Genomic DNA, 40,813 nt, shown 5'->3' with positions numbered 1-40,813 from the left:
GAGTAATTGATCTCCTTCAACTTGAACCGCGCGTTGATGAAGTAGAACGCAAGCACGGCGAACAGCAGGGCCACGATCAGCAGGCTGATCAGCAGAACCCCGGGCGGCACGCCGAACAGGCCTTTCGGCTTGGGCGCGTCGTACCTTGAGCGGTGATATTCAATGTCTGTCATGATTCACCAGCCTCACTTCGGCGCATTGTCTTCACCCACCAGGGCAACGCTGTAAAAGCCGTTGTCCTGCAGCGAGTTCATGACCTGCATGAAATCGCCGTAGCGGGTGCCGCGGTCGGCGCGGATGAAGATCCGCTCGTCCGCGGGATTGCGTCGACCGATCTGTCCCGTCAGTTCGGGGCCGATCTGTTCCAATTCGACCGGGAAGTCGCCGAGGTAAGCCCGACCGTTGCTGGTGATCGAGATATAGATCGGGACCGGCGGGTTCGTCTGGGGCGGAGCGACTGCCGTTGGCAACTTCACTTCCACGGAGGGGGTCGCCAGGGGCGCCGCCACCATGAAGATGATGAGCAGAACAAGCATGATGTCCACGAACGGCGTGACGTTGATCTCGCTGTTCTGCTCGACGTTGTACTTGCCGCCGCCGCCGCCGGAGAGTTTGGCGGCCATCTGGCTTACGCTCCCTTGTCGAGGTTACGCGAGATGGCGTTGGTCAGCTCGGCCGAGAAGCCGTCCGAACGGGTGCCGTACGCCGAGATGCGGGTGTTGAAGTAGTTGTAGAAGATAACGGCCGGGATGGCGGCGAACAGGCCGATACCCGTGGCCAGCAGCGCCTCGGCGATGCCGGGGGCGACGACGGCCAGGTTGGTCGTGTTGGTGTTCGCGATGCCGATGAACGAGTTCATGATGCCGTAAACGGTGCCGAACAGACCGATGAACGGACCGGTCGAACCCACCGAGGCGAGGAACTGCTGGCCGCCCGAGAGGCGCTTGGCCAGGCCGGCCTGAACGGCGGCGACGGCTTGTTGCGAGCGCATCAGGGCCGAGTCGGCGTGATCGCCGGTGACCGAGAGACCGGCCTGACGCGACAGTTCGATTTCGTCGGTCGCCGCGGCGGCCATGTCGGCCAGCGGGTTGCCGTCGAATTCGTCAGCCGTGGCCACCCGACGCATGTCGGCGATGGTGCGGGTCTGCCGGAAGGACTCGAGGAACTGGTCGGTCTTGCGGTTCAGCGAGCCGAACTCGAAGATCTTGATGAGCAGCAGCACCCAGGTGAAGACCGAGGCGAGCAGAAGGCCCACCATCACGGTCTTAACGACCGGGTCGGCGTCCATGAACATGCTGGCCGGCGTCATCTTGCCGTGGTTTTCACCACCAACGACGGCGGGTTCAGCGTCAGCGGCCGGAGCGGCGGCCGGAGCGGCGGCGGCCGGAGCGGCGGCGGCGTCAGCGGCCGGAGCAGCTGCGGCGGCGGCCGGGTCGGCGGCGGGAGCATCCTGCGCGAGAACCGGCGTACCAGCCATGAGGACGGCGGCGCCGGCCATGGCCAGGAGGATGTTGGTTTTCTTGATATCGAACATAGTTCGCCAGTTCCTGCTGTTTTGGTCTGACTTGTGGAACCCAAAAGAAACGGCCGCAGACGACGACCGCCCTCGATGAAATTCTCGCCCGTAGAGCAGGGTCAAGGAACCCCGGTCTGCGGAACGCCTGCTGACGCTTCCGGTTGCCAAGTGGCTTCCGGCGCGGCGCCGACGAACCGGGGAAACCGTTTTCCCCTCTCCGCCGACCGCCCGCAAAGGAAAGCGGTCAAGCTCCTTTGGCGAACGCATACCAGAGCGTCAAGTGCGGGACGGCGCTTTTCCCCTCGCGGGGGAGCCAACGGCCCGATCACCGAAGATCAAGGCCGAAAGCGACATTTTCGTGATGGCCGCGGACCCGGTTTCGGCGTCGGAAAGGGGGCGATGGTGCCTGGGGGCGGATTCGAACCACCGACACGTGGATTTTCAATCCACTGCTCTACCAACTGAGCTACCCAGGCGCACGCGTCGCGGCGCGGAGGCGGCGTCTATAGGCGAGCGGTTCGGGGGTGTCCAGCCGTCAGATCAGTCTTCTTCGGGGTCGCCCGTCGGGACGTCCCCGCCGCTGTCGGGCAGGACGTATCCGCCGGTGAACCAGCGCTGCAGATCCACATCGGCGCAGCGCTTCGAACAGAAGGGTTTGTATTTTTCGTCCGCCGGGTGGCGGCGGCAGATGGGACAGGTCGCCATGGTCACTCCGCCTCGATCACATGCTCGCTGGTCCGCAGGCTGTCGTCGCCCTTCAGATGGGCGCGCGGGCCCAGCCTCGCCACCAGCGGCGCGGCCAGTTCCGCGACCTGCCGGGTGCATCGGGCGGTCACCCGCGCCGTAGTGGTGTCGGACAACAGGGCGTGGCGCAGCTTGCGGGTCACCTCGATCGCCGCCCGATGCGGCCAGTAGACCTGACTCCCGCGATAAAGGCGCTCGGCCAGCGGCGTGAATCGCCAGGGCAGCGCGATCATCAGCACGCCGAAACGGTTCACCGGTCCGTAGACAATGCCCGGATCGTTCCCGAAAGCCGCCTTGGCCGCCTTGAGGATCGCCCCGCCATCCTGCCCCACCCCTATCAGATCGATGGCCGCCAGTCCGCCCAGGCTGCGTAGCCGGATCGTCTGCGCCGCACGCCTCAGCCCCTTCCGATTCGCCTCCAGCCGATCCTGCGGCGACGCCCTGCGTCCGGGCAGCGGCCGATAATCGAAGTCCACGGCGATCAGGGCGCGAGTCCTCTCGACGGTCACCGAGACATCGCCGCCGAGGAACGGCTGTCCGTCCGCTTCCCGCAGGGCGTCCCAGCCTGCCTCGATGGCGCGAACGCCCTCGACCGGTTCGACCCCGGGGGCCAGCCGCCCCAGCCACTCGGTCACCGTCGGACCGGGCGTCAACAGCCGCGGCTCCCCGTCGGCCTTGCCGAGCAGTTTCAGGGTGACGCCCTTCATCTCGCGCCGCTCCGAGACCACCTCGACCCCGACCTTTTCGCCCTCGTGGAGACGCTGGCCGCCTTGCGAGGGCAGGAAGGCATCCCCGCCGCCCTCCTCGCCGAGGTCGATGAAGACGCCCTTCAGGTCGGGTTCGATCCGGCGGACCCGGCCGACCGAGCGCGCGCCCAGCCGATACTGAGGGATGTCGTCCTCGAACTGGGTCAGGAAATACTGATAGCCGACTTCATCGCGGATAATCGCCCGCGTCTCCCCGGGGGTCTCGTCCAGATAGACGAACACGGGCGGCTTCACGTCCGCCAGCCTGCGCCGTTCAGCAGATTGACCGTCTCGAACAGCGGCAGGCCCATGACGGCGGGATAGCTGCCGACCAGGCGGGTGACGAAGGCCCCTGCCCGGCCCTGGATGCCGTATCCGCCGGCCTTGCCCCGCCATTCGCCCGAGGCGACATAGGCGGCGATCTCGGCGTCGGACAGAACCTTGAACGAAACGCGGGTGTCGACCACCCGCCGGGTCGTGCGCCCCGCGGCGGTCACGGCCACGCCCGTGAAAACGCGGTGGTTGCGGCCGGACAGCAGTTTCAGGAACCGCGCCGCCTCGGTCTCGTCGGCCGCCTTTTCCAGCAGACGCCGGCCCACGGCCACGACGGTGTCGGCGGCCAGCACCACCGCGTCAGGGGAGCGGGCGGCGGCGACCTGAGACTTGGAGACGGCCAGCCGCGCGGCGAGGCGGGTCGGCGTCTCGTCCTTCAGCGGGGTTTCGTCGATGTCGGCGGGATCGACCCGGTCGGGCGTGATCCCGACCAGCGCCAGCAGTTCGATGCGGCGCGGGCTGGCCGAGGCCAGCACCAGTTCCGGACGGCTCATCCGAGCCCGCCCTTACTTGAAGCGATAGGTGATGCGGCCCTTGGTCAGGTCATAGGGCGTCATCTCGACCAGGACCTTGTCGCCGGCCAGCACGCGGATGCGGTTCTTGCGCATCTTGCCGGCGGTGTGGGCGATGATCTCGTGGTCGTTGCCCTCGAGCAGCACGCGGAACGTCGCATTCGGCAGCAGTTCGCTGACGACGCCGGGAAACTCGAGCAGTTCTTCCTTAGCCATGCGGCCTCTCGCGCCCTGTGAATACGAGTCTCGGCGCGCGCCGGGCGAAAGCGCGCGTCGTTAAGGAGCGGGCGTATGCCTGAAAATCGCGGGATAGTCGAGGCGGCGGGTGAGGAGTGCTGGTGAGCAAGAGGCGAGCGGGACGGTGGGCCAGGTCTTGATCGTCGCTCACCCCTTGCTCACCAGCACTCCTCACCCCTACCCGCGCCGGTACAGCGCCGTCACAAGGGTGAACAGCCGCCGCGCCGTCTCGTGGTCGACGGCGATCTTGCCGTCCAGCCGGGCCTTCAGCAGCTCGGCGCCCTCGTTGTGGAGCCCCCGCCGCCCCATGTCGACCGCCTCGATCTGGCCCGGCGAGGTGCCGCGCAGGGCTTCGTAATAGCTGTCGCAGATGGCGATATAGTCCTTCACCACCTTGTTCAGCGGCGTCAGCGACAGGCCGTGGACCCGGTGGAAATCCGGTCCCGTGATCTCGAAGGCCAGCCGCCCGTCCACCAGCGCCAGCCTCAGCGCATAGGGGCCGCCCGCGGCGCCCGCCGGTTCGAAGCTGTTCTTTTCGACCAGGTCGAAGATGGCGACCCGCCGCTCGTGCTCGATCTCCGCGGTCGCGGCCGGCAGGGTGGCGGCGTCCAGATCGACCGAGGCCAGGCGGTGTTCGCTCACGCCGGGTCCGCCTCTGGCGACAGATGGGTCGGCGCCACCTTGGCGGGCCAGCGCTCGGACAGGTCCGTCAGGACCGCGTCCATGCATTCGACGTCGATCCGCAGGTCGCCGCCCCCCGCGAACATCAGGACCACGCGGCCGCCCGGCGCCTCGTCCGGCGTGAAATCCATGGCCAGCAACTCCAGCGCGCTTTCGGGCAGGCGCGGCAGGCGGCGGCTCTTGACCGCGATGACGTCGCCGAACTGCATCGCCGCCATCACCCGCGTTCCGCCGCATTCCCAGCAGAACCGGCTCAGCTTCAGCGTCACCCGCCGCGCCGCCGGCTCCCAGACGATGTCGACCGGCCGCAGGATGGCGTCCTGCAGGGCCGCCGAGATGATGTGCAGGTCGTCCGCGTCCTCGACCAGCAGGCGCAGCGGCTCGGGCAGCGTCCGCGCCGCCGCGCCTGCCTCCTGTTCCTGCGCCTCAGTGTTCATGTTCGTCGCCCCTGATGCGCCGGATCTGGGCTCCGCAGGCGCTCAGCTTCTCTTCCAGCCGTTCGAAGCCGCGGTCCAGATGATAGACCCGGCCGACCGTGGTTTCACCCTCGGCCGCCATGCCCGCTATCACCAGGCTGACCGAGGCCCTGAGGTCGGTGGCCATGACCGGGGCGCCGTGCAGCTCGGGCACGCCCCGCACCACCGCCTCGCCGGCGTGCACATGAATGTCCGCCCCCAGCCGCGCCAGCTCGGGCGCGTGCATGAAACGGTTCTCGAAGATGTTCTCGTGGATGACGCTGTCGCCCTCGGCCGTGGTCATCAGGGCCATGAACTGCGCCTGCAGATCGGTGGCGAACCCCGGATAGACCTCGGTCGCCACATTGACCGCCTTCAGCCGGACGGCCGGATCGCGCTTGACGATCACCCCGTCGGCCGTCGGCGTCACCTCGACCCCGGCCTCGATCATCTTCTCGCCCAGCGCCGTCATCAGTTCGGGCCGGGCCTTCGTCAGCCGCACCTCGCCGCCCGCCATGGCGGCGGCCACGGCGTAGGACCCCATCTCGATCCGGTCGGGAATCACCGACCAGGTCGCGCCGCCCAGCGACGACACGCCGGTGATGACCAGTTCGTCGGTGTCGATCCCCTCGACCCGGGCGCCCATCGCCGTCAGGCAGCGCGCCAGATCGCCGATCTCGGGCTCGCGCGCGGCGCGCTTGAGCACTGTCACCCCGTCCGCCAGCACGGCGGCCAGCAGGGCGTGCTCGGTCGCCCCGACCGAGACGAACGGAAACTCGATCTCTGCCCCCTTCAGGCCGTTCGGCGCGCGGGCCGTGACATAGCCCTCGTCCAGCTCGATCTCGGCGCCCAGGGCCGTCAGGGCCTGCAGGTGCAGATCCACCGGCCGCGCGCCGATGGTGCAGCCGCCCGGCAGCGACACCTTGGCCTCGCCGGTGCGCGCCAGCAGCGGCCCCAGCACATTGAACGAGGCCCGCATCTGGCGGACCAGATCATAGGGGGCGAAGGTCGAGGCGATCCGGCCCGCGTGGAACAGCGTCTCCTGGCCGTCGGCGCCGTCGCGTTCGGTCACCTCGACGCCCAGTTCGCGCAGCAGCCGGCCGAGGAATTTCGTGTCCGCCAGGCGCGGCATGTTGGTCAGCAGCAGCGGCTGATCGGTCAGGATCGAGGCGGCCATCAGCTTGAGGGCGGAGTTCTTGGCGCCGCTGACCGGAATCGATCCGTTCAGCCGGGCGCCGCCGGTGATGGCGATGCTGTCCATGTCGTCTCTTGCGACCCCGTGCAGGGCGCAAGGGGGATCGGCTATCTAGCGCGGACGGTTGCGGTTGCGAAAGTCCGGCGGCGACGCCGCCGATGACATTCAGTTGCGCGGCGTTGCCGGTCTGGCCTCCCGGCCGGCCGCCTTGCGTCGTCTCAGATTTTCCCGGAGCGCCGTCGCCAGGCGCTGGGCGCGAGCCGTGGCGGGCGTTTTCGGGGCCGCCAGCGGATCGGGCAGGCTTGTCGGCAGTTCGGGCCGGGGGGCCGTGGTCTTCGACTCATCCATGGGTCGATCAGAGCCCGCGTCGAACTTTTCCGCAAGCATCCGAAACGCGCGAAATCGGTCTGGAGGGCCGTGCGCCCTGAAGGCTCAGATTTCGCGCCACTTAACATTCGAACCATTTTGCTTCGCAAGCGAAGCAAAAGTGGTTCGGGGGCTTCCCCCTTTGTCCCCGGTTGGCTATAGGGCCGCTTCCTCAGATCAGGCCGCCGTAGCTCAGTGGTAGAGCGCATCCTTGGTAAGGCTGAGGTCGTGGGTTCGATTCCCCCCGGCGGCACCACTCTGAAACCCTGACGGGGCCCGACGTTGCAGTCGGGCCCCGTTTGCGTTTCCAGGGCGCGGCGAACCCTGGAGACCCCACAACGAAAAAAGCCCCGCCGGCGCGCCGGCGGGGCTTTCGTCAGTTTCGAGCCGGGGCTCAGTCGCTCTCGGAATCGTCGTCCGTGGCGACGACGACGACGGCCACCAGGACGGCGGCGCCGATCAGCAGAACCGGCAGCGGCACGCCGGCGAATTCGCTGGATTCCGCCGACGAGGCGCCGACGCGATCGCCGACGCGGACGCTGGCGTTGTTGTTGGCCGCAGCCGCCTGACCGGCGATGAGCAGCAGGCCCGCCGTAACGGCGGCGATGGTTTTCTTCATGTGATGACTCCGGTAGCCGTGGTTATGAGCAGGCGGTCCACCTGAAGGTGAACCGATGCGCGTCATGCCATACAACTGCCGGCGTTGCGATCCGGTTTCCGACATTAAGCTTGGCCGTGGCAATAGGAGCGCACGCCTGACCGGATCCGCGGGGTCCTCGTTCAGGAAGAGTGACCCGATTCTCCGGGCCGCGGCCGTCGGGCTTCAGCGATCCGGCTGAATCAATGGTTGGTCCGCAGGTCCCTCGGATCCCATGGTCCGGGACTCGAACTGGGCCGCCGCGCCCGGGCGATATCCCGGAAAGACGTAGCCGCCGTCGTCGAACACCGCGCCGCCATAGCGGCCGCCGTATCCGTAGCCATACCCATAGCCGCCGTAGGGGTAGCCGTTCCTGGTCTGGCGATAACTGAGGCTCAACCGGCCGTTCTCGCCGATGGGCATGGAGATCGTCGCCCCGTAGTCGCGAAAGCCGCCGGTGCCGATGCCGACGCTGACCTCGCCATGCGGCTTGCCGTCGTCGTCTATCGATTCGCCCGGGGCCCCGGCATAGGGCTTGTGATCCACGGACCGCGTGGCGATCCAGCGGTCGATCTGTTCGTCGGTGGTCAGATTGTGGGGCACGCCCGCCTGGGCTGCTCCGTCGACCGACGGCGCGGCCGGCTGGATCGTCGCCCCCAGATCGACCGGGGTGGCGGGAGCCGTCGCGACCACGCCGTCCGGATCGCCGGTCGTCAGGGCGCCGACCATCAGCAGTGCGGGGATCAGCATGCGCCCAACTCCATTACCAGGAGCAGACTAGCCCCAATTGCGGCCAGAGCGTGATCCTGAAACCCGTCCGTGGCTTTCCGAATCGGATCACGCCCGGCGTAGAGCCCGTCCCGGTCAGGCGTTTCCGTCGCCGCGCCCCAGGGGGTCCGGCAGGGGCGCCCCCTCCGGCACGAAGGTCAGCGCCACCGAGTTGATGCAGTAGCGCAGGCCGGTCGGTCCGGGACCGTCCGGAAAGACATGGCCCTGATGGCTGTCGCAGCGCGCACATCGGGTTTCGGTGCGCGTCATGCCCCAGGAGCGGTCGGTGATCGCGGTCACATGGGCCGGATCCACCGGGGCGGTGAAACTGGGCCAGCCCGTGCCGCTCTCGAACTTGGTTCCGGTGCGGAACAGCGGCAGGCCGCATTCGCGGCAGCAGAACACCCCCGCCCGCTTCTCGCCCAGCAGCGTGCCGCAGAACGGGGCTTCGGTGCCGTGCGCCAGAAGGACCCGCTTCTCCTCCGGCGACAGGTCCGCCTCCAGCGCTGCCCTCTCGGCCTCGTCAGGCGGTGTCAGATCATAGCCGGACGAAGAACGCTGGATCGAGGCGATGTCGGTGTCGGTCATTCCGTCCACGTAGGAGGCCTCGCGCCTGTTCGCAAACGCCGCGCCGGAACCGCCCCTCGCGGGGATCGTTCCCCGGCCCATGAGTGAAGAGCCCGAACCCGAACTGATCACCCATCCCCTGACGCCGAAGGCGAAGCATGGCGTGGTCGTGGTCAAGGACCCGCCCGAGGCCGCCATGAACCTTTCCGCCGACGCCGCCGAGGTTTCCGGGCTGCGCCTTCTCGACGCCGCCGACCGGGCGCGGAAGCGCGACTAGCCCGAAGAAAGGCCGGTCAGGATTCGCCTGACCGGCCCCAGGGTCGTCTTCAGGATCGGATCAGCCGCCGAACAGGCCGCTCACCCAGGTCCGCACCGCGGCCTCGTCGGCGGGATTGCCGGTGTAGGCCAGGCCCTGCGCGGGGGTGAAGGGCTGGTTGTTGGGACGCGGGCGCGAGGTCCAGGCCTTGTGGCCGTAGCTGAGGTCCGAATAGTTCGAGGGCAAACGCATCAGGGTCTGCTCTACGAAGATCGAGTCGGTGGCGGTGGTCGAACCGGCGATGCGCACGTTCGGCAGCTTGGACAGCAGGTCCAGCGTGTCGAGGCAACCGCCCGAGCAGCCGGCGTCGACCAGAACGATCACCGGGCCCTGCACCGGGTTGGGGGCGCCGGTGTCGGCCACGGCGGCGCGGCCGGCGAGGGTGAAGGTCGGCTGGCCGGCGGCGATGGCGGCGTCGAAGGCGGCCACGATCTCGCGGGTCTGCTCGATCACGGGCATGGCTTCCTGCACGAACTGCGGATCGGCCTCCATCCGGCCGAGGGCGGCGGCGTACCAGTCGCGGTTGCCCTGGGTGGCGCGGTAGGTCAGCTCGCCGGCGGCCGGCTGACGGCTGACGGTGAACTCCGGCGTCCAGATGCGGTTGGCCAGGCCATAGCCGCGGGCGGTCGAGGAGTTCAGGCCGGTGCCCCGTGCGGCGCGCAGATCCAGGACGAAGCCCTGCGGCCCGCGCAGGGTCGCGGCCTGGGCCTCGATGGCGGCGTTGAACGCCGGCCAGCCTGAGCCGTCGGCGAAGGAGTGCACATGCACCCACGGCCGGCCGTTGACGCTCTCGATCGCCAGCGGCGTCGCCGGGGGCATGTAGACGGTGGCGCGGTAGGCGGCCTCGAGGTCGCCGGGGACCACCGGGACCGGACGAATCTGGATCTCACGCGGGCGGCCGCGGCCCGACTGGAAACTGCACATCGACGGCACGCCGGCGGCGAACGGGTTGTTGCGGTTCCACAGAAGATACGGAGCCGAGGTCACGCGGCCCGCCTCGGTTTCCAGATTGCCTTCCCACAGGTCCAGCTTCTTGCGGGCGAATTCCTCGATCGGGGTCAGATTGCACTCGACCACCGCGTCGCCGATGCGCGGGGCGCCCCGCGTGCCCGGCTTCACATAGGTCACGACATATTTGCCGCCGCGCCAGCCGGTGGTGAAGCCCGGCCAGCTGGTGCCGAAATACGGGCCCATGCCCTCGAAGGTCGGGGTGATGGCGATGTTCGAGTCCCGGAAGCCGGCCGCGTAATAGCGCATCAGATAGGCGTGGGCGTCACCGCTGTTGGCTTGGCCGGCGCGGCCCATGGCGTCCTGCAGGCCCGCGTCCAGCCAGCCGCGGAAGTTCTGGCTCGCCGCTCCCGACAACGCGGGCGCCGGATGGTTGGCGGCCAGCTCGTCGTGAGCCCTCTGGAGGTCCTGCCGCGCCAGCGCGCGGAAGTCCTGCGCCACGGCAGGAGCGACGCTCGCCGCCAGGGTCAAGGCCGCCGCGGCGGCGAAAGTAAGCATGCGGGACATCAGGTCAGGCTCCGGGCCAAAAAAGCGGGACGGGGGGAGGGCAACGGTGGGCGGGCGTCGATGAACGGGACTGGAACGGGGTTTAACCCCATCGGCAGCGGCTTTGCCAAGTCCCAACGCCATCCGGTTGAACGCCCCTTCGGTTTACTCACGCCGGATCGCGGCCTAATCGGGGCAGCCGCTTCACGCCGCGATCACGTTCGCCTCAGATCAAAAAGACTTTAAAGACCTACATGTTCTCCAGGATCCTGATCGCCAACCGCGGCGAAATCGCCGTCCGCATCATCAAGACCTGCCGCCGTATGGGCATCAGGACCGTCCAGGTCTATTCCGAGGCCGACGCCGGTTCGCTGGCGGTCGAGATGGCCGACGAGGCCGTGCTGATCGGCCCCGCGCCGGCCGCCCAGTCCTATCTGCTGCAGGACAGGATCGTCGACGCCGTGCGCCAGACTGGCGCCGAGGCGGTCCACCCCGGTTTCGGCTTCCTCAGCGAGAACGCTTCCTTCGCGCGCCGGCTCGAGGCCGAGGGCATCACCTTCATCGGCCCCAATCCCCACGCCATCGAGGCCATGGGCGACAAGATCACCTCCAAGAAATTCGCCGCCGAAGCTGGCGTCTCCACCGTCCCGGGTCACATGGGCCTGATCGAATCGACGGAGGAGGCGGTCACCATCGCCAACCAGATCGGCTATCCGGTCATGATCAAGGCCTCGGCCGGCGGCGGCGGCAAGGGCATCCGCGTCGCCCACTCGGACGACGACATGGCCGAGGGTTTCGCCGCGGTGAAGGCCGAGGCGCTCAACGCCTTCGGCGACGATCGCGTCTTCCTCGAGAAATTCATCATCGACCCGCGCCACATCGAGATCCAGGTGCTGGGCGACAAGCACGGCAACGTGGTCCATCTTTTCGAGCGCGAATGCTCGATCCAGCGCCGCAATCAGAAGGTCATCGAGGAAGCTCCCTCGCCCCTCCTCGACCCCGAGACCCGCGCCGCCATGGGGGCCCAGGCCGTGGCTCTGGCCCGGGCCGTGAACTACGACAGCGCCGGCACGGTCGAGTTCGTGGCTGGGCAGGACAAATCCTTCTTCTTCCTTGAGATGAACACGAGACTTCAGGTCGAGCATCCGGTTACGGAGCTGATCACCGGCGTCGATCTGGTCGAGCAGATGATCCGGTCGGCCTGGGGCGAGACGCTGGCGTTCGGGCAGGACGATCTGAAGATCCACGGCTGGGCCATCGAGAGCCGGATCTATGCGGAGGATCCGTATCGGGGCTTCCTGCCGTCGATCGGGCGGCTGGTCCGCTACGAGCAGCCGGAAGAAGGCCCGCACGAGGACGGCTATACGGTGCGCAACGATTCCGGCGTGCGCGAGGGCGACGAGATCAGCATGTTCTACGACCCCATGATCGCCAAACTGTGCGCCTGGGGCCCGACCCGCGACGAAGCCCTGACCGGCATGGCCCGGGCGCTGGAGGACACCCACCTGCAGGGCGTCGGCCACAATACCCCCTTCCTGTCCGCCGTCATGGACCAGCCGCGCTTCCGCTCGGGCCATATCTCGACCAGCTACATCAAGGACGAATTCCCCGACGGCTTCCACGGCCTCAAGCCCGACGCGCGCCAGACGCAGATCATGATCGCCGCCGCCGTCGCCATGAACGAGATCGCCGCCGAACAGGCCGGCGATCCGTCCGACCGCACCGACTGGGTCGTGCTGATCGACAGGACGCCCCACGGCGTCGCCCTCGCCTATGACGCCGACGAGGCCCTGCTGCTGGCCTTCACCGGCGGCGGCCACGCCCGCCTGACCGACATCGACTGGCGCCCCGGCCTGGCCCAGTTCCGCGCCGAGCTGGACGGCGAGCCCTTCACCGCCGAGGTTTCCCGCGTCGCCGACGGCTATCTCATCCGCCACCGCGCCGCGAAAGCCCGCGTCCGCGTCCTGACCCCGCATACGGCCGAGCTCTACGCCCGCCTGCCGGAAAAGGTCGCCGCCGACACCTCCAGACTGGTCGCCTCCCCCATGCCCGGCCTCGTCGTCGCCATCCCGGTGACCGTGGGTCAGGAGGTCAAGACCGGCGAGACCGTCGCCATCATCGAGGCCATGAAGATGCAGAACATCCTCAAGGCCGAACGCGACGGCGTGGTGAAGGCCGTCAGCGCCGCCGCCGGCGATCCGGTGGCCGCCGATGACGTGCTGGTGGAGTTCGTCTAACTCTCGGTTGAGGGGGATTCGAACATGACGCTGCGAGACAAGCTTTTCAGCTTCGACGGGCGCCTGCGCCGGCAGGACTGGTGGCTGTGCACCATCGCCGCCTCGATCGCCTATGTGGTTTTCGTCACGGTTGTCACCATGACGGCGTGGGGCGTTGACGACACGATCAGGACTCCCCCGCTCGCCGCGAGCATCGGGGATCCGATCCGGTATGTGCTGCTCACGGCCGCCTTTCATGCGCCCTTCGTGTTCGTCCAGGCCGCGCTGGCGGCGAAGCGCGCGCACGATCGGAACCACAGCGCGCGGCTGGTGATCCTGCTGGTCCTCGCCACGGCGGCCATGAGCTATGTGCCGAACAACGGCTATGCGACTCTCGGACGGATGGCTGACGGGGGAGCGCTCTGGGCGGGGGCGCTCGTAGTGGCGGGCGTGCTGAATGGAGCGGCCTCACTCTACCTGCTGGTGGTTCTGGGCTTCCTCGACGGCACCTCCGGCCCCAACCGCTTCGGTCCCTCGCCAAAGGGTCTGTCTGGCGGCGCGCCAGCCTTTATGCAGCCGGGCGGACTGGAGTAGGTCCCGGTTCCGCAGGCCGCGTGAACTGCTGGCTGCGCAGCAGGGGATCGCTGTAGCTGAAGGCCACGACGTCCCCGGCCGCATTCCGCTGGAATCGCGCGATCATGGATCCGCACCGGAACACGTCCCGCGACACCCGCGCCAGCTCCAGCCGCCTCAGCGATCCCCGGCCGAAGCGAACGGCCACGCCGCCGCCGGCCGGCGTAACCTCGGCGGACGAACCCAGTTCGCGGCTGTCGTAGCGTCCCGCATAGGCGCGCAGTTCGGACATGGGCATGGACGAAGGCCTCGATTCAGCAGAGCCCCAAAACTGAGCGAGGCCCGGGCGAGCGTCATGAGCGAACCCTGAGCAATCGCTGAAATCGGCGGATGGACGCGGCTGCTCCGTCGCGCCTAAGCTCCCCTGTCACCGGAGGAAGCCGCCATGACCGTCGTCCAGACCCTGTTCAGCTTCGAGGGCCGCATCCGGCGCTCGACCTGGTGGGGCTATGTAATTCTGACGCTGATCTGCTCGGGCTTCGTCGCCTGGATCGTGGCGGGATTTCTCGTCGGCGGCCTCGGCGATGGAGACCTGATCGATCGCGTCGAGGACAAGGTCGGCTGGCTGGTGATGATCTGGCCGTTGATGGCCCTGCATGTGAAACGCGGCCATGACCTGGGCTGGACCGGCTGGTGGGCGCTGCTGTCCTTCGTGCCGCTGATCAACCTGATCTACTGGGCCATCCTCGGCTTCCAGGAGCAACAGCCGGGCGCCGAACGGTATGGCCCGTCGCCCAAGGCCGGACCGGGAGCTCGGTCCGCTCCGGTCTAGCCCGCCGCCGCCAGCGCCTGGGCCGGGGCGGGGGCGGGCACGGTCGCCTCGATGGCTCCCATCAGGGCGCCGGGGGTGATCGGCTTGGACAGGTGGCTGTCGGCGCCGGCGTCGGCGGCGTCCTGGACGTGTTGGGCCATGGCGTTGGCGCTGAGCATGATCAGGGGGGTGCGCGGGCGGCCCTGCGCCTGTTCCACGGCGCGGATGGCGCGGGTGGCTGTCAGGCCGTCCATGACCGGCATCTGCATGTCCATCAGGACCAGATCGAATTCGTCGGCGGCGAAGGCCGCGACCGCCTGGGCGCCGTCGCCGACGATGGTCACCTGCATGCCCGACAGTATGGCCTGGACGACGCGCTGGTTGACGGGATGGTCCTCGGCCAGAAGCACGCGCAGGGGCTCGGCGCCGATCCACGGCGAGGGGCCGACGGCGACGGGTCCGCGCCCGGCGTCGCGGGCGCGGGCGGCGTCGTTGGCGGCGTCGTGGGCGGCCACCGACCGGGTGCGCGACAGGGGCAGGGTGACGGTGAAACAGCTGCCCTCGCCCGGCGTGGATTCGGCCGTGATCTCGCCGCTCATGATCTCGACCAGCGAACGGCAGATGGACAGGCCCAGGCCGGTGCCGCCGAAGCGGCGGGTGATGGTGCTGTCGGCCTGGCTGAAGCGCTGGAACAGGGCCTCGCCGGCGGCGGCGTCGAAGCCCACGCCCGAATCCCGCACCGTCAGGGTCAGCAGGGCGACGCCGGGCTCGGGCGTGTCGTCGGCGACCTCGATGGACACCGAGACCTGGCCCTCGGGCGTGAATTTGACGGCGTTGGACAGCAGGTTGGACAGCACCTGGCGGATGCGGGTGGCGTCGCCGAGGAAGTCGCCGCGGGCGCCGGGGCCGCGCTCGACATGGAAGATCAGGCCCTTGGCCTCGGCCTTGACCCGGGCGGTGTCGATGACCCCGTCGAGCTCGCGCTCCAGATCCATGTCGCCGATGGCGAAGTCCAGATGGCCGGCCTCGATCTTGGCGACGTCCAGGATGTCGGACACCAGCCGTTCCAGGGTCACGCCCGACTGTTCGATCAGCTCGACCAGTTCGCGTTGCGCCGGCGCCAGCTCGCCCTGGGCCAGGGCCCCGACCAGGCCGATGACGCCGTTCAGGGGGGTGCGGATCTCGTGACTCATATTGGCCAGGAAGTCGGTCTTGGCCTGGTTGGCCACCTCGGCGGCGGCCTTGGCCTCCAGCAGTTCGCGCTCGGCGGCGACGCGGTCGGTGACGTCGCGGGCCACGCCATAGACCCGGTCGCCGACCCGTCGCGCCCGCCATTCGATGGTGCGGTAGCCGCCGTCCTTGTGGCGATAGCGGTTCTTGAAGTCGACCATGGGGTCCCGCGGCCCGCGGTTCTCGACCTCGACGACGCTCTCCAGCGTCGTGACCTCGTCATCGGGGTGGAGCAGGCGCAGCAGGGGCAGGCCTTCCATCTCGTCGGGCCGCCAGCCAAGGACGGTCTCCCACGACGGACTGGCGCGAACCACCCGCCCGTCCAGCTCGCGGATGACCAGCAGGTCCAGCGACACGTCGAAAAAGGTGCTGATCGCCAGGGCGTCGGCGTCCTGTTCCGGGCGGGACAGCGGGGAGGGCATCAGGGGGAAATCCAACTGGGTCTGCGGACGTGCCCGATTCTGCACCGGCCAAGGTTAAGATGGCCCTCGCAACCGTCAAAGTTCCATTGAGCCTGCGCCGCTATTCGCGGCTGTATCCGCCGGCGTCCGGCGCGGCCTGGGCGGGCCCGGTCCGCCGGCGCTCCAGACAGGCCAGCATGGCTTCATAGTGGTCGGCCAGCTTCGCGCTGGCGTCGCGCTCGCGGGTGTCCAGGGCTTCAGCGGCGCGGCGGCGCCAGCATTCGGCGCGGCTGCGCAGGGTGTCCTCGTCCATGCGGGGTCCAACGAACGGCCCCGCCTGTTTCATCCCGTCAGCGCCAGCCGGCGTCCCGGGCCCGCGCCTCGGCCGCGGCGTCCAGCGTCTCGCCGGCGACCAGGGCGTCGACCGCGGCCAGCACCGCCGCCGGCGTGTCCGCGCCCGCGGTCCGGATTTCGGAGCCCGAAGGCCGGAACGCCGCCAGGGCCTCGAGGCGCCAGTCTCCCTCGTCGCGGCAGGCCAGGCCGGCCACGCCCGCCCCGCCCGCCTCGAAGGTGCGGCACCAGCGCCCGTCGGCGTCGCGGAAGGTCAGGCCCACGGCCCGCCCCTCGCCGTCCGTCCCGTCCGCCGCCAAGCCGCGGTCCAGCACCCGCACCAGCGCCGCGTCGGCGACGGCGCCGCCGGACCCGACCACAAAACCGTCCTGAGTCCGGTCCTGTCCCAGCCAGCCCACGGTCAGGCCCAGCACGAAACAGGCCGCCGCCGCCCCGCCCCAGACCGGCGCATGGCGCGGCGCGAAGGCCTCGCGCAGGCGGCCCGCCAGCCGCGCCGTCCGTGGTTCGGGCCGGGACGCGCCCGCCACGATCAGGCGCGTCAACTCGGCGTCCCGCGGATCCGGCGCGGCGGGAAAGGCCTCCCGCGCCAGCGTCCGCAGACCGCGCAGCCGCTCCAGCCGCCGCGCCAGGGCCGGATCGCCCGCGGCCGCGGCGTCGATCGCCGCCCCGGCCTCGGGCGTCAGCTCGCCATCGACCCGCCGCATCAGGATTTCGTCGTCGTAAAGGTCGGTCATGCGCTCACTCCCTGCCCGATCAGGGTCTGGATCAGGGTCTGGCGGCCGCGCACGAGGCGGCTGGTCAGGGTGCCGGCGGGCACGCCCAGCACCCGGGCCGCCTCGGCGTAGGACAGGCCGTCGACCAGCACCAGCGCCACGGCCAGCCGCTGGTCTTCCGGCAACCGGCGCAGGGCCTCGCGCACCGCCAGGGCGTCGGCGCGCAGCCCTTCGTCCGCCTGCCCGACGTCGGCGACGTTCGGCGTCATGGCGTCCTCGGGCGAGATCACCCGCCCCCACCGCGTTTTCGACCGTCCCTCATCGATGTGAATCCGTCTCATGATGGTGAACGCCCAACTGTCCAGCCGCGTCCCGGTGCGATAGCCGCCGCGTTTGGCCAGCGCCCGCTCGACGGTGGCCTGCACGAGATCCTGGGCGTCGGCGTCGGAGCGGCAGACGGCGCGCGCGAAGCGACGCAGCCTTGGCAAAAGCGCCACCAGCTCCGTCTGAAACCCGTCCAAGCGCGCACTCCGGTCATGGGGATGAAACGTTCCGCCCCCGACGTTTCATCCATTGTCGGGCCCGGGCCAATGGCCTTTGATGAATTGTCCGAACGGAGCCGCCCGTGTCGATACGCATTCTCCTGGCCGCCGCCCTTGCGGGACTGGTCCTGGCCGCCGCCGCCCCGGCGTGGGCGCAGATCGGCCTGCCCGGCGGCGTTCCCGGCCTGCCCAGCCTGCCGGGCCAGTTGCCGGACCGTCTGCCGGTCGATCCCGGCCGGCTTCAGAACGGCCTGCGCGACCGCATCGACGGAGCCCTCCAGGCCCCGTCGCGGCTGCGCGACCTGATCCGGCGCTCGGACGGCGCGCTGGAGGCCGATCCGTACGGCTGGCCGGTGGCGCGAGCCGAGATCGTGGGCGTCGATCCGTCGCCGGCCGGTCGCCGGATCGCGCTGGACGCCGGCTTCACCATCGTGCGCGAAACGCGTCTCGACGGACTCGAGCTCGCGGTCGTCGTCCTGGCCCCGCCTCCCGGCCTGTCGCTGCGCGGGGCCGTCGAACGCCTGCGCGAGCTCGATCCCGACGGGATCTGGGAGTTCAACCACGTCTACAGCCCGGCCGGGGCGCTGACCGGGGAGGCCGGGCCGCCGCCTCCGGCTTCGGGCGCGCCCGCGTCTCCGCCCCGGGCCGGAGCGATCCGGGTGGGGCTGATCGACACCGGCGTCAACGCCGGCCACCCGGCCCTGGCGGGCGTGGCGGTCCGCCAGCGCGGCTTCGCCGGCCCCGACCGGCCCGGCGCCCACGGCACGGCGGTGGCCTCGCTGCTGTCCGGGCGGTCCGGAGGGTTTTCGGGCGCGGCCCCCGGCGCCGCCCTGTTCGTCGCCGACGTCTATGGCGGATCGCCGGCGGGCGGTTCCTCGACGGGGGTGGCGCAGGCCCTGGCCTGGATGGTCCAGAGCGACGTGCCGGTGGTCAACGTCAGCCTCGTCGGCCCGCGCAACGCCCTGGTCGAGGCCGCGGTCCGGCGGGCGACCGGACGCGGGGTGCTGATCGTCGCGGCCGTCGGCAATGACGGCCCCGCCGCCGCGCCGCTCTATCCGGCCAGCTATCCCGGCGTGGTCGGCGTGACCGCCGTCAACGCCCGGGGCCGGGTCCTGCCCGAAGCCGCCCGGGGACCCCAGGTCGACTTCTCCGCCCCCGGCGCCGACATGGCCGCCGCCGGCCCGGGTCCGGGCTATGTGTCGGTGCGCGGGGCCTCGTTCGCGGCGCCGCTGGTGGCCGGTCTGCTGGCGCGCCGGCGCGCAAGGGGCGGCGATGCGGTTCAGGCCCTTGCGGCCGAGGCGCGCGACATGGGCGCCCGGGGCCCGGACCCGGTCTACGGCCGCGGCCTCGTCGCCGCCGATCTGCGCGTCGATCCCGCCGCCGTGGGCGCCCGGGGGCGACTTTCGCGCTGATTTTCCGCCCTGATTTCACAGGGGCCGGATGAATCGCCGGACCCCGGTCGTTGGACCCTGCGAGGGCGGCTTTCCGCCCGGCTCACTGCAGGAGAGACGACATGCGCAAGACCCTGATGCTCATGACCACGGCGGCCTTCACCATGGCCCTGGCCGGCGCCGCGAACGCCCAGGTGCTCGGCGGTTCCGGAGGACTCGGAGGCGGACTGGGGGGCGGACTGGGCGGCGGCCTCGGCGGCGTCGGCGGTCAGGTCGGCGGCAACCTCACCGGCGGCCTCACGGGTTCGGTGGACGGTTCCTTCGCCCGCGACCGCCTGAACGACACCACCGCCCGGGCCGACCGCCTGCGGGACCGCGCCGAACGGCGCGCCGCCGCCGCCCGTAATCGCGCCTCGGCCACGGCCGACGCGGCGCGCGGCGCGGCCGGTTCGGTCGCCGCGAACGCCTACGGCTCCGGCCAGGGGGCCGTGGACGGCGCGGTCGGCTCGACGTCCGGATCGCTGACGGGGGCTCTGGACGGCGCGGCCTCCGCAGGCGGCGGCTCGATCGCGGGCGCCGCCTCGGGTTCGGCCGACGGCTCCGCCCGTTCGGGCCGCGCGCCCGGCGAGCAACCCCGCCAGAACCGCCGCCGCCGCGTGGACGCCGACGCGTCAGCCAATGGCTCGGCCTCGGCGAACCGCAACAGCGGCGCCTCGGTCAGCGCCGGCGCCGGCGCATCGGCCGGCGTCCGCCGCGACTGACGGCCGCTCCCTGACTTCGCCAGCCCCGCCGGCCCGGCCGGCGGGGCTTTTCCTTGCCCATCTGCGACTGCGAGTGAGATTGACTTGCAACTACGGACATGGTGGAGGACGGCCCCTGTTCCTCCAACGCCCGGGTGCGCCTTGTCCTTTCGTCTGCTTCTGTCGGTCTCGCTCCTTTCCCTGACCGCCGCCGCCCCCGCCCTCGCCCAGCAGGCAGAGCCCGCCGCGACGCTCGACGAGGTGATCGTCACCGCCGCCCGCACCCGACTGCCGCGCTCGGCCATGCCCGTCACGGTCGAGCTCATCGGCGAGGCGGAGATCGCGCAACAGACGGCGCTCGGCTCCTCGGCCGTCGAAACCGTGGCCACCCTGATCCCGTCCTTCTCGCCCACCCGCCAGAAGCTGTCCGGCGCCGGCGAAACCCTGCGCGGCCGCTCGCCCCTGTTCCTCGTCGACGGCGTGCCCCAGTCGACGCCGCTGCGCGACGACAGCCGCGACGGCTTCACCATCGATCCCTTCTTCATCGACCGGGTCGAGGTCATCTTCGGCTCCAACGCCATCCAGGGCGTCGGCGCCACGGGCGGGGTGGTCAACTATGTCACCGCCGCGCCGCCGGCCGAGGGCGCCGGCCCGTCCGGCCGTGTCCAGGCCCTGACCACCTTCGACGACAGCGTGTTCGGCGACAGCGTCGGCGGCAAGCTGGCCGGCATCGTCGGCCAGGATTTCGGCCGCTTCGACCTCACCGCCGGCGCGGCGTACGAGGCCCGGGGCGCCTACTATGACGGCGCCGACCGCCGCGTCGGCGTCGACGGCACCCAGGGCGAGCTGCAGGACAGCGTCAGCTGGTCCCTGTTCGCCAAGGCCGGGTTCGACCTGACCGCGGATCGCCGGCTCGAGTTGATGGTCAATCATTTCGAACTGGAAGGCGACGGCGACTACGTCGTCCGCGCCGGCAATCGCGCGACCGGCCTGCCCACCAGCTCGGTGCGCGGCGCCGCGCCCGGCGTCCAGCCGTCGAACGACGTCAGCTCCGCCGCCCTCAGCTACACCGACACGAACGTCCTCGGCGGCACGCTGCGCGCCCAGCTCTACGCCCACGACTATGCGGGCGTGTTCGGCGGCGGGACCTTCGGCACCTTCCAGGACGCGTCCATCGCCCCGGTCGGAACCCTGTTCGACCAGTCGGCCAACAATTCCGAGAAGCTCGGCTTCAAGCTGGACTGGCAGGGCGACGTCGCCCCCCTGCCCGGCCTCAGCGCCCTGGTCGGGGTCGACGCCCTGCGCGACACCACCTGGCAGGGTCTGATCCTGACCGGCCGCGACTGGGTGCCCGAGACCCGCTACGAAAGCCTCGCCCCCTTCATTCAGCTGAACCAGCGCCTGTTCGACGGCCGTCTGAACCTGTCCGGCGGGCTGCGCTACGAGAGCGTCACCCTGATCGTCGACGACTTCCGGACCCTGGCCTCGTACAACGGCGGACAGCAGGTCGACGGCGGCGAGCCCGGCTTCGAGGAACTGCTGTCCAACGTCGGCGCGACCTTCGAGGTGATCCCGGGACTCAAGGCCTACGGCTCCTACGCCCAGGGCTTCAGCATGGCCGACGTCGGCCGCGTCCTGCGCGGCATCGACGACCCCGGCCAGGACGTCGACACCTTCCTCGACATCTCGCCGGTCATCACCGACAATTACGAGATCGGCCTCGAGTTCCGGCGCGGCGCCTTCGAAGCCTCCGTCGCCGCCTTCCGCTCCGAAACCGACAAGGGCTCCCGGCTGGATCTGGTCAACGGCGTCTTCGAGGTGGCCCGCGAGGCCACCGAGATCGAAGGCATTGAAGCCAGCGCCCGCTATTCCGTCAGCGACACGCTCCGCCTCGGCGGGGCCTGGGCCAGCCTCGAAGGCCGCAGCGACACCAACGACGACGGCGAGGTCGACCGCGATCTGGACGGCGCCAACATCTCGCCGGATCGCCTGATCCTGTGGGCCGAGAGCGACCTGACCGACGCCCTGTCCCTGCGGGTCCAGGCCGGCCGGTATTTCGAACGCGAATTCGAGGGCCAGCCCGCCGCGAACGACTTCGAAGGCTACGACCTGATCGACGCCATCGCGGTCTGGCGCGCGGGCTTCGGCGACGTCAGCCTCGGCGTCCAGAACCTGCTGGACGAGGACTACATCTCCTACAATTCCGACACCACGCGCCCCGCCGACAATCTGGCCTATTTCGCCGGCCGCGGCCGGACGGTGACGCTCGGCGTGACCCGCCGGTTCTGAGCATGATGGGGGTCCTGCGCACGATCCACGCCTGGGCCGGGGCGATCCTGTCGCTCCTGCTCATCGTGCTCGGGCTGACGGGCTCGCTGCTGGTGTTCGAGAACGACTGGATCGCCCTCAAACACCCCGAGGCGCGGGCCGGCTTCGCCGCCGATCCAGCCGTTCTCGGCGCCGCCGCCGAACGGCTCGAGGCCGATCATCCGGACCTGCGCACCGTCGACTTCGGCGGGCCACAGCTGGGGACCCACAAACTCTATCTGGCGAAGAAGGACTTCGGCATCGCCGCCCCCGACGGCGCCACCCTCGACCGCTGGACCGGCCCGGCCCGGGTCGAGGCCTTCGTCTTCGACCTGCATCATCATCTGCTGGCCGGCGAAACCGGCGAGATCGTCGGCGGCGTCGCGGCCCTGGCCGCGGTGCTGCTGGTCCTGACCGGCCTGGTGGTCTGGGTCCCCGCCTGGCGCGCCACCCGCCTGCGCATCTGGCCCAGGTCGGCCCGTCGCGCCGACCTGGTCTCCAGCCACCGCAACCTCGGCCTGACTGCCGCCGTGCCCATCCTGATCTTCTGCCTGACCGGCGCCGGCATGGTGTTCAACGACCAGGCCCGGGCCCTGCTGGCCCCGAACGCGCCCGAACCGCCGCCGCCGCCCGTGGTCGGGACGGGCGACATCGACTGGCCCGCCGCCCTCGCCGCCGCCCAGGCCCGCTTCCCCGACGCGACCCTGCGCATGGCCGGCTGGCCCGCGGGTCCCGGCAAGCCCGCCTCGATCCGCCTCAAACAGCCCGGCGAATGGCACCCCAACGGCCGCACTGCCGTCCTGATCGACCCGGCGACCAGCGGCGTGGTCCGCGTCACGAACGCCCAGGCCCTGACCCGCGGCGAACGCGCCCTCCACGCCATCTACCCCGTTCACGCGGGCGCGGTCGGGGGCTGGCTCTACGAATGGGTGACGGTGCTGTCCGGACTGGCCCTCGCCGCCCTCGGCTTCGTCGGGACCTGGTCCTTCCTGATCAAGCCGCGCCGGAAGGCGCGGTTTGCAGGGTCACCGGCGCCTTTTGAGGTTCGATGAGCCGTCCGTTTTGGAGGACCACCACCCGATCGGCCGCGGCGATGGTCTCAGGACGATGCGCGACAACGATGCGCGTAATAGTCTGAGCCTTGAGCGCGTCGTTGATCGATCGCTCACGTGCGATGTCCAGATGCGACGTCGCCTCGTCGAGAATCAGAATTTTTGGACGCCGATAAAGCGCGCGCGCCAGCAAAATCCGCTGCTTTTGTCCTCCAGATAAGGAGGATCCCATATCGCCAACGAAGGTCTCCGCTCGCATCGGCATTGCACGCACCTCCTCGTCGATCGACGCCATGGCGAGGCATTTCCATGCCCAATCCATGTCGACGTCTTCCGCGAAGAAGGCGACATTTTCTGCGATGGAGCCGGAGATCAACTCGTCGTCCTGCATGACTACGCCGAGGTTGCGGCGGACTGTCCGGGGCCCCCAGGCCGAGAGTGGAAGTCCATCAATCCTCACCTCGCCGGCGACAGATGGATAAAGGCCACACAGAACCTTGATCAATGTGGATTTTCCCCCGCCCGACGGGCCGACCACTGCGATGAACTCGCCCGGCTCGACACGGAGGTTGACGCCCTGGAAAACGACGGGCTCCTGCGGAGCGTACTGGAAGGCGAGATTCCGCAACTCGATTGCACCCTCCATCTGCAGCAGACCGACGCCGGCGTCGTCGATCCCCTTCTCGACCGACGTAAGTGCGATATCGGCGATACGATCCGAATGCAGATCCAGCATCCGCCAGTTGATGAAGGTCTCGAACAGTCCTTGCACGCGGCTGGTGAACTGACCTTTGTAGGCCATGAACGCGTAAAGCACTCCCACCGTCATGGTATTGTCGATGACCGCGGCGGCGCCGAGATAGATTAGGGCGACATTGGCGACCGCGTCGGTAACGCCTTGGACCGACGAGAAGCCGATGTTGGCGAAAGCGTTCCTCTGACCTGTGCGGATGGTCTCGGCGAAGCGATTGGACCAGTCGCCCTCCCGCTGGCTTTCAGCACCCATCACCTTGATGGTTTGAATGGCGCGTATCGTCTCGATCCGCTTGCCCTGCTCGGCGATCGAGGCCACCAGCGCATCACCGGCGAGCTGGATTGTCAGCGGGATCGAGACCAGTCTGATGACCACATAGGCCACGACGCCGGCGGCGGCGACCAACGCCAGTTTCCAGGCGAAGACGATCATCATGACAAGCGTTACGACGGCGAGCAGACCGTCGATCAGAGAGCTGACGAGACCGTTGGCGAAGAGGGCGCGGACAGGCTCGATGCTCTCGAAACGTGACAAGGTGTCCGCGAGCCGCCGTCGTTGGAACCAGGGTAAAGGCAGCCGCAGCATGTGGTGGAACAGCCGACCGGTCATGTCCCAGCCGAGCAAGGCCGACATCTTTTGCAGCGCCACCCCGCGCAAAGCCGTGGCGCCGACATTGAACAACCCGAAGAGGCCGAAACCCAGAGCCAGGGCGACGAGTAATCCTTCGTCGCCCTTCAGCGCCGCTTCGTCGATGGCGAGCTGCATGTAGAAGGGACTTGCAACCACATAAGCTTGAAGCAAGAGGCTGAGGATCAGGACCTGGGCCAAGCCGCCGACGATCACCGGGGTCATCTGGAACAAGCTGGTTAACTTGAGTGGCGAGCGGTCCTTGCGGCGTTGGAAGGCCGGCGCCCGCGAGAGTTCCAACGCGATCCCGGTGAACCGCTGGCTGACCTCCTTGATTGGCAGACGGCGAACGCCGTTTGCGGGATCCTGAATCGTTACATGGGTGCGAGTCGCCTTGATCAGCACAACGAAGTGATTGAGGCCCCAATGCAGGATCGACGGACTTGCAAGCTCGCGGAGCTCTTCAAGCTCACACTTGAGCGGTCGAGACGTCATTTGCATCGCCGAGGCGATGATCATGATCTGGTCCAACGTCAGGCCCCTGTTGGAAACCGGATGTTTGCGCCGAAGTTCAGACAGCTCCCGCTGCGCGCCCAGCATGCCCGATGCTATCGCCAGGCACGCCAGGCCGCACTCAGCCGCCTCGGTCTGTCGAATGGACTTGACGTGCATGCCGATCAGGACCCGGAACGGCGACGAGCGGCGATGATCGGGTCGAACAGCCACTCCCACAGCGATCGATCATCCAGGATCAAATCGGCCGACAAGCGAATTCCAGGAGATAGCCGCCATACTTTTCCGTAGCCATCCACGGTTGGCGACTCGAGATTGACCAGCACCCGGTAGAGGGCTTCCTTGGTCTCTATTGGCACAGTCAGATCAGCCGGGTCGACGGGCGCGCCAGCAATGGAGGCGACCGTGCCTCGGCCGACACCGAACTTCTGATACGGGAAGGCATCGTACATCAACCTCACCGGTTCACCGGACCGCAGGAACCCCGCCGCGCGGGATGGCACCCACAGCTCGGCTTGAAGCACCTCGCCGTGGGGGAGGATAATCGCAAGCACTCGACCGGCTTCGACCGTCGCTCCGGGACGCACAGAAATGGCGACGATCCTGCCCGATTTGGCGGCCGTCAGGACGATCGCTCGTTCGGATAGACGCTGCGCTTGTCTCTGCTCAAATTGCGCTTGGGCCAAATCGACCTGCGCCGCGGACCCAGCGGCCTGTGCTGTTAACCGCCCCTCCTCAGCCCTCGCCTGGCAACGAAGCGTGATTGCGCCGCATCTCCCGTTCAATAGAGGCTACACCTTGGCGGGCGGCTATCAGTGCCTCCTCGCGTTGGCGTAGTTGCAGGGTAGAGAAGAGCTGTCGCTCATGCAGGGCGCGGCCTGCGGCCAGGGTCTCCTCAGCCAACCGGACACGTTCCTGCTGGAGCGCGACACTCTGGGCCAGCTGAGCCTGGTCCTCCTCCAGGCCGGCCCGCCGGGCTCGGAGATCCTCCAGCATGCGAGCATTCACTTCGACTTGCGCGCGCGCCTGCCCGGCGATAGCGGCGGATTCCCGGTCGGAGCTCGCCCCGATCAGATTCGAGAGGGAACTCGAAATTCCCTTTCCGTCCGTCACGGCCCGGTCGGTAGACATCACCAGGACCGGATCACCGACCTGCACAACCTGCCCTTCAGTTACGTGGACTTGGGTTACTACACCGGTGGTCAGCGCAGTTACGCGAGCGGCGCCGGCGCTGGGTTGCAGGACCCCTACGACAGTCTCCTTGCGCGTATAGCGGCCCATAGCGAGGAAGATCGCGACTGTCAGAAACAGCACCAGAAGGAAGCCAGTCAGACCCCAACCCGTGACTCCCATCGGACGTACAGGGGTACCGTATCGGCTGGCCGCCGCGCTTATGGCTTCCTGACGATAGAGTTGGTGATCGACGGGGTCGTCCCCGGCAATATCCGTCGGTGGCGGAGGCTCACTCATCGAACAGATTTTGCTCCACTCCAGCCACCGGACCAGCGCCGGTGCGGGACGATTACAATCCGGCGCCGATGCACGCTATCGGGCCGGGGTCGGCGAGGGAAATGCATGATTTGGAAGCGGGCGCTCGTCCCAGCGCTCGCGTCGCACCTTCAACCAGGAAGACGCATTGACCGTCCGAAACCGATGGCGGAGTGGAGGCGGCCCAAATCTCGCAGCATCAACGGACTGGGCCGCAGCAAAAGAATGACCTGCGGACCTGCACGTCAACCGTTTGTCAACAACCCGAACACGGCGCCGCCACCGCCGATTGCGGCCGCTATTATTATAATGGTCCACAAACCGGACCGAGGCACAATCCACTTACGGCCCATCAGTAAAAGCCCACCTTGGGCGAGGAATAGCCAGGATGTCAGCGACGAAAACGCATGGGCATCCCGGCCGGATTCCGCGCCGAGTGCGGCCACAACACCCAGAACAACTATAGAAAATGAAATGAACAGGTTCGAAACGTAGGTGAGCCATATAAGTTGGTCGGCTCGCAAAAACCCGGGGAATTTACCCATCACGCATGACCCGCTGTTGCGCCGCAGAAGTCCGGAACATCACCTTGCGTAAGGGCGTTAATCAGGTCGCCCGCAGCGTTTGCCGCCGCTCCGGTTCCGAGCAGAATTCCGGCCAGTTGGCCGAGAGGCGCATAAGAAAGCCTGAGAGCAATATCATCGCCGAATAGAGTAGCGATCGTTCCCAAAATGGCCCCGTTGCTCAACACCCCACGCGCTGCCAGCGCGACAAGTCCGCCGCCGCCCAGAAATACGCTGGCTGCGGTCAGAATGTTCATCACCTCATCAACGCCGTCGCCATCAGAACCGTAAAGCAGCACGCCATCCAATACCTCAGATGCTTGAGCAAGCCCGCACAAAGCCTGCTTTACCTCGGTTGCAACATCGCTCCAATCGATTGGGACGAATCCTCCCTCACCGATTTCAGCGTCGGCGCCTCCCAAGCCATTACCCCCCCTCGCCTCCCGACCCGGTGCCGCCGGACCACATGCCGAGGTTGGCATAGACGACGACGGTGCCGAGGTCAGTTGATTCTTCTCCCCCTGAAACCACTCGCAGTTCAGCTGGTGTTAGTGCGCGCATTTAGACCCCCCAGAACCATAGATTGTACTTCAGAAGATGGCGAGACGCAACCGCTCCCGCGGACCGAAAATCGGCGCCGCCGGGCGCCACGGAGTGGCGACCTACTCATCCCACGCTGTTGATTTTCGCGCAGGCCGATAATGTTTCAAAACGCGAGGACATTTCCGCTGAAGATTCAGCCCTGCTGCAGACTCTTGTGGTGCATCATAGCCGCCATGGAGATGTCCACACCAAACCGCAGGCTCGCGAAGCCATAGAAAGCTTCCTGTCACGTCAGGTGACGCTCCGCTGATCCCGAGGCGCTTGGTTGAACAATAATTACCCTCTGTATCCTGATGCTCTCGAATCGGCACAGCGGCGCTCAAACCGCATACTGAAGCGATGTAAATTCTTGTTTTTCTTTCAGATATATTGAGACTTCAGAGCAGGACGTAGGGATAGTCTGATCGAGACCAGCCCTCCCGCCCCTCAGGGCGATTGTCGTGATGTACCCCGAAGTGCTGTCCCTACGCCGGCTTGACCGGCGCCGCGCCCTTCACCGTCTCCCCGAACACCCGCCCGAAACTGGCCCTCAGCGCCTCGTCCGCCTCGTCCAGCGTCGCGGGAACGCCCAGATCGACCAGGCTGGTGACGCCGTGCTCATGGATGCCGCACGGCACGATGCCGCTGAAATGGCTGAGGTCCGGCTCCACGTTCAGGCTGATGCCGTGGAAGCTGACCCATTTGCGCACCTTGACGCCGATGGCGGCGATCTTGTCCTCTCTCCCCCCGCCCCCGGGGGGAGTGTTGGCGAAGCCGACGAGGGGGGCGCGCGACCAGCCCGGGCCCTTGCGTTCGACCCAGACGCCGACGCGGCCCTCGCGCACGTCCGCCGGCACGCCGAACTCGCCGAGGGCGCCGATGATCCACTGCTCCAGCCCGCGCACGAAGGCGCGCACGTCCTTGCCGCGCGCGTTCAGGTCCAGCATCACATAGGCCACCCGCTGGCCGGGCCCGTGATAGGTGAACTGCCCGCCCCGCCCGGTCCGGTGCACCGGGAACCGTGTCGCGTCCAGCAGGTCGTCGTCCTTCGACGACACCCCCGCGGTGTAGAGCGGCGGATGCTCCAGCAGCCAGACCAGCTCGGCCGCCTCGCCCGCCGCGATGGCCGCCGCGCGCGCCTCCATGGCCGCCACCGCCGCTTCGTAGCCGACGAGACCCTCCGAGACGGCCCATTCGACCGGGCGGCCATCGGCGCGGGCCAGTTTCGATGCGGCTGAGCTTAAGGCTTGGGAAAGCATGACGCACCCAATGTGGGGGTCAGGAGCGCCATGCAAGTCCAGACCGCGCCGTCAGAGTCAGTAGCCGAGTCCCCCATGAGTCAGATCGAAGCCGTCGAAGTCGAGATTTCGGTCGTCCTGGGGCGCTCCGTGCTGCCCATGAGCCAGCTTCTCCGCATGGGCCGCGGGGCGGTGATCCCGCTCGACGCCTCGGAGTCCGACGAGGTCTGGATTCTCGCCAACAATCATCCCGTCGCCCGCGGCGAGATCGAGATCCGCGAAGACCGCATCGCCATCACCGTGACCCGGGCGGCGGATGTGTATGACTTCATGGCGGGGGCGGCCTGAGGCGAATGGCCTGATCTCCAAAGTGCAGGATCGCCCAGGTCTCTGATGAGCCATTCCGGCCTGTTGCCTGCTGCCTGTTCCCTACTGCCTTCTTCCCCCTTCCCTTCCTTCCATCTCTCCGCTATCAGCCCCCCTCCGATGCGAGCGGTCGTGGCGGAATTGGTAGACGCGCAGCGTTGAGGTCGCTGTTCCCTAACCGGAGTGGAAGTTCGAGTCTTCTCGACCGCACCATCGAAACAACAGGGCGAATTTCGGCTGGAATTGAGCTGACATAAACAGGGGAGGCCGAGCGTGATCACCACCGCAACAGCCCCCCTGTCGCCTTCTCCCGACGACGACATCGACCACGACGCCCTCGACGAGGACTACGTCCTGACGGCGTCCTTCGTCGAAAAGGTCGTCGACGCCTCCGACGCGGGCGACGGCCTCAAGCTCCGCTCCCTGCTGGAAGACCTGCACCCGGCCGACGTGGCCGACCTGATGGGGTTCCTCACGGCCGAACACCGCGCGGTCGTGGTGCTGTGGCTGCCGCCGGACCTGCTGGCGGAAACCCTGCCCGAGCTGGACGACAACATCCGCGAGGAGGTGCTGGAACGCGTCCCGCACCTGACCCTGGCCGAGGCGCTGCAGGAGCTGGACTCCGACGACGCCGCCGCCGTGGTCGAGGATCTTGAGGACGACCAGCGCGAGCGGGTGCTGGCCGCCATGCCCGAGATCGATCGCGCCGCGATCGAAAGCTCGCTGCGCTACGCCGAGGATTCCGCCGGCCGCCTGATGCAGCGCGAGGTCATGGCCGCGCCGTCGTTCTGGAACGTCGGCGACACCATCGACCACATCCGCAAACAGGGCGAGGACCTGCCCGAGCTGTTCTTCGACATCTACATCGTCGACCCGTCGAACAAGCCGGTCGGCGGCCTGCCGGTCAGCGGCCTGCTGCGCGCGCCCCGCGCGGTGGCCCTGACCGACATCATGGAGCCGATCAACGAGATCACGGTCGACCAGGACCAGGAAGAGGTCGCCTACATCTTCGAGAAATACCACCTGATCTCGGCCCCGGTCATCGACGCGGCGGGCCGGCTGGTGGGCCAGATCACCGTCGATGACATCGTCAACATCATCCAGGAAGAGAACCGCGAGGACATCCTGCGCCTGGCCGGGGTCAGCGACGAGGACCGGGGTTCGTCGGTCGCCGAAATCGTCCGCGGCCGGGTGCCGTGGCTGGCCATCAACCTGGCCACGGCCGTGCTCAGCGCCGTGGTGATTTCGTGGTTCAGGGTGACGGTCGAAGAGATCGTGGCGCTGGTCATTCTGCTGCCGATCGTCTCGGCCATTGGCGGCAACGCCGGCACCCAGTCCATGACCGTCACCGTTCGGGCGTTGGCCACCCGCGAGCTGAACAGTTCCAACGCCCCCCGCACCTTCCGCCGCGAGTTCGTGGTCGGGCTTGCCAACGGCCTGGTGCTGGCCCCGCTGATCGGGGTCGCGGCGGGCCTCTGGTTCAGGGACTGGCAGATCGGCGCGGTGATCGCCGCGGCGATGGTGCTGAACCTTCTGGTTGCGGCGACGGTGGGCATGCTGACGCCCCTGACCCTGTCCCGGCTGAAGTTCGACCCGGCCGTGTCCTCGGCCGTGTTCGTGACGGCGACGACCGACTTCTTCGGATTCCTGATCTTCCTTGGTCTCGCCACGCTTGTGTTGATCTGATCGGCCCATCCCTTGCTGGCTCTCCCAATGGGCGAGCCAGCCCGTCTCGATTTGGGTCAATCCGTGTCCGAAGCGACCACGCCACGTCTGAAGGTCTCCCGCGAGGGGGTCGTCCTCATCAAGAGCTTCGAGGGCTTCCGTCCCCATGCGGTGCGTGGCGAGGACGGCCGCTGGGTCATCGGCTACGGCCACACCGCCTCGGCCCGCGAGGGTCTGGGCGTCGGCGAACAGGATGCGGAACTGCTGCTGCAGTACGACCTGCTGCCGGTGGTGCGGACCCTGAACGAGCGCGCGCCCGCCGGACTGAATCAGCACCAGTTCGACGCCCTGGCCAGTTTCGCCATCTCGGTCGGGGTCGAGCGTTTCCTCGCCTCCGACGTCCTGCAACGGCTGAACGAAGGCCGCGCCGGCCTGGCGGCCGACGCCCTGATCGGGTGGCCGGAAACGCCCTCGCCCGACTCCCGTCTGCGCCGCCGCGCGGCCGAACGCGCCCTGTTCGTCGCCGATCCGGGCTCGGCCGTCACCCTGGCCGACCTTCTGGCCGCCCCGTTGCCGCCGCCGATTGAGCCGGTCGAACCGGCCGAGCCGGAAGCCGACCCGTTCGACGCCCGCGCCGCCGCGGTCGCCGCCCTGCTCGGCGAAACGCCCGGACCCGGACCCGACCCCGAGGCGACGCCCGTCGCGCCCGCCGATCCGGCCGCGCCGGGACAGAATGCACCGGCCGCCCCCGCCGCCGCCACACCGCCTGCGGCCTTCAACGCGGCGCACCTGAGCCGGTACTCGCCCTATGCGGCGGCCATCGTCGGCCCCCTGCCCGGTTTCGAGCCCGTCTCGCCCCAGGCCGACACGTCCGACACCGCGCCCGTCGAGGCCGACGCGCCTGACGCCCCGACTATCGACGTCGCCCGGCTCGACGCCCCGGAAGCGGCCTCCCCGGTTCAGCCCGTTGCCGAACCCCTCGATCTGACGCCCGTGACTCCGCTGGTGTCGGCGCCTCCCGCGATTTCGCCCTTTCCGGACATGGACCAGCCTCTGGTCCTGACGCCCCTGACCGAGGCCGACATGGTTTCGATCGAGCGCCCGGTCTGGCCCGAGGAAGCGCGCGAGGTCCCCTCGGACGTCGAGGAGAACGTCCTGTTCGAGGACGAGCCGATCCAGTCCGTGTTGCGGCACGAGGTTGAGCCGGCGCCCCTGCGCCGGTTCGACTGGAGCGAGACCGGCGCATACTTGGCCATGGGCGGCGTCGGCCTGATCGCCTGCGCCGCTTCTGCGGCCTCTTTCCGTAAGGCGATGATTGACGATTCCTTTATTGGGGATTTCACCGTGATAGGCTGGGTACTGGCCATCATCGGCGTCATCTGCGTCGGGCTTTCGTCATGGAAGCTCTATGTACGTTGGGGCCGACCCGACTGACTTTCCGGCGGCGGCCCGCGGTGCTACGCCCGCCCTCATGAGCATTCCCAACGCCCCCCAATCGATGGATTTCGGCCTCGGCGAGAACGCCGACATGATCCGCGAGACCACCGCCCGCTGGGCGACCGACCGTCTGGCCCCGCTGGCCGCCGAAATCGACGAGAAGAACGAGTTCCGCCGCGAGCTGTGGCCCGAGATGGGCGCGCTGGGCCTGCATGGCGTCACCGTCGAGGAAGAGTACGGCGGTCTCGGCCTCGGCTACCTCGAACACGTCGTGGCGATGGAGGAGGTCTCCCGCGCCTCGGCCTCGATCGGCCTCAGCTACGGCGCCCACTCCAACCTGTGCGTCAACCAGATCCGCCGCTGGGGCACGGACGCGCAGAAGCGCAAATATCTGCCCAGACTGATCTCGGGCGAGCACGTCGGTTCGCTGGCCATGTCCGAGGCCGGCTCGGGGTCCGACGTCATGTCGATGCGGACCCAGGCCCGCAAGGACGGTGACCGCTACGTCCTGAACGGGACCAAATTCTGGATCACCAACGCACCGTCGGCCGACACCCTGGTGGTCTACGCCCGCACCGGCGAGGGCAACGGCGGCGTCACCGCCTTCCTGATCGAGCGCGGCATGAAGGGTTTCAGCGTCTCGAAGAAGCTGGACAAGATGGGCATGCGCGGCTCGGACACCGCCGAGCTGGTGTTCGAGGACTGCGAGGTTCCGGAAGAGAACGTCATGGGCCCCGTCGGCGGCGGCGCCGGCGTGCTGATGAGCGGCCTGGACTATGAGCGAGCGGTGCTGGCGGCGGGTCCGCTGGGGATCATGCAGGCGGCGCTGGACGTGGTCCTGCCCTACGTCCGCGAGCGCAAGCAGTTCGGCAAGGCCATCGGCAGCTTCCAGCTGATGCAGGCCAAGGTCGCCGACATGTACGTCGCCCTCAACTCGGCCCGGACCTATGTCTACGCCGTGGCTCGCGCCTGCGACGCCGGCAAGACGACCCGATACGACGCGGCGGGCGCCATCCTGCTGGCCAGCGAGAACGCCGTGAAGGTCAGCCTCGAGGCCGTCCAGGCCCTGGGCGGCGCCGGCTATACCAAGGAATGGCCCGTCGAGCGGCTGGTCCGCGACGCCAAGCTGTACGACATCGGCGCGGGCACGAACGAGATCCGGCGGTTCCTGATCGGGCGCGAGTTGTTGGGTGGATAGGACGCTCACGGGCTTCGGACTGTTCCTGACCGGGGCTCTGGCGCTGGTGGTCTGCATACTATGGGCCCGACGGCTGAACCGCGCGCTTCACCGGCGCAACAAAACGCCCGGAACGTCGTTCGAGCCGAACCTTGACCCGGACGATCGCTTCCAATTTTACCAGATCTGGTGGCGGTTGTTGATCGCTCGCCTGCCTGGGGATCGGCCGAGGTTGCGGCGAGAGGTCATGGGCTTCCGCTGTCTGCAACTGGCGGCCATTATCACTCTGATCGGCGCGTTTGCGATCATGCCGGCTGCCTGAAGCCCCTACTCCGCTTTCGCCTCAGCCGGGCAGTCGCCCAGCCGTTCGGCGTTCATCACCATGGTGACCTCGGCCATCTCCGGGCTCGGCGGAGGCGTCATCCGGCTCTTCACCTCCATGGTGTAGTTGCGGGTGAAGTCGCCGGAGACCCGGGTGTCCGTCTCCGTGCGCATGCCGTCAGCCGAGGTGCAGACCATATGGCCGACCATGGCGTCGCCCTCGCGGCGGAAGGACTGCTGCTCGCAGGTCATGCCCGGGGACTCCGGCGCGCCCTGGGGCGTCTCGAACTTCGCCTCGCGGATGCAGGTTTCGACCGCCGGCGCCTCCATGCCGGCCGGCATCCCGCTCATCCGGGTCGTGACGCGCCACAGGCCGGGCGTGGGCCCGGCGGGCATGCCGGCGGCGGCGTTCCCCGCCGTGTCGTTCGCCTTTCCGGCCGGCGAAGCGTCGCCGCCCTGCCCGCAGGCCGCCAGCGAGAGGGCGGCGAGCCCGGAAACCAGACTGATTATGCGCATAGTCTTCCTCCACCCAAGCCTGGCTTCTAGCACGTTTCGCGACATGGCTGAATGCGGCGGACGATCGGGAACCGGGCGGACCGAATGATAGTTTGTTGGGACGCAAAGGAGCCTCCCATGCCCGCCAAATCCGCCGCCCAGCAGAAAGCCGCCGGAGCCGCCCTGTCGGCCAAGCGCGGCGACACGCCGAAATCCGAACTGAAGGGCGCCTCGAAGTCGATGCTGTCGATGACCGAGAAGCAGCTCGAGGAATTCGCCCACACCAAACGCAAGGGCAAACCCGAGCACGTGAAGCACTGACGTATCCCGAGACGAGCGTCCGGTTGACCGCGCACGCCCGCCTCGCCAGCGTCGCCGGATGAGCCTGACCGAAACCTCGACCGGCCGGCCGCGCGCCTTTTCCGACGTGCTGGAAATCCTCGCCGCGCGGCGAGCCGAAAGGCTGTGTCTGGGCGAGGTCGTCGAGGCCTATGGGGAGCGGGCCTTCGGGCCCGTGATGTTCTTCTTCGCCCTGATCAACCTGCTGCCGTGGCCGCCTGGCGGCACGACCCTGACCGGCGCGCCGCTGCTGCTGCTGTCGGCCGAGCTCGCCTGGGGCCGGGACCGTCTCTGGATTCCGCGCTGGGCCGAAGGCCTGTCGATCCACCGCGAGACCTTCCGGCGGCTGATCGGGCGGTTCATGCGGCCGCTGCGCCGGGTCGAGGCGGTGTCCCGGCCGCGGCTGTATGTCCTGAGCGGCGGGTTCGGCCAGGGTCTGATCGGTCTGGCCTGCCTGTTCCTGTCGGCCGTGCTGGTGCTGCCGGTCTTCGGCGGCAATCTGATCCCGGCCGTCGCCATCGCCTTCTTCTCGCTGGGCGTCATGCAGCGCGACGGGCTGGCGGTCCTGCTGGGATGGCTGACGACGGCCGTCGCTGTCGCCATCCTGTTCCTGGCCTGGACGCTGATCGTGGCCGGGTTCCGGCACGGGATCGACGCGGTCCAGCGCCTGATCTGAGCGCGGGGCCGCTCAAGGATTGACGTTTGTTAAGTGGCGCGCGGCTATGGTCGCGCCTAGATCGGATCATCACCCCCGGACGCCGCCGATGCCCGACTACGACTATCAGAGCGACACCCGGCCCTTCTCGCAGGTGCTGCAGGACATCGGCGTCAAGGACGATCCCAAACTGTATCTGGGCGAGCTGGTGAACGCCTTCGGGGAACGGGCCTTCGGGGCCCTGATGCTGTTCTTCGGCCTGATGAACATCGCCATCGGCATCATTCCGGGGACCACCACCATCCTTGGCGCGCCGCTGTTGCTGATGGGCCTGCAGCTGATGGTCCGCCAGGACCAGCTGTGGCTGCCGCGCTGGGCGCTGCGTCGGTCGATCGAACGTGAGACCTACCGACACGGGCTGGAGAAGGTGCTTCCCCGACTGAAAATGATGGAACGCCTGTCCAGACCCCGCCTGTCGATCATGACCAGCGAAGTGTCCGAGGTGTTGATCGGCGTCGCCACCTTCATTCTGGCCTTCATCCTCATACTGCCGATCTGGGGCGGCAATCTGATCCCGGCCCTGATCATCTCGACCTTCGGCTTCGGCCTGATGCAGCGCGATGGTCTGGCCGTCGTCATCGCCTGGAGCGCCGTGGGCCTGATCTGCGTGGTCGGCCTCGTCGTCTGGCTCGCCTGGACCTGGGTCTCGCCCTATCTCCTGCCGGTCTGGCATTGGGCGCAGGGTCTGCTGCCCCAGACCTGGGCGTGGTTCACCGGCCTGTTCTGAACGACGAAACGCCGGAGAGGTCTCCCCCTCCGGCGCTTGTTCGAACCTGAAACAGTCAGCTGCGGAACAGCGACAGCACCAGTTGCGGCGTCTGATTGGCGATGCCCAGAGCCTGAACCCCCAGCTGCTGCTTCGTCTGCAGGGCCTGGAGCTTGGCGCTTTCCTTCGCCAGATCGGCGTCGACCAGATTGCCCACTCCCGCCTCCAGCGCGTCCGACAGCTTACCGACGAACGTCAGGTGGGTCGAGAGCGCCTTCGACTTGGTGCCCAGCCGCGCGAGCGAGGCCGAGACCTTGTCGATGGAGGTGGTGACGGCCGTAAGCGAGGCCGCCGCCTTGGTCAGGGTGTCGATCGACTGCGTGGTCGCGATCGTCACATTCGCGCCGCCCAGAGCCAGGACTTCCGCGCCAACCGTCAGGCTGGACGTGCCCGTCACATTGGCCAGGGCCTGGAACCCCGTCGCTCCCGTCTTCAGCAGGTTGACCCCGTTGAATTCGGCATTGCCGGTGACCGTGGCGATCTGGTCGCGAAGGGCCTTGAAATCCTCGTTCAGAGCCGCGCGCGCCGACGTCTTGAGTGACGCATCCGTCGCCGCGAGTGCCTTCTCCTTCAGTTGGAGCAAGAGGTCGGAGACCGTCTCGCCCGCCGCCAGGGCCACATCGACCGCGGCGATGCCACGATCGAGCGACTGTTTGACCGCGCTCAGCGCCCCGATATCGGCGCGTTGCCCCTGGGCTATGGCCCAGATGGCTCCGTTGTCCTTGGCGCTCGACACAGACTTTCCGGTGTTGATCCGGTTCTGCGTGATCGACAGGGCGGCGTTGGTCGCGTTCAGGTTCTGGAGCGCGACTTGCGCGCCCGTGTTCGTGTTGACCGACATAACCATCGGCTGTCCTTCCATTCTGGTCGGGTGAAGAACGGCCTTCTGGCCGTCGAACCAGTTCTGGTTCGCGCACGTCCACGCAAGGACCGGGCCGGGGTGTCGGCCGATTACACATCAACGATTTCAGAGGCTTGCCGATGAAGACGCAGCGACCCGGCAGGTCTGACCGGCCGGCCGCGTCAGGTCTTGCCTACCCGGCCGGAGTCAGGCGGCCTGGGCGCTTCCGGGGCCGGCCAGGCCCTGCATGACCATCTTGTTGATGTCGATCAGGGCCTCGAAATCGTCCTCGCCGCGCATGACGGCCGACGAATGACGGCTCACGAACAGGCTGATCGAGATGATCTGGGCCCGCAGGTTCTTGTCCATCGCATTGTCGGGATTGGCGCAATCGGTCGCCAGCGCCGACCACAGCCGGCGGTTCCAGTCGAGGGCGTCGATCCGGGTGGCCAGATCGCTGAAATCCACGGTCGAGGCGTGCATCAGCGCCCGGGTCACCTGGCCGAACAGCCGATACTCCGTTTCACGCGGGTTTTCAGCCCGCGTGGCCGCGGTCTTGTACGCCTGCAGCGACATTCGCCAGCCCTTCCTCGTAATCCACCAGTTTCCGCGCCGCCATCAGGGCCTTGTAGTATTCCCGCGCCATGACGTGGCGCGATGCCGCGACGCAATCGGCCAGCACCTGCGGGTTGCGCGTGGCGCTCATGAACTCCGACAGCCGCAGCGCGAACTCGTCATAGACCCTGGCCGCCGCGGCCTCGTCCAGATACATCATCATGACCGGGAAGTAGACGCGGGTCGCCGGGCTGTTGACGTCCTCGGGCTGGAGAATGTCCTTCTCGCGCAGCACCGAGGCCTTGTTCTGAAGGATCAGGACGCCGCGACGGTCGCCGTTCTGGACCACCGCGCCGTTGAGCACGAATTTCTCGCCGGGTTTGAGCGACAGCTTGAGCGGCATTTGCGGGAGCGTCTCCTGACAGGCTCGCGGCGACGTTAGGAAGCCGGGAACGAACGCAGGCTAAACAGTCGTGGTTAACCATGTCTTGTGACCCCGGGGGCGACTATCGGGGACACCTTCAGGATCGATCCATGTCCGCAGCCGATCTGGCTCCAGAACTCGTCCACGCCCCCCAGCTGGCCGCCCAGGGAATGGTCGGCGATTCCGCCTCCCCCGAGGCCATCCGCAAGCTGTCGCGGCAGCTGGCCAGCCCCAGGCTGGCGGTGAAGGCGCAGCGCAAGGCGCTGGAAAAGCTGAAGGCCGCCCTGATGGCCATCCGCGCCGGCGACTTCGCCCTCGGCGCCCGGCGGGCGCTGGACGCGCTGCAGATCGACGAGACCAGCGGCCTGGCCTGGCACGTCCTGGCCATCTGCCGTGAGAAGTCGGGCGATTTCGGCCAGGCCCTGCTGGCCTATGAGGCGGCGCTGAAGCTGCTGCCCAACGAGACCGACGTGGCCCACGACCTGGGCCGGCTGGCGCAGCAGATGGGCTATCTCGACATCGCCGAGAAGCTTCTGGTCAAATATCTGGCGGCCGATCCCGGCCACGTCGAGGCGACCAACAACCTGGCCTGCGTGCAGCGCGACCAGAAACGCTACGGCGACGCGGTCGAGACGCTGCGCGCCCTGCTGGGGGTCGAGCCCGAATCGCCGGTGCTGTGGAACACCCTCGGCACGGTGCTGAGCGACCAGGGCGACATGGCCACCGCCCTGACCTTCTTCGAGGAGGCGCTGCGGCACGACCCCGCCTTCGCCAAGGCCCGTTACAACCGCGCCAACGCCCGCCAGCCGCTGGGCGACGCCCTCGGCGCCCTGGAGGATCTGGACGCCGCCCTGCCCGGCGCCGAAAGCCCGTACGAGCGGGCCATGATGACCATGGCGCGGGCCATGCTGCTGATGACCCTGGGTCGCATCCCTGAGGGCTTCGATGCCTATGAGGTCCGGCTGGACCCGCATCTGCCCGAGGCCATGCGGGTGGCGGTCGAGGCCCCGCGCTGGGACCCGAAGACCGAAGACATCCGTGGCAAGCGGCTGCTGATCGTGGGCGAACAGGGCATCGCCGACGAAATGGTGTTCGGAACCTGCGTTGGCGACGCCATCGAGGCGGTCGGCCCCGACGGCAAGGTGTTCGTGGCCGTCGAGCCGCGCCTCATCGGCATGTTCGGGCGGGCCTATCCGGACGCAGTCTTCGGGTCGCACCGGGCGGTCAAGCTGGAGGGCCGGATCACCCGCTATGTGCCCTTCGTCGAGGAGATGGAGGACGCCATCGATTGCTGGATTCCCATGGCGTCCCTGCTGGCCCTCTACCGCCCGTCCATCGACCGCTTCCCCGACCGCCGGGGCTATCTGAAGGCGGACCCGGACAAGGTGGCCCACTGGCGCGCCGAGCTGGAGAAGCTGGGCCCGGGGCTGAAGGTCGGCCTGCACTGGAAGAGCCTGGTCCTGACCGGGTCGCGGGCGCGCTATTTCTCCAGCTTCGAACGCTGGCGGCCGGTGCTGGAGACGCCGGGCGCGGTGATGGTCAACCTGCAGTGCGGCGACGTCGCCGACGATCTGGCCGCGGCCGAGGCGGCCGGCGTGTCGATCTGGACCCCGCCGATCAATCTGAAGGACGACCTGGAGGATGTGGCGGCCCTGTCCGTCGCCCTGGACGTGGTGATCGGCCCGGGCATCGCCGGGACCAATCTGGCGGCGGCGGTCGGCGGGACGGCGTGGATGATCACCGCGCCGGACGACTGGCATTTTCTGGCGACGGAAAAATATCCGTTCTATCCGCACGTGCGCTTCTTCCGGCGCGATGGCTTCGACGCCTGGGAGGGCGCGATCGAACGCGTCCGGTCCGCGCTCGACGCGGCGGTCGGGACGGGGAACGCCGGATAGCGGAGCGGCGTTGATCTCCCGAACAGGGAGCGAACCTCATGCCCGAACTCGACGCCTATTCGGACGACCAGGAACAGTCGGAAGTCTATGACGAAACCCACATCGACGATGAGGGCGACGGCGACATCCTGCCCGACGAGGCCGATCCGGTGCTGGACGTCACCCAGGCCGACGGTGACGCCGACGAGGAAGAGTTCGACGAGGACGCCGAAGAGGACCTGGACGAGATCCAGGGCGCCTCTGGCATAGAGGCCGAGGCCGACGCCCTGCTCGGCGTCGATGGCGAGCGGCTGACCGAGATCGATGGCGAGAGCGCCGGCGGCCGGGGCGCGGACGAGGTCGAGCTGGTCTACACCGGCCTGATGCGCAACGTTCGCGGCGCCCAGGCCAGCGCCGCCCACTGGGAGGCGAAGAACCTCTCCGACGACGATATCGCCGACCTGGGCTACGGCCCCGGCGGCGACGAAGACCACCCCGGGAACTGAGGAGGGCCGCATGACCCACAAGCCGGATCACCAGCAGTCCCCTGCCGACGACGCGCCCCACGCCCGCAAGGCGCAGCGGGAAACCGGCAAGCCGGATCAGCTCTGCGAAGAGGAACGCCACGCCGAGGACCGGCAGGAGGCCCTGCTGGACGAGGGGCTCGAGGAGACCTTCCCCGCCAGCGACCCGGTCTCGGCCAAACGGATTACGTGATCCCGTCTCCTCCCTGTCGCCCCAGCGAATGGGAGGGGACCGCCGCGCCCTTGGCGCGGGGGTGGAGGGGCGCCAACCGCACATCCGTGCATCCCCGCGAAGGCGGGGACCCAGGTTTGAGCGACGACGAGACTGGCTGAGCTGACCGGCGCTCGGTCCGGCGGCGGCGGCGGGGCCAAAGCCCGGGTCCCCGCCTTCGCGGGGATGCACGGTGAAGAGCGATCCCGTGCCGCCGCCCGCCAGTATAGTCGGGTTGGCGGGAAAATATCCCGCCTCTTCAACCTCTTCCGCTTTTCCCGAACTGAATCATCAGCACCGGCCGGGGCGGCCCCATACTATTTGCATCCCGTCGCGGGGGAGGGCGTCTGGCGCCAGGGCCATCGCGTGCGGCGGGGTGTGATCGTTGCGGGACGCCGCAGGTCGCCCTCGGGCGGCCGGTGGCGGAACCGGACCGCGCTG

The 40,813-nt window shown here is 68.3% G+C and carries 48 protein-coding genes and 3 tRNA genes; 21 read left to right on the top strand and 30 right to left on the bottom strand.

Annotated features, from left to right (window positions below; translation table 11 throughout):
• Nucleotides 1-185 precede the first annotated feature (185 nt).
• From VN378_RS03845 to VN378_RS03795, 11 genes are all read right to left on the bottom strand, one after another.
• The gene (locus VN378_RS03845) at nt 186-623 is read right to left on the bottom strand and encodes a biopolymer transporter ExbD (RefSeq protein WP_325741143.1); all 438 of its coding nucleotides are present in this window, start codon (nt 621-623) and stop codon (nt 186-188) included.
• Nucleotides 624-628: 5 nt separating this feature from the next.
• Nucleotides 629-1,534, bottom strand: coding sequence for a tonB-system energizer ExbB (exbB, locus tag VN378_RS03840; protein WP_325741145.1), 906 nt, complete (start codon nt 1,532-1,534; stop codon nt 629-631).
• 382 nt (nt 1,535-1,916) lie between these two features.
• Nucleotides 1,917-1,992, bottom strand: a tRNA-Phe gene (locus VN378_RS03835).
• Between the two features lie 64 nt (nt 1,993-2,056).
• A complete protein-coding gene (locus VN378_RS03830; RefSeq protein WP_325741141.1) occupies nt 2,057-2,221 on the bottom strand; it encodes a DNA gyrase inhibitor YacG in 165 nt (54 codons plus the stop codon).
• Between the two features lie 2 nt (nt 2,222-2,223).
• Nucleotides 2,224-3,261 (bottom strand): RNA-binding protein, encoded by a 1,038-nt coding sequence (locus tag VN378_RS03825; protein ID WP_325741139.1) that lies wholly within the window; start codon nt 3,259-3,261, stop codon nt 2,224-2,226.
• Nucleotides 3,258-3,833, bottom strand: coding sequence for a nucleoside triphosphate pyrophosphatase (locus VN378_RS03820; protein WP_325741137.1), 576 nt, complete (start codon nt 3,831-3,833; stop codon nt 3,258-3,260). The genes VN378_RS03825 and VN378_RS03820 overlap by 4 nt, the downstream gene beginning before the upstream one ends.
• A 12-nt stretch (nt 3,834-3,845) precedes the next feature.
• Nucleotides 3,846-4,067, bottom strand: coding sequence for a translation initiation factor IF-1 (gene infA / locus VN378_RS03815; RefSeq protein WP_013269122.1), 222 nt, complete (start codon nt 4,065-4,067; stop codon nt 3,846-3,848).
• A 198-nt stretch (nt 4,068-4,265) separates the two neighbouring features.
• On the bottom strand, nt 4,266-4,730 hold the full coding sequence (locus VN378_RS03810) for a UPF0262 family protein (RefSeq protein WP_325741130.1): 465 nt from the start codon (nt 4,728-4,730) through the stop codon (nt 4,266-4,268).
• A complete protein-coding gene (locus VN378_RS03805) occupies nt 4,727-5,206 on the bottom strand; it encodes a DUF2948 family protein (protein WP_325741128.1) in 480 nt (159 codons plus the stop codon). The genes VN378_RS03810 and VN378_RS03805 overlap by 4 nt, the downstream gene beginning before the upstream one ends.
• Nucleotides 5,196-6,485, bottom strand: coding sequence for a UDP-N-acetylglucosamine 1-carboxyvinyltransferase (murA, locus tag VN378_RS03800; protein ID WP_325741126.1), 1,290 nt, complete (start codon nt 6,483-6,485; stop codon nt 5,196-5,198). Before murA ends, VN378_RS03805 begins: the two co-directional genes overlap by 11 nt.
• A 99-nt stretch (nt 6,486-6,584) precedes the next feature.
• Entirely contained in the window at nt 6,585-6,767 is a 183-nt protein-coding gene (locus tag VN378_RS03795; protein ID WP_325741124.1) for a hypothetical protein, read from the bottom strand.
• Between the two features lie 199 nt (nt 6,768-6,966).
• Here VN378_RS03795 and VN378_RS03790 point away from each other — a divergent pair.
• A tRNA-Thr gene (locus VN378_RS03790) sits at nt 6,967-7,041 on the top strand.
• Between the two features lie 138 nt (nt 7,042-7,179).
• Here VN378_RS03790 and VN378_RS03785 read toward each other — a convergent pair.
• The 3 genes from VN378_RS03785 to msrB form a co-directional block, all read right to left on the bottom strand.
• On the bottom strand, nt 7,180-7,404 hold the full coding sequence (locus VN378_RS03785) for a hypothetical protein (protein ID WP_325741122.1): 225 nt from the start codon (nt 7,402-7,404) through the stop codon (nt 7,180-7,182).
• 204 nt (nt 7,405-7,608) lie between these two features.
• Nucleotides 7,609-8,172: a hypothetical protein gene (locus VN378_RS03780; RefSeq protein ID WP_325741120.1), complete on the bottom strand. Its 564-nt coding sequence runs from the start codon at nt 8,170-8,172 to the stop codon at nt 7,609-7,611.
• Between the two features lie 114 nt (nt 8,173-8,286).
• Entirely contained in the window at nt 8,287-8,778 is a 492-nt protein-coding gene (gene msrB, locus VN378_RS03775; protein ID WP_325741118.1) for a peptide-methionine (R)-S-oxide reductase MsrB, read from the bottom strand.
• Between the two features lie 79 nt (nt 8,779-8,857).
• Here msrB and VN378_RS03770 point away from each other — a divergent pair, with 79 nt between their 5' ends.
• The gene (locus VN378_RS03770; RefSeq protein WP_325741116.1) at nt 8,858-9,034 is read left to right on the top strand and encodes a hypothetical protein; all 177 of its coding nucleotides are present in this window, start codon (nt 8,858-8,860) and stop codon (nt 9,032-9,034) included.
• A 60-nt stretch (nt 9,035-9,094) separates the two neighbouring features.
• Here VN378_RS03770 and VN378_RS03765 read toward each other — a convergent pair whose 3' ends face one another.
• Nucleotides 9,095-10,588 (bottom strand): hypothetical protein, encoded by a 1,494-nt coding sequence (locus tag VN378_RS03765; RefSeq protein ID WP_325741114.1) that lies wholly within the window; start codon nt 10,586-10,588, stop codon nt 9,095-9,097.
• Between the two features lie 233 nt (nt 10,589-10,821).
• Here VN378_RS03765 and VN378_RS03760 point away from each other — a divergent pair, with 233 nt between their 5' ends.
• Together VN378_RS03760 and VN378_RS03755 are read left to right on the top strand one after the other, a co-directional pair.
• A complete protein-coding gene (locus VN378_RS03760) occupies nt 10,822-12,804 on the top strand; it encodes an acetyl/propionyl/methylcrotonyl-CoA carboxylase subunit alpha (protein WP_325741112.1) in 1,983 nt (660 codons plus the stop codon).
• A 24-nt stretch (nt 12,805-12,828) separates the two neighbouring features.
• Nucleotides 12,829-13,377: a DUF805 domain-containing protein gene (locus VN378_RS03755; RefSeq protein WP_325741110.1), complete on the top strand. Its 549-nt coding sequence runs from the start codon at nt 12,829-12,831 to the stop codon at nt 13,375-13,377.
• On the opposite strand, the gene VN378_RS03750 is transcribed toward VN378_RS03755, so the two are convergent.
• Nucleotides 13,352-13,654, bottom strand: a complete 303-nt coding sequence (locus VN378_RS03750) for a DUF3471 domain-containing protein (RefSeq protein ID WP_325741108.1) — start codon at nt 13,652-13,654, stop codon at nt 13,352-13,354. The genes VN378_RS03755 and VN378_RS03750 overlap by 26 nt on opposite strands.
• A gap of 147 nt (nt 13,655-13,801) precedes the next feature.
• On the opposite strand from VN378_RS03750, the gene VN378_RS03745 reads away from it, so the two are divergent.
• Entirely contained in the window at nt 13,802-14,188 is a 387-nt protein-coding gene (locus tag VN378_RS03745) for a DUF805 domain-containing protein (RefSeq protein WP_325741106.1), read from the top strand.
• Here VN378_RS03745 and VN378_RS03740 read toward each other — a convergent pair.
• The 4 genes from VN378_RS03740 to VN378_RS03725 form a co-directional block, all read right to left on the bottom strand.
• A complete protein-coding gene (locus VN378_RS03740) occupies nt 14,185-15,819 on the bottom strand; it encodes a PAS domain-containing hybrid sensor histidine kinase/response regulator (RefSeq protein ID WP_325741104.1) in 1,635 nt (544 codons plus the stop codon). The two genes, VN378_RS03745 and VN378_RS03740, sit on opposite strands and share 4 nt — an antisense overlap.
• 100 nt (nt 15,820-15,919) lie before the next feature.
• Nucleotides 15,920-16,111, bottom strand: a complete 192-nt coding sequence (locus tag VN378_RS03735) for a hypothetical protein (protein ID WP_325741103.1) — start codon at nt 16,109-16,111, stop codon at nt 15,920-15,922.
• A 37-nt stretch (nt 16,112-16,148) separates the two neighbouring features.
• Nucleotides 16,149-16,883 carry a hypothetical protein gene (locus VN378_RS03730; RefSeq protein ID WP_325741101.1) on the bottom strand — a complete coding sequence of 245 codons (735 nt, stop codon included), beginning with the start codon at nt 16,881-16,883 and terminating at the stop codon, nt 16,149-16,151.
• Nucleotides 16,880-17,383, bottom strand: a complete 504-nt coding sequence (locus VN378_RS03725; protein ID WP_325741099.1) for an RNA polymerase sigma factor — start codon at nt 17,381-17,383, stop codon at nt 16,880-16,882. The genes VN378_RS03730 and VN378_RS03725 overlap by 4 nt, the downstream gene beginning before the upstream one ends.
• A gap of 104 nt (nt 17,384-17,487) precedes the next feature.
• Between VN378_RS03725 and VN378_RS03720 the strand changes: the two genes are divergently transcribed.
• The 4 genes from VN378_RS03720 to VN378_RS03705 all read left to right on the top strand — a co-directional run bounded on the left by VN378_RS03720 (nt 17,488) and on the right by VN378_RS03705 (nt 22,894).
• A complete protein-coding gene (locus VN378_RS03720) occupies nt 17,488-18,816 on the top strand; it encodes a S8 family serine peptidase (protein WP_325741097.1) in 1,329 nt (442 codons plus the stop codon).
• A 101-nt stretch (nt 18,817-18,917) separates the two neighbouring features.
• Nucleotides 18,918-19,556 carry a hypothetical protein gene (locus tag VN378_RS03715; protein ID WP_325741095.1) on the top strand — a complete coding sequence of 213 codons (639 nt, stop codon included), beginning with the start codon at nt 18,918-18,920 and terminating at the stop codon, nt 19,554-19,556.
• A gap of 141 nt (nt 19,557-19,697) precedes the next feature.
• Complete coding sequence (locus tag VN378_RS03710; RefSeq protein ID WP_325741093.1) at nt 19,698-21,824, top strand: TonB-dependent receptor; 2,127 nt, start codon at nt 19,698-19,700, stop codon at nt 21,822-21,824.
• Between the two features lie 2 nt (nt 21,825-21,826).
• Complete coding sequence (locus VN378_RS03705; RefSeq protein ID WP_325741091.1) at nt 21,827-22,894, top strand: PepSY-associated TM helix domain-containing protein; 1,068 nt, start codon at nt 21,827-21,829, stop codon at nt 22,892-22,894.
• Here the strand turns inward: VN378_RS03705 and VN378_RS03700 are convergent.
• The 6 genes from VN378_RS03700 to lipB form a co-directional block, all read right to left on the bottom strand.
• On the bottom strand, nt 22,836-24,947 hold the full coding sequence (locus tag VN378_RS03700; protein ID WP_325741090.1) for a peptidase domain-containing ABC transporter: 2,112 nt from the start codon (nt 24,945-24,947) through the stop codon (nt 22,836-22,838). The genes VN378_RS03705 and VN378_RS03700 overlap by 59 nt on opposite strands.
• Before the next feature lie 5 nt (nt 24,948-24,952).
• Complete coding sequence (locus VN378_RS03695; protein ID WP_325741088.1) at nt 24,953-25,474, bottom strand: HlyD family efflux transporter periplasmic adaptor subunit; 522 nt, start codon at nt 25,472-25,474, stop codon at nt 24,953-24,955.
• 49 nt (nt 25,475-25,523) lie between these two features.
• The gene (locus VN378_RS03690) at nt 25,524-26,258 is read right to left on the bottom strand and encodes a biotin/lipoyl-binding protein (RefSeq protein WP_325741086.1); all 735 of its coding nucleotides are present in this window, start codon (nt 26,256-26,258) and stop codon (nt 25,524-25,526) included.
• 263 nt (nt 26,259-26,521) lie between these two features.
• Complete coding sequence (locus VN378_RS03685) at nt 26,522-26,821, bottom strand: hypothetical protein (protein WP_325741085.1); 300 nt, start codon at nt 26,819-26,821, stop codon at nt 26,522-26,524.
• Nucleotides 26,821-27,261 carry a hypothetical protein gene (locus tag VN378_RS03680; protein WP_325741084.1) on the bottom strand — a complete coding sequence of 147 codons (441 nt, stop codon included), beginning with the start codon at nt 27,259-27,261 and terminating at the stop codon, nt 26,821-26,823. Before VN378_RS03680 ends, VN378_RS03685 begins: the two co-directional genes overlap by 1 nt.
• A gap of 645 nt (nt 27,262-27,906) precedes the next feature.
• Nucleotides 27,907-28,680: a lipoyl(octanoyl) transferase LipB gene (gene lipB, locus VN378_RS03675; RefSeq protein WP_325741082.1), complete on the bottom strand. Its 774-nt coding sequence runs from the start codon at nt 28,678-28,680 to the stop codon at nt 27,907-27,909.
• A 75-nt stretch (nt 28,681-28,755) separates the two neighbouring features.
• Between lipB and VN378_RS03670 the strand changes: the two genes are divergently transcribed.
• The 6 genes from VN378_RS03670 (at nt 28,756) to VN378_RS03645 (ending at nt 33,626) form a co-directional block, all read left to right on the top strand.
• Nucleotides 28,756-29,007, top strand: a complete 252-nt coding sequence (locus tag VN378_RS03670) for a FliM/FliN family flagellar motor switch protein (RefSeq protein WP_056620845.1) — start codon at nt 28,756-28,758, stop codon at nt 29,005-29,007.
• A 144-nt stretch (nt 29,008-29,151) separates the two neighbouring features.
• Nucleotides 29,152-29,238, top strand: a tRNA-Leu gene (locus tag VN378_RS03665).
• A 63-nt stretch (nt 29,239-29,301) separates the two neighbouring features.
• A complete protein-coding gene (mgtE, locus tag VN378_RS03660; RefSeq protein WP_414642212.1) occupies nt 29,302-30,711 on the top strand; it encodes a magnesium transporter in 1,410 nt (469 codons plus the stop codon).
• Nucleotides 30,712-30,774: 63 nt separating this feature from the next.
• Nucleotides 30,775-32,124 carry a lysozyme gene (locus VN378_RS03655; protein ID WP_325741075.1) on the top strand — a complete coding sequence of 450 codons (1,350 nt, stop codon included), beginning with the start codon at nt 30,775-30,777 and terminating at the stop codon, nt 32,122-32,124.
• A gap of 37 nt (nt 32,125-32,161) precedes the next feature.
• Nucleotides 32,162-33,325: an isovaleryl-CoA dehydrogenase gene (locus tag VN378_RS03650; RefSeq protein ID WP_325741073.1), complete on the top strand. Its 1,164-nt coding sequence runs from the start codon at nt 32,162-32,164 to the stop codon at nt 33,323-33,325.
• Nucleotides 33,318-33,626, top strand: coding sequence for a hypothetical protein (locus VN378_RS03645; protein ID WP_325741071.1), 309 nt, complete (start codon nt 33,318-33,320; stop codon nt 33,624-33,626). Before VN378_RS03650 ends, VN378_RS03645 begins: the two co-directional genes overlap by 8 nt.
• A gap of 5 nt (nt 33,627-33,631) precedes the next feature.
• Here the strand turns inward: VN378_RS03645 and VN378_RS03640 are convergent, their stop codons facing one another.
• Entirely contained in the window at nt 33,632-34,141 is a 510-nt protein-coding gene (locus tag VN378_RS03640) for a DUF3617 family protein (protein WP_325741069.1), read from the bottom strand.
• A 117-nt stretch (nt 34,142-34,258) separates the two neighbouring features.
• On the opposite strand from VN378_RS03640, the gene VN378_RS03635 reads away from it, so the two are divergent.
• From VN378_RS03635 to VN378_RS03625, 3 genes are all read left to right on the top strand, one after another.
• Nucleotides 34,259-34,441 (top strand): DUF3008 family protein, encoded by a 183-nt coding sequence (locus tag VN378_RS03635; protein WP_305758585.1) that lies wholly within the window; start codon nt 34,259-34,261, stop codon nt 34,439-34,441.
• Between the two features lie 58 nt (nt 34,442-34,499).
• Entirely contained in the window at nt 34,500-35,135 is a 636-nt protein-coding gene (locus tag VN378_RS03630) for an exopolysaccharide biosynthesis protein (protein ID WP_325741066.1), read from the top strand.
• 88 nt (nt 35,136-35,223) lie between these two features.
• Complete coding sequence (locus VN378_RS03625) at nt 35,224-35,901, top strand: exopolysaccharide biosynthesis protein (RefSeq protein ID WP_325741064.1); 678 nt, start codon at nt 35,224-35,226, stop codon at nt 35,899-35,901.
• A 55-nt stretch (nt 35,902-35,956) separates the two neighbouring features.
• Here the strand turns inward: VN378_RS03625 and VN378_RS03620 are convergent, their stop codons facing one another.
• From VN378_RS03620 to flbT, 3 genes are all read right to left on the bottom strand, one after another.
• Nucleotides 35,957-36,787: a flagellin gene (locus VN378_RS03620; protein WP_325741062.1), complete on the bottom strand. Its 831-nt coding sequence runs from the start codon at nt 36,785-36,787 to the stop codon at nt 35,957-35,959.
• 201 nt (nt 36,788-36,988) lie between these two features.
• A complete protein-coding gene (gene flaF, locus VN378_RS03615) occupies nt 36,989-37,357 on the bottom strand; it encodes a flagellar biosynthesis regulator FlaF (RefSeq protein ID WP_325741061.1) in 369 nt (122 codons plus the stop codon).
• Nucleotides 37,317-37,739: a flagellar biosynthesis repressor FlbT gene (flbT, locus tag VN378_RS03610; protein WP_325741059.1), complete on the bottom strand. Its 423-nt coding sequence runs from the start codon at nt 37,737-37,739 to the stop codon at nt 37,317-37,319. The genes flaF and flbT overlap by 41 nt, the downstream gene beginning before the upstream one ends.
• Nucleotides 37,740-37,870: 131 nt before the next feature.
• On the opposite strand from flbT, the gene VN378_RS03605 reads away from it, so the two are divergent.
• From VN378_RS03605 to VN378_RS03595, 3 genes are read left to right on the top strand one after another with little or no spacing between them, the layout of a single operon-like run.
• Complete coding sequence (locus VN378_RS03605) at nt 37,871-39,658, top strand: tetratricopeptide repeat protein (RefSeq protein ID WP_325741056.1); 1,788 nt, start codon at nt 37,871-37,873, stop codon at nt 39,656-39,658.
• Between the two features lie 38 nt (nt 39,659-39,696).
• The gene (locus tag VN378_RS03600) at nt 39,697-40,143 is read left to right on the top strand and encodes a hypothetical protein (protein WP_325741054.1); all 447 of its coding nucleotides are present in this window, start codon (nt 39,697-39,699) and stop codon (nt 40,141-40,143) included.
• 10 nt (nt 40,144-40,153) lie between these two features.
• The gene (locus VN378_RS03595) at nt 40,154-40,354 is read left to right on the top strand and encodes a hypothetical protein (RefSeq protein WP_325741052.1); all 201 of its coding nucleotides are present in this window, start codon (nt 40,154-40,156) and stop codon (nt 40,352-40,354) included.
• Nucleotides 40,355-40,813: the final 459 nt, after the last annotated feature.

The organism is Brevundimonas sp., assembly GCF_035561115.1.
Taxonomy (GTDB): domain Bacteria; phylum Pseudomonadota; class Alphaproteobacteria; order Caulobacterales; family Caulobacteraceae; genus Brevundimonas.
Note: the sequence above shows the minus strand (reverse complement) of the source record. Positions and strands in the feature narration are given on the sequence as shown.

Coding starts and splice junctions, on each gene's coding strand:
- VN378_RS03670 (WP_056620845.1), top strand. CDS start 28,756: ATGAGTCAGATCGAAGCCGTCGAAGTCGAGATTTCGGTCGTCCTGGGG.
- VN378_RS03845 (WP_325741143.1), bottom strand. CDS start 623: ATGGCCGCCAAACTCTCCGGCGGCGGCGGCGGCAAGTACAACGTCGAG.
- VN378_RS03780 (WP_325741120.1), bottom strand. CDS start 8,172: ATGCTGATCCCCGCACTGCTGATGGTCGGCGCCCTGACGACCGGCGAT.
- exbB (WP_325741145.1), bottom strand. CDS start 1,534: ATGTTCGATATCAAGAAAACCAACATCCTCCTGGCCATGGCCGGCGCC.
- VN378_RS03640 (WP_325741069.1), bottom strand. CDS start 34,141: ATGCGCATAATCAGTCTGGTTTCCGGGCTCGCCGCCCTCTCGCTGGCG.
- VN378_RS03760 (WP_325741112.1), top strand. CDS start 10,822: ATGTTCTCCAGGATCCTGATCGCCAACCGCGGCGAAATCGCCGTCCGC.
- VN378_RS03740 (WP_325741104.1), bottom strand. CDS start 15,819: ATGCCCTCCCCGCTGTCCCGCCCGGAACAGGACGCCGACGCCCTGGCG.
- VN378_RS03805 (WP_325741128.1), bottom strand. CDS start 5,206: ATGAACACTGAGGCGCAGGAACAGGAGGCAGGCGCGGCGGCGCGGACG.
- VN378_RS03785 (WP_325741122.1), bottom strand. CDS start 7,404: ATGAAGAAAACCATCGCCGCCGTTACGGCGGGCCTGCTGCTCATCGCC.
- msrB (WP_325741118.1), bottom strand. CDS start 8,778: ATGACCGACACCGACATCGCCTCGATCCAGCGTTCTTCGTCCGGCTAT.
- VN378_RS03705 (WP_325741091.1), top strand. CDS start 21,827: ATGATGGGGGTCCTGCGCACGATCCACGCCTGGGCCGGGGCGATCCTG.
- VN378_RS03755 (WP_325741110.1), top strand. CDS start 12,829: ATGACGCTGCGAGACAAGCTTTTCAGCTTCGACGGGCGCCTGCGCCGG.
- VN378_RS03625 (WP_325741064.1), top strand. CDS start 35,224: ATGCCCGACTACGACTATCAGAGCGACACCCGGCCCTTCTCGCAGGTG.
- VN378_RS03600 (WP_325741054.1), top strand. CDS start 39,697: ATGCCCGAACTCGACGCCTATTCGGACGACCAGGAACAGTCGGAAGTC.
- VN378_RS03750 (WP_325741108.1), bottom strand. CDS start 13,654: ATGCCCATGTCCGAACTGCGCGCCTATGCGGGACGCTACGACAGCCGC.
- VN378_RS03820 (WP_325741137.1), bottom strand. CDS start 3,833: ATGAGCCGTCCGGAACTGGTGCTGGCCTCGGCCAGCCCGCGCCGCATC.
- VN378_RS03690 (WP_325741086.1), bottom strand. CDS start 26,258: ATGAGTGAGCCTCCGCCACCGACGGATATTGCCGGGGACGACCCCGTC.
- VN378_RS03700 (WP_325741090.1), bottom strand. CDS start 24,947: ATGCACGTCAAGTCCATTCGACAGACCGAGGCGGCTGAGTGCGGCCTG.
- VN378_RS03735 (WP_325741103.1), bottom strand. CDS start 16,111: ATGGACGAGGACACCCTGCGCAGCCGCGCCGAATGCTGGCGCCGCCGC.
- VN378_RS03830 (WP_325741141.1), bottom strand. CDS start 2,221: ATGGCGACCTGTCCCATCTGCCGCCGCCACCCGGCGGACGAAAAATAC.
- VN378_RS03685 (WP_325741085.1), bottom strand. CDS start 26,821: ATGGGTAAATTCCCCGGGTTTTTGCGAGCCGACCAACTTATATGGCTC.
- VN378_RS03715 (WP_325741095.1), top strand. CDS start 18,918: ATGCGCAAGACCCTGATGCTCATGACCACGGCGGCCTTCACCATGGCC.
- VN378_RS03650 (WP_325741073.1), top strand. CDS start 32,162: ATGAGCATTCCCAACGCCCCCCAATCGATGGATTTCGGCCTCGGCGAG.
- VN378_RS03745 (WP_325741106.1), top strand. CDS start 13,802: ATGACCGTCGTCCAGACCCTGTTCAGCTTCGAGGGCCGCATCCGGCGC.
- murA (WP_325741126.1), bottom strand. CDS start 6,485: ATGGACAGCATCGCCATCACCGGCGGCGCCCGGCTGAACGGATCGATT.
- VN378_RS03630 (WP_325741066.1), top strand. CDS start 34,500: ATGAGCCTGACCGAAACCTCGACCGGCCGGCCGCGCGCCTTTTCCGAC.
- VN378_RS03620 (WP_325741062.1), bottom strand. CDS start 36,787: ATGGTTATGTCGGTCAACACGAACACGGGCGCGCAAGTCGCGCTCCAG.
- VN378_RS03770 (WP_325741116.1), top strand. CDS start 8,858: ATGAGTGAAGAGCCCGAACCCGAACTGATCACCCATCCCCTGACGCCG.
- lipB (WP_325741082.1), bottom strand. CDS start 28,680: ATGCTTTCCCAAGCCTTAAGCTCAGCCGCATCGAAACTGGCCCGCGCC.
- flbT (WP_325741059.1), bottom strand. CDS start 37,739: ATGCCGCTCAAGCTGTCGCTCAAACCCGGCGAGAAATTCGTGCTCAAC.
- VN378_RS03795 (WP_325741124.1), bottom strand. CDS start 6,767: ATGGATGAGTCGAAGACCACGGCCCCCCGGCCCGAACTGCCGACAAGC.
- VN378_RS03635 (WP_305758585.1), top strand. CDS start 34,259: ATGCCCGCCAAATCCGCCGCCCAGCAGAAAGCCGCCGGAGCCGCCCTG.
- VN378_RS03605 (WP_325741056.1), top strand. CDS start 37,871: ATGTCCGCAGCCGATCTGGCTCCAGAACTCGTCCACGCCCCCCAGCTG.
- flaF (WP_325741061.1), bottom strand. CDS start 37,357: ATGTCGCTGCAGGCGTACAAGACCGCGGCCACGCGGGCTGAAAACCCG.
- VN378_RS03595 (WP_325741052.1), top strand. CDS start 40,154: ATGACCCACAAGCCGGATCACCAGCAGTCCCCTGCCGACGACGCGCCC.
- infA (WP_013269122.1), bottom strand. CDS start 4,067: ATGGCTAAGGAAGAACTGCTCGAGTTTCCCGGCGTCGTCAGCGAACTG.
- VN378_RS03730 (WP_325741101.1), bottom strand. CDS start 16,883: ATGACCGACCTTTACGACGACGAAATCCTGATGCGGCGGGTCGATGGC.
- VN378_RS03765 (WP_325741114.1), bottom strand. CDS start 10,588: ATGTCCCGCATGCTTACTTTCGCCGCCGCGGCGGCCTTGACCCTGGCG.